Source organism: Synechococcus sp. Lug-A (assembly GCF_024345655.1).
Lineage (GTDB): Bacteria > Cyanobacteriota > Cyanobacteriia > PCC-6307 > Cyanobiaceae > MW101C3.
Window position 1 is genome coordinate 1 of record NZ_JAGQBN010000019.1, and the last position, 57,671, is coordinate 57,671.

Annotated in this window: 46 protein-coding genes, 1 tRNA gene and 3 pseudogenes; 22 read left to right on the plus strand and 28 right to left on the minus strand. The window is 61.3% G+C overall.

Annotation, left to right across the window (positions count from 1 at the left end; translation table 11 throughout):
* From KBY86_RS12990 to mgtE, 3 genes are all read right to left on the minus strand, one after another.
* Window positions 1-1,257: NCS2 family permease (locus tag KBY86_RS12990; RefSeq protein WP_255141413.1), on the minus strand; the 1,257-nt coding region annotated here is incomplete at its 3' end.
* Window positions 1,258-1,372: 115 nt separating this feature from the next.
* On the minus strand, window positions 1,373-2,368 hold the full coding sequence (locus KBY86_RS12995; protein WP_315855866.1) for an RpoD/SigA family RNA polymerase sigma factor: 996 nt from the start codon (window positions 2,366-2,368) through the stop codon (window positions 1,373-1,375).
* A 318-nt stretch (window positions 2,369-2,686) separates the two neighbouring features.
* Window positions 2,687-4,189 carry a magnesium transporter gene (mgtE, locus tag KBY86_RS13000; protein ID WP_094511096.1) on the minus strand — a complete coding sequence of 501 codons (1,503 nt, stop codon included), beginning with the start codon at window positions 4,187-4,189 and terminating at the stop codon, window positions 2,687-2,689.
* Window positions 4,190-4,295: 106 nt separating this feature from the next.
* Here mgtE and KBY86_RS13005 point away from each other — a divergent pair, with 106 nt between their 5' ends.
* Window positions 4,296-4,775 carry a glutathione peroxidase gene (locus KBY86_RS13005; protein WP_261347612.1) on the plus strand — a complete coding sequence of 160 codons (480 nt, stop codon included), beginning with the start codon at window positions 4,296-4,298 and terminating at the stop codon, window positions 4,773-4,775.
* Between the two features lie 33 nt (window positions 4,776-4,808).
* On the opposite strand, the gene KBY86_RS13010 is transcribed toward KBY86_RS13005, so the two are convergent.
* From KBY86_RS13010 to gyrB, 4 genes are read right to left on the minus strand one after another with little or no spacing between them, the layout of a single operon-like run.
* Window positions 4,809-5,240 carry a CrcB family protein gene (locus tag KBY86_RS13010; protein WP_255141414.1) on the minus strand — a complete coding sequence of 144 codons (432 nt, stop codon included), beginning with the start codon at window positions 5,238-5,240 and terminating at the stop codon, window positions 4,809-4,811.
* Window positions 5,233-5,610, minus strand: a complete 378-nt coding sequence (locus tag KBY86_RS13015; protein WP_094511495.1) for a CrcB family protein — start codon at window positions 5,608-5,610, stop codon at window positions 5,233-5,235. The genes KBY86_RS13010 and KBY86_RS13015 overlap by 8 nt, the downstream gene beginning before the upstream one ends.
* Entirely contained in the window at window positions 5,595-5,906 is a 312-nt protein-coding gene (locus tag KBY86_RS13020) for an SH3 domain-containing protein (RefSeq protein WP_255100537.1), read from the minus strand. The genes KBY86_RS13015 and KBY86_RS13020 overlap by 16 nt, the downstream gene beginning before the upstream one ends.
* The gene (gene gyrB / locus KBY86_RS13025) at window positions 5,906-7,864 is read right to left on the minus strand and encodes a DNA topoisomerase (ATP-hydrolyzing) subunit B (protein WP_094511100.1); all 1,959 of its coding nucleotides are present in this window, start codon (window positions 7,862-7,864) and stop codon (window positions 5,906-5,908) included. The genes KBY86_RS13020 and gyrB overlap by 1 nt, the downstream gene beginning before the upstream one ends.
* A 293-nt stretch (window positions 7,865-8,157) precedes the next feature.
* Between gyrB and miaA the strand changes: the two genes are divergently transcribed.
* Complete coding sequence (gene miaA / locus KBY86_RS13030; RefSeq protein ID WP_255141415.1) at window positions 8,158-9,069, plus strand: tRNA (adenosine(37)-N6)-dimethylallyltransferase MiaA; 912 nt, start codon at window positions 8,158-8,160, stop codon at window positions 9,067-9,069.
* 60 nt (window positions 9,070-9,129) lie between these two features.
* Entirely contained in the window at window positions 9,130-9,789 is a 660-nt protein-coding gene (gene infC, locus KBY86_RS13035) for a translation initiation factor IF-3 (RefSeq protein WP_094511102.1), read from the plus strand.
* Between the two features lie 49 nt (window positions 9,790-9,838).
* Here the strand turns inward: infC and KBY86_RS13040 are convergent, their stop codons facing one another.
* Window positions 9,839-10,645 carry a dienelactone hydrolase family protein gene (locus KBY86_RS13040; RefSeq protein ID WP_255141416.1) on the minus strand — a complete coding sequence of 269 codons (807 nt, stop codon included), beginning with the start codon at window positions 10,643-10,645 and terminating at the stop codon, window positions 9,839-9,841.
* A gap of 151 nt (window positions 10,646-10,796) precedes the next feature.
* On the opposite strand from KBY86_RS13040, the gene KBY86_RS13045 reads away from it, so the two are divergent.
* Window positions 10,797-11,825, plus strand: a complete 1,029-nt coding sequence (locus KBY86_RS13045; protein ID WP_094511103.1) for a GntR family transcriptional regulator — start codon at window positions 10,797-10,799, stop codon at window positions 11,823-11,825.
* 38 nt (window positions 11,826-11,863) lie between these two features.
* Window positions 11,864-12,652, plus strand: coding sequence for a serine O-acetyltransferase (cysE, locus tag KBY86_RS13050; RefSeq protein ID WP_255141458.1), 789 nt, complete (start codon window positions 11,864-11,866; stop codon window positions 12,650-12,652).
* Between the two features lie 32 nt (window positions 12,653-12,684).
* Here cysE and secA read toward each other — a convergent pair whose 3' ends face one another.
* Window positions 12,685-15,525 carry a preprotein translocase subunit SecA gene (gene secA / locus KBY86_RS13055; RefSeq protein WP_255141417.1) on the minus strand — a complete coding sequence of 947 codons (2,841 nt, stop codon included), beginning with the start codon at window positions 15,523-15,525 and terminating at the stop codon, window positions 12,685-12,687.
* Between the two features lie 295 nt (window positions 15,526-15,820).
* Complete coding sequence (locus KBY86_RS13060; RefSeq protein ID WP_255141418.1) at window positions 15,821-15,967, minus strand: hypothetical protein; 147 nt, start codon at window positions 15,965-15,967, stop codon at window positions 15,821-15,823.
* A 641-nt stretch (window positions 15,968-16,608) separates the two neighbouring features.
* Between KBY86_RS13060 and KBY86_RS13065 the strand changes: the two genes are divergently transcribed.
* Genes KBY86_RS13065 through KBY86_RS13080 form a run of 4 tightly spaced genes read left to right on the plus strand, consistent with a single transcriptional unit; the run spans window position 16,609 to window position 23,249 of the window.
* Window positions 16,609-17,928 carry a rhamnan synthesis F family protein gene (locus KBY86_RS13065; RefSeq protein ID WP_255141419.1) on the plus strand — a complete coding sequence of 440 codons (1,320 nt, stop codon included), beginning with the start codon at window positions 16,609-16,611 and terminating at the stop codon, window positions 17,926-17,928.
* 29 nt (window positions 17,929-17,957) lie between these two features.
* On the plus strand, window positions 17,958-20,303 hold the full coding sequence (locus KBY86_RS13070) for a glycosyltransferase (RefSeq protein ID WP_255141420.1): 2,346 nt from the start codon (window positions 17,958-17,960) through the stop codon (window positions 20,301-20,303).
* Window positions 20,296-21,990 (plus strand): glycosyltransferase, encoded by a 1,695-nt coding sequence (locus KBY86_RS13075; RefSeq protein WP_255141421.1) that lies wholly within the window; start codon window positions 20,296-20,298, stop codon window positions 21,988-21,990. The genes KBY86_RS13070 and KBY86_RS13075 overlap by 8 nt, the downstream gene beginning before the upstream one ends.
* Complete coding sequence (locus KBY86_RS13080; protein ID WP_255141422.1) at window positions 21,987-23,249, plus strand: glycosyl transferase; 1,263 nt, start codon at window positions 21,987-21,989, stop codon at window positions 23,247-23,249. Before KBY86_RS13075 ends, KBY86_RS13080 begins: the two co-directional genes overlap by 4 nt.
* Before the next feature lie 9 nt (window positions 23,250-23,258).
* Here KBY86_RS13080 and KBY86_RS13085 read toward each other — a convergent pair whose 3' ends face one another.
* The 3 genes from KBY86_RS13085 to KBY86_RS13095 all read right to left on the minus strand — a co-directional run bounded on the left by KBY86_RS13085 (window position 23,259) and on the right by KBY86_RS13095 (window position 26,970).
* Entirely contained in the window at window positions 23,259-24,074 is an 816-nt protein-coding gene (locus KBY86_RS13085; RefSeq protein ID WP_255141423.1) for a galactosyltransferase-related protein, read from the minus strand.
* 637 nt (window positions 24,075-24,711) lie between these two features.
* Entirely contained in the window at window positions 24,712-26,121 is a 1,410-nt protein-coding gene (locus tag KBY86_RS13090) for an ABC transporter ATP-binding protein (protein WP_255141424.1), read from the minus strand.
* 3 nt (window positions 26,122-26,124) lie between these two features.
* Window positions 26,125-26,970, minus strand: coding sequence for an ABC transporter permease (locus tag KBY86_RS13095; protein ID WP_255141425.1), 846 nt, complete (start codon window positions 26,968-26,970; stop codon window positions 26,125-26,127).
* A gap of 340 nt (window positions 26,971-27,310) precedes the next feature.
* On the opposite strand from KBY86_RS13095, the pseudogene KBY86_RS13100 reads away from it, so the two are divergent.
* A pseudogene (locus KBY86_RS13100) lies at window positions 27,311-28,292 on the plus strand (IS5 family transposase).
* Between the two features lie 187 nt (window positions 28,293-28,479).
* Here the strand turns inward: KBY86_RS13100 and KBY86_RS13105 are convergent.
* The 3 genes from KBY86_RS13105 to KBY86_RS13115 all read right to left on the minus strand — a co-directional run bounded on the left by KBY86_RS13105 (window position 28,480) and on the right by KBY86_RS13115 (window position 30,353).
* Complete coding sequence (locus tag KBY86_RS13105) at window positions 28,480-29,163, minus strand: IS5 family transposase (protein WP_255141426.1); 684 nt, start codon at window positions 29,161-29,163, stop codon at window positions 28,480-28,482.
* 15 nt (window positions 29,164-29,178) lie between these two features.
* Window positions 29,179-29,457: a transposase gene (locus tag KBY86_RS13110; RefSeq protein WP_255141427.1), complete on the minus strand. Its 279-nt coding sequence runs from the start codon at window positions 29,455-29,457 to the stop codon at window positions 29,179-29,181.
* A gap of 278 nt (window positions 29,458-29,735) precedes the next feature.
* Entirely contained in the window at window positions 29,736-30,353 is a 618-nt protein-coding gene (locus KBY86_RS13115; RefSeq protein ID WP_255141428.1) for a hypothetical protein, read from the minus strand.
* A 32-nt stretch (window positions 30,354-30,385) separates the two neighbouring features.
* Between KBY86_RS13115 and KBY86_RS13120 the strand changes: the two genes are divergently transcribed.
* The 3 genes from KBY86_RS13120 to KBY86_RS13130 all read left to right on the plus strand — a co-directional run bounded on the left by KBY86_RS13120 (window position 30,386) and on the right by KBY86_RS13130 (window position 32,774).
* A complete protein-coding gene (locus tag KBY86_RS13120) occupies window positions 30,386-31,141 on the plus strand; it encodes a sulfotransferase (RefSeq protein WP_255141429.1) in 756 nt (251 codons plus the stop codon).
* Between the two features lie 74 nt (window positions 31,142-31,215).
* Window positions 31,216-31,842, plus strand: a complete 627-nt coding sequence (locus KBY86_RS13125; RefSeq protein ID WP_255141430.1) for a class I SAM-dependent methyltransferase — start codon at window positions 31,216-31,218, stop codon at window positions 31,840-31,842.
* Complete coding sequence (locus KBY86_RS13130) at window positions 31,842-32,774, plus strand: DUF5672 family protein (RefSeq protein ID WP_255141431.1); 933 nt, start codon at window positions 31,842-31,844, stop codon at window positions 32,772-32,774. The genes KBY86_RS13125 and KBY86_RS13130 overlap by 1 nt, the downstream gene beginning before the upstream one ends.
* Before the next feature lie 178 nt (window positions 32,775-32,952).
* Here the strand turns inward: KBY86_RS13130 and KBY86_RS13135 are convergent, their stop codons facing one another.
* Entirely contained in the window at window positions 32,953-33,267 is a 315-nt protein-coding gene (locus tag KBY86_RS13135; RefSeq protein WP_255141432.1) for a hypothetical protein, read from the minus strand.
* Between the two features lie 377 nt (window positions 33,268-33,644).
* Window positions 33,645-34,757, minus strand: coding sequence for a glycosyltransferase (locus KBY86_RS13140; protein WP_255141433.1), 1,113 nt, complete (start codon window positions 34,755-34,757; stop codon window positions 33,645-33,647).
* Between the two features lie 180 nt (window positions 34,758-34,937).
* Between KBY86_RS13140 and KBY86_RS13145 the strand changes: the two genes are divergently transcribed.
* Entirely contained in the window at window positions 34,938-35,846 is a 909-nt protein-coding gene (locus tag KBY86_RS13145) for a hypothetical protein (RefSeq protein ID WP_255141434.1), read from the plus strand.
* Between the two features lie 137 nt (window positions 35,847-35,983).
* Here the strand turns inward: KBY86_RS13145 and KBY86_RS13150 are convergent.
* A pseudogene (locus KBY86_RS13150) lies at window positions 35,984-36,145 on the minus strand (transposase); the annotation flags it as partial.
* 1,029 nt (window positions 36,146-37,174) lie between these two features.
* On the opposite strand from KBY86_RS13150, the gene KBY86_RS13155 reads away from it, so the two are divergent.
* The 3 genes from KBY86_RS13155 to KBY86_RS13165 all read left to right on the plus strand — a co-directional run bounded on the left by KBY86_RS13155 (window position 37,175) and on the right by KBY86_RS13165 (window position 41,711).
* A complete protein-coding gene (locus KBY86_RS13155) occupies window positions 37,175-37,906 on the plus strand; it encodes a hypothetical protein (RefSeq protein WP_255141435.1) in 732 nt (243 codons plus the stop codon).
* Between the two features lie 1,703 nt (window positions 37,907-39,609).
* A complete protein-coding gene (locus KBY86_RS13160; RefSeq protein WP_255141436.1) occupies window positions 39,610-41,313 on the plus strand; it encodes a glycosyltransferase family 4 protein in 1,704 nt (567 codons plus the stop codon).
* Window positions 41,314-41,486: 173 nt separating this feature from the next.
* Window positions 41,487-41,711 carry a hypothetical protein gene (locus KBY86_RS13165; protein WP_255141437.1) on the plus strand — a complete coding sequence of 75 codons (225 nt, stop codon included), beginning with the start codon at window positions 41,487-41,489 and terminating at the stop codon, window positions 41,709-41,711.
* A 253-nt stretch (window positions 41,712-41,964) separates the two neighbouring features.
* Here KBY86_RS13165 and KBY86_RS13170 read toward each other — a convergent pair whose 3' ends face one another.
* The 4 genes from KBY86_RS13170 to KBY86_RS13185 form a co-directional block, all read right to left on the minus strand.
* On the minus strand, window positions 41,965-43,272 hold the full coding sequence (locus KBY86_RS13170) for a calcium-binding protein (RefSeq protein ID WP_255141438.1): 1,308 nt from the start codon (window positions 43,270-43,272) through the stop codon (window positions 41,965-41,967).
* A 221-nt stretch (window positions 43,273-43,493) separates the two neighbouring features.
* On the minus strand, window positions 43,494-44,645 hold the full coding sequence (locus tag KBY86_RS13175) for an HlyD family secretion protein (protein WP_255141439.1): 1,152 nt from the start codon (window positions 44,643-44,645) through the stop codon (window positions 43,494-43,496).
* On the minus strand, window positions 44,645-47,632 hold the full coding sequence (locus KBY86_RS13180; protein WP_255141441.1) for an ABC transporter transmembrane domain-containing protein: 2,988 nt from the start codon (window positions 47,630-47,632) through the stop codon (window positions 44,645-44,647). Before KBY86_RS13180 ends, KBY86_RS13175 begins: the two co-directional genes overlap by 1 nt.
* Complete coding sequence (locus tag KBY86_RS13185; RefSeq protein ID WP_255141442.1) at window positions 47,629-48,345, minus strand: peptidylprolyl isomerase; 717 nt, start codon at window positions 48,343-48,345, stop codon at window positions 47,629-47,631. The genes KBY86_RS13180 and KBY86_RS13185 overlap by 4 nt, the downstream gene beginning before the upstream one ends.
* An 82-nt stretch (window positions 48,346-48,427) precedes the next feature.
* On the opposite strand from KBY86_RS13185, the gene KBY86_RS13190 reads away from it, so the two are divergent.
* Together KBY86_RS13190 and KBY86_RS13195 are read left to right on the plus strand one after the other, a co-directional pair.
* A complete protein-coding gene (locus tag KBY86_RS13190; RefSeq protein WP_255141444.1) occupies window positions 48,428-48,880 on the plus strand; it encodes a GNAT family N-acetyltransferase in 453 nt (150 codons plus the stop codon).
* An 80-nt stretch (window positions 48,881-48,960) separates the two neighbouring features.
* A tRNA-Gly gene (locus KBY86_RS13195) sits at window positions 48,961-49,032 on the plus strand.
* Between the two features lie 143 nt (window positions 49,033-49,175).
* Here KBY86_RS13195 and KBY86_RS13200 read toward each other — a convergent pair.
* From KBY86_RS13200 to psbZ, 3 genes and pseudogenes are all read right to left on the minus strand, one after another.
* Window positions 49,176-49,649: pseudogene (locus KBY86_RS13200) on the minus strand (sugar transferase).
* Between the two features lie 36 nt (window positions 49,650-49,685).
* A complete protein-coding gene (locus KBY86_RS13205) occupies window positions 49,686-50,090 on the minus strand; it encodes a hypothetical protein (RefSeq protein WP_255141446.1) in 405 nt (134 codons plus the stop codon).
* Window positions 50,091-50,196: 106 nt separating this feature from the next.
* Window positions 50,197-50,385 carry a photosystem II reaction center protein PsbZ gene (gene psbZ, locus KBY86_RS13210; RefSeq protein WP_255141459.1) on the minus strand — a complete coding sequence of 63 codons (189 nt, stop codon included), beginning with the start codon at window positions 50,383-50,385 and terminating at the stop codon, window positions 50,197-50,199.
* 292 nt (window positions 50,386-50,677) lie between these two features.
* Here psbZ and KBY86_RS15330 point away from each other — a divergent pair, with 292 nt between their 5' ends.
* The 3 genes from KBY86_RS15330 (at window position 50,678) to KBY86_RS13220 (ending at window position 51,791) form a co-directional block, all read left to right on the plus strand.
* On the plus strand, window positions 50,678-51,136 hold the full coding sequence (locus tag KBY86_RS15330) for a transposase family protein (RefSeq protein WP_399221563.1): 459 nt from the start codon (window positions 50,678-50,680) through the stop codon (window positions 51,134-51,136).
* Complete coding sequence (locus KBY86_RS13215) at window positions 51,075-51,272, plus strand: hypothetical protein (RefSeq protein WP_255141447.1); 198 nt, start codon at window positions 51,075-51,077, stop codon at window positions 51,270-51,272. The genes KBY86_RS15330 and KBY86_RS13215 overlap by 62 nt, the downstream gene beginning before the upstream one ends.
* Window positions 51,273-51,521: 249 nt before the next feature.
* Window positions 51,522-51,791 carry a hypothetical protein gene (locus KBY86_RS13220; RefSeq protein WP_255141448.1) on the plus strand — a complete coding sequence of 90 codons (270 nt, stop codon included), beginning with the start codon at window positions 51,522-51,524 and terminating at the stop codon, window positions 51,789-51,791.
* A gap of 110 nt (window positions 51,792-51,901) precedes the next feature.
* Here KBY86_RS13220 and KBY86_RS13225 read toward each other — a convergent pair whose 3' ends face one another.
* Together KBY86_RS13225 and KBY86_RS13230 are read right to left on the minus strand one after the other, a co-directional pair.
* The gene (locus tag KBY86_RS13225) at window positions 51,902-54,565 is read right to left on the minus strand and encodes a sialidase family protein (protein ID WP_255141449.1); all 2,664 of its coding nucleotides are present in this window, start codon (window positions 54,563-54,565) and stop codon (window positions 51,902-51,904) included.
* 743 nt (window positions 54,566-55,308) lie between these two features.
* Window positions 55,309-57,510, minus strand: a complete 2,202-nt coding sequence (locus KBY86_RS13230; protein WP_255141450.1) for a glycosyltransferase — start codon at window positions 57,508-57,510, stop codon at window positions 55,309-55,311.
* Window positions 57,511-57,671: the final 161 nt, after the last annotated feature.

Consider the following 57,671-nt stretch of genomic DNA (forward strand, 5'->3'; position numbering starts at 1 on the left):
ACCGAAGGGCTCGGCGGCGCTACCGGCCCCGCCGGCCCGCAGGCCGGCCTTGAGCAGCAGGGCGCCCCAGCCCGCCAGGCCGGGCAGCAAGCCCAGCACCACCGCCGGCGCATGGGCGGCGGGGGTGGCCTGAAAGCTCTGGGCGGCGATCACCAGGCCGATGTAGAGCACGATCGCCATGCCGGCTTCAATCGGCACCAGCTGACCCACAAGGCCGAACACGCCGAACAGGCAACCCAGCCCCATCACCACGCCGTTCAGCCACGAGTAGCCGATGCGGGCCCCCATGCCCTTCCAGCCGGGATGGCCGATGTAGATGGTGGTGGGGAAGCAGGAGCCAAGGGCAGCGGCCACGATCGTGCCCACGCCGTTGATCAGCAGGGAGCTCTTCACCGGGTAGCGGTCACCGGCGGCTTCGGCGCTCTCCAGGTTCTGCAGCGACCCCAGCAGGTTGAACAAGCCCATCGGCACGATCACGCCGAGCCAGGGCAGCAGTTGCCCGCGCGCCTGCCACAGCGCAGCCAGTTGCAGGGGCGGCAGATGCAGGCCCACCTGAGCGGCGTTCGTCTGCCAGGTGAGGGCATCGATCGACACCAGGCCCGTCGCGGCCGCCAGCACGATCCCGAGCAGCACCGCGATCAGACCGCCGGGCAGAGGCAGGCGCAGCTGGCCGTAGTAGGTGACAAGAATCACCGCCAGCACCGCCAGGCCAACCACCGGCTGGGCATAGGTGCGCAGCAGGAACCCCAGTGCGATGTAGCCCAGGGCAATGCCGGCCAGGGTGGAGAGCAGCGCCGCCCGCGGCAACCAGCGCCGCAGGCCCCCCACAAGCCAGGCCCCCCCCGCCTCGATCAGGCCCGAACCCAGGCAGGCCATCAGACCCGCCTGCCACGAGAGACGCACCGCCTCGGCCTCCGGCAGCCCCTGACCCAGCGCTGCCAGCTTCACCGGCAGCATCACCAGGAACACGTAGGCGAACAGGCTGACCGTGTTGATGCCGTAAGGAAGGGCGGTGCGATCGCCACGGCCCTCGCGCTGGGCCAGGCGGAAGGCCTGCCAGGCGTAGGCCCCGTTGCCCACCACCAGGCTGAGGCCAGCCGCCGGCAGGATCACCTGAAAGATGAGGGCATCGGGGAAGCCGAGCACGCCGCGGCAGAGGCCAAGGATCAGCAGGATCTGGATCAGGTTGTCGAGGCCGAGGCCCATCAGGCCGTCGATGTCGCCGGCCACCAGCCAGCGGGGTCTGGAGCTGGCCATGGGCCAAGAGGCAGACGGTGGCTGCATGATCGCCCGGATGCAGCAGCAGGACAGCTCCGGTGCCCTGCGGCGCACCGGAAGTCATCGCTCCCAGGGCAGGGCCGGCAGCTGGCCCTCAGCTGGCCACGTAGTCCTCCACGCTTTCGCTGAAGCGGCGCAGGCTGGCGAGGCCATCACGCTCGAGGTTGCGCACGCGGTCGCGGCTCATGCCGAGGATGCGGCCGATGCCGGTGAGGCTCATCGGTTCTTCCACATCGATGCCGTAACGCATCTTCAGCACATCGCGCTGCAACCCCGGCAGTTGCTCCAGCAGTGCCCGCATATCCCCCCTCAGGCATTCGCTGTCCACGCTCTCCTCCGGCAGCGTCCCGTCCCCCTGCAGCAGATCCAGCAGCTCCGTATCTTCCCCGTCGCCCACCTTCGTTTCCAGGCTCACCGGCTGCCGTGCTCGGCACAGCAGATCCTTCACCTCCTCCTCCGGCAGCTCCACCGCCACCGCCAGCTCACTCAGCGTGGGCGTGCGGCCCAGCTCCTGGCTCAGCTCCCGCTGACCCTTCTTCAGCTTGTTCAGCGTTTCGGTGATGTGGATCGGCAGACGGATCGTGCGGCTCTTCTCCGCAATCGCCCGGGTGATCCCCTGCCGGATCCACCAGTACGCATACGTCGAAAACTTGTAGCCCCGCGTCGGGTCGAACTTCTCCACACCCCGCACCAGGCCGATCGTTCCCTCCTGGATCAGATCCAGCAGCTCCATGTTCCGCTTGGTGTACTTCTTCGCCACGCTCACCACCAGCCGCAGGTTCGCCGCCACCATCCGCTCCTTCGCCCGCCGCCCGCTCGCCAGCTTGCGGCGCAGCACCGGCACCGGCAGCTCCAGCGCCGCCGCCAGCACCTCCATCGTGGGTTTCACCCCGCCGGCGCGCATCTCCAGCTCCAGCTCCGTTTCCTCCAGACGCATCAGCTCCTGCACTTGGCGGCCAAGCGTGATCTCCTGCTCATGGCTCAGCAACGGCACGCGGCCGATGTCCCGCAGATACGAGCGCACCAGGTCGCCGTCCACGGGGGGCAGGGAACGGGGCAGAACCACGGGCCGGGGGTCGGCATCGGCCAGCGACTCGACGGGCCGGGACGGGGAGAGAGCGACAATCACGGCGTGGTGTTTTGACAGTGTGTAAAGCCTAACCTGAAGAAGTGTGAAGTCCCTCTCATCTCGGACTCTTCGGGGCGACATTCCCCTGAGCGCCACCCAGGGCAGCCAGGGTCCGAACAGTGCCGGTCGCCACCTTCTTCCTGCCCTGGCGCTCGCTGGCCAGAGCCGCTCATCCACCCACAACGCAGACCCTGCCTGGGGAGTTGACGCAGCAAGCCAGCCAGCAGGTCCGCCAACCGGCCCCAACGCGCCGCCCTCCGGCAGGGGCCTTCCGCCCAGCTAGAGCGGCATCCCGAGTGAGTCGAGCAGCCAGGTGGCGGTCCTGAGGTAGATGAACACCCCTGCCACGTCGGTGGCGGTGGCGATGAAGGGCGCCGACATCAGGGCTGGATCGAGCCCCAGCCGATCGAAAAGCAGCGGCAGCGCCGCGCCGGCCGTGGCCGCCAGGGTGGTGATGGCCACCAGGCTCAGGCCCGCCGCCACCGCCACCAGCCAGCTGCCTGACACATAGCGGGCCCAGGGCACCACCACCAGCACCATCAGCACCCCCAGCAAGGCGCCGGCCACGGCCTCGCGCCAGATCGCCGGCCAGGTACCGAGCGCCTGGATGCGCTGGGTGCTGAGGCCGCGGATCACCACGGTGGAGCTCTGCGAACCCACGTTGCCGCCCGTGCCGATCAGCAGCGGGATGAAGGCCGTCAGCATCACCACCCGCTTCAGCACCGACTCCTGCGAGGCGATCACCGCCGCGGTGCCGGCATTGGCGATCAGCAGCACGAGCAACCACACCACCCGGCGGCGGGCCACGGTGAACAGGTTGCTGCGGAAGTAGTCGTCCTCATCGCCCGCCTGAACGGCGCCGGCCGCGTAGAGGTCACGGGTGGCCTCCTGCTGGATCACATCGATCACGTCGTCGACGGTGACGATCCCCACCAGCCGCTCCTCGCGGTCCACCACCGGCACCGCCAGGAAGTCGTAGCGCTGGATCACGCGGGCCACCTCCTCCTGATCCGTGGCGGTGGTGACGTTCACCACCTCCCGGGTCATCACATCGCCGATGCGGTCCTCCGGGTCGGCCATCACCAGATCCCGCAGCGAGAGGATGCCAGTGAGGTGGCGCGAAGCGTCGGTCACGTAGAGGCTGTACACGGTTTCAGTGTCCCGGGCCCGCCGCCGCACGATGTCGAGCGCCTGAGCGGCGCTGTGGAACTCCTTGAGGTCGATGAATTCGGTCGTCATCAACCGGCCGGCCGTTTCCGCCTCGTAGCCCAGCAGCTGGGCCGTGACCCGGCGCTCCGCCGGGCTCAGCTCCATCAGCAGGCGCCGCACCACCTTGGCGGGCAGTTCATCGAACAGCCGCACCCGGTCGTCCGGCGACATCTCCTCCACCAGCTCCAGCACCTCGCCGGAACGCAGCCGCTCCACCAGGCTCTGCTGCACATCGCCATCGAGGTATTCGTACACCTCAATCGCCTTGTCCTTGGGCAGCAGGCGGAAGGCCAGGGCCTGCAGCGTGCGCGGCAGGGTGCCGATCGCCTCGGCGCAATCCACCGGCTGAACCGGCTCCAGCAGCAGTTTCACGCCGCCGTAGTTGCTGGCCTTGAGCAGGGCTTCCAGCTGGCGGGACACCACCTCGGCCACCTGCAGGCCGCCACCGAGCACGATCGTGGAGCCGCTGATGCTGCCCACCGCGCCACCGCCGTGCTCAGCGCCGCCGGACTGGCCTCGGCCGGCAGGATCCTGGCGGCCATGGCGGGCGCCGCCGCTGTCGAGCTCGCTCATCGGCCCCGGAGTGGCGGCACATCGAGTGTATGGGGAGGGTTCCTGCCACGGCCTCCCCGGAGCGGCGCTCAGCTTCTAGGGTCAGCCGGCAGCGACAACAACAACCATGAGCGTGAGCGTTTCCAATGTGGTGGTGCGCAGCGCCACAGGCGCGGAGACACCGCTGGCCGGCTATGCCGGCTCGGTGCTGCTGATCGTGAACGTGGCCAGCCGCTGCGGCTTCACCCGCCAGTACGCCGGCCTGCAGACGCTGCAGGACACCTACGGAGCACGCGGCTTCAAGGTGTTGGGCTTCCCCTGCAACGACTTCGGCGCCCAGGAACCGGGCACCCTGCCGGAGATCCAGCAGTTCTGCTCCACCACCTATGGCGCCAGCTTCGAGCTGTTCGACAAGGTGCAGGCCAAGGGCGCGAAGAGCGCTCCCTATGACGTGCTCACCCAGGCCGAACCGGCCGGCGATGTGGAGTGGAACTTCGAGAAGTTCCTGGTGGGCAAGGACGGAACGGTGCTGGCGCGCTTCAAGAGCGCCGTGGATCCCACCGGCCCTGAGCTGACGGCAGCCATCGAGGCGGCCCTCGCCGCCTGAGCCGACCGCAGAGGCGGAGCGGCACCATGCCGCTCACAGCCTGCGGCGACGCAGGGCGGCCATCAGCCGATGGCTGGCGGCGGCCCCTGCGGCCGCTGCCAGCAGACCCAGCACCAGGCTGGCCAGTAGCAGCCAGAGTCCCTCGCCGGCGCGATCGAGCTCGGCCAGCCGCACCAGGTTCAGCATCCAGCTGCTGAAGGTGGTGAGGGCCCCGCAGAAGCCGATGCCGAGGCAGAGCACCAGCGGCGTGCGCCAGGGGATCGGACCCGCCAGCAGGCCAAGCACCAGGCAGCCGGTCAGGTTCACCAATAGCTGCGCCCAGGGGGCACCGCCCAGCACAGGGCCGAGACGAGCTTCCGCCTGCCAGCGCAGCAGGGCGCCAGGCACCGCCCCCGCAGCCACCAGCAGCAGCTCCACGAGCTCGAAACGCAACCGCCGCGCCTGAAGGTCGCCCGGGTCAGGCACGGGCTACCGCCTGCCCCAGCAGCACGGCCAGCACGCCCAGCAGCACGGAGGCCGCCAGCAGCGCCAGTGTTTCGCGTCGCCTGCCGGCCTGCCAGGCCAGCAAGGCTTCCAGCATGAAGGTGGAGAACGTGCTGAAGCTGCCGAGAAAACCGGTGCCGATCAGCAGCAGCAGGGGGCTGCCGGTGCCGCTGGAGCGATCGAGCGCCACCACCAGCCCGAGCGCGAAGCTGGCGGACACGTTGACCGCGAGGGTGGCCCAGTGGCGATGAGGCAACAGCGGCTCAAAGTGGTTGACCAGCCGCAGCCGCAGCCAACTGCCGGGTACCGCACCGACGGCCACCAGCAGGGCCTCATTCACCCGACCAGCCAGCCGCGCCGGGCCGTTCCGGCGGCAGCCGCTGCCTCGACGTGCAACCAGCGTTCCCCCTCGGGCTCCTGCCACACGCGCAGCAGCCGCAGCGGCGCGCCCGCAGACACGGGCAGCAGGCAGGGCGCGCGGTGATGGGGAGAAGCGCGCAGCACGCCATCGCGCGAGCCCTCAGCAAGCAGCGGATCGCCGTTCTGGCGGCGGCGCAGCTCCGGCGTGCGCCAATCGGCGCCACCGGCGGGGAGGGAGGCCGGAGCGATCAGGGCGAAGCCCAGCACCCAGATCCAACGCCAGGCCATCAGATGTCGAGCTGAGCGAAATCGAGCTCGGCGCTGTGGGTTTCGATGAATTCGCGGCGGGGAGCCACTTTGTCTCCCATCAGGATGGTGAAGATGCGATCCGCTTCAGCGGCATCTTCGATCTCCACCCGCTTCATCTTGCGGGTGGAGGGATCCATGGTGGTTTCCCACAGCTGCTTGGGCATCATTTCCCCCAGACCCTTGAAACGCTGGAGGGTGTAATTGGCCTTCTCACCAAAGCCATCAAGGGTTTTCCTGAGGTCTTTTTCGTCGTAGCAGTAGGTGTGGTTCTTGCCGCGCTCCACCTTGTAGAGAGGCGGGCAGGCGATGTAGATGTAGCCGCCTTCCAGCAACATCTTCTGGTAGCGATAGAAGAAGGTAAGCAGCAGCGTGCGGATGTGAGCGCCGTCAACATCCGCGTCGGTCATGATCACGATCCGGTGATAGCGCAGCGAGGATTCATTGAATTCTTCTCCCTTGATGCCCAGCCCCAGACCGGTGATCAGCGCCTGGATCTCGGTGTTCTTATAGATCTTGGCGTCGTCGGTTTTCTCGATGTTGAGGATCTTGCCACGCAGGGGCAGGATCGCCTGGAAGCGGCGGTCGCGGCCCTGCTTGGCGGAGCCACCGGCGGAGTCGCCTTCCACGATGTAGATCTCGGATTCGGAAGGATCGCGGGAGCTGCAATCGGCCAGCTTGCCGGGCAGCGTGGAACTCTCGAGCACCGATTTACGGCGCACCAGTTCACGGGCGCGGCGAGCCGCCTCAGCGGCGTTGAAGGCCTGGATCGCCTTCTCCAGGATCAGGTCGATCACCTGGGGGTGGAACTCAAGGAATTCGCTCAGCGATTCGCCCACCACGGTGTCCACGATGCCGCGCACCTCGGTGTTGCCGAGCTTGGTCTTGGTCTGACCTTCGAATTCCGGATCGGGCACCTTCACCGACAGCACGGCGGTGAGCCCCTCGCGGATGTTCTCGCCCGCCAGGTTGGAATCACCGTCTTTGCGCTTGCCGCGCTTCCTGGCGAAGGTGTTGAGCGTGCGGGTGAGAACTGTTTTCAGACCCTCGATGTGCGTGCCGCCGTCGACGGTGCGGATGTTATTGGCGAAGCCGAGAATGCTGTCGGAGTAGGCGTCCACGCACCACTGCAGCGCAGCCTCCACCTGCACGCCGTCCTTCTCAGCATTCACATAGATGATGTCGGGGTGAAGGGGATCCTTGCCGTCGTTCATGTAGGCGACGTACTCGCGGATACCGCCTTCGTAGTGATAGATCTCCTCGTGGGCGCTGCCGTCGGCGCCGAGGGCCTCGCTGCGTTCATCGCGGAAAACAATCCGCACACCGCCGTTGAGATAGGCCAGCTCCCGCAGCCTGCCGGACAACGTGGTGTAGTCGAAGTGGATACCGCCGGAGAAGATCTCGATATCGGGCTTGAAGCGCACCGCCGTGCCAGTGCGGCCGCTGGTGTCGGCTTCCGAGCGCAGAGTTCCGATCGGGGCGCCGCGCTCGAAGCGCTGGCGGTGCACCTGATCCTGCCGGTGCACGGTCACTTCCACCCACTCGCTGAGCGCGTTCACCACCGAAACGCCCACGCCGTGCAGACCGCCGGACACCTTGTAGCCGCCACTGCCGAACTTGCCGCCGGCGTGCAGAACGGTGAGCACGGTCTCCAGGGCCGACTTGCCGGTGCGCGGGTGCACGTCGGTGGGGATGCCGCGTCCGTTGTCGGTGACCTCTGCGGAGCCGTCCTCGCAAAGGCGCACCAGGATCTCGGTGCAGTGGCCGGCAAGGGCCTCGTCCACCGAGTTATCCACCACCTCATACACAAGGTGATGCAGACCCCGCGGCCCGGTGGTGCCGATGTACATGCCGGGGCGCTTACGCACCGGTTCCAGGCCTTCGAGCACCTGAATCTGTTCGGCGCCGTAGGCGTGCTGAACTTTGGAGGAGTCGCTCATTCCGAAAGGCTCAGGTGGCAAGTTGCGGCGTGCGCCGGTAGCCGGGTGAAGCGGTGCAGCAGCGGCACAGGGCGCTCAAAAGGCCAATCGAGGTGTCGATCTTACCACTGCTGCTTCAGAGGGGCGCCCAGGGGGCGCTCAGCGCCCGTTTGCGACAGGGATGCACCCCCAGTCGCATCTCTGCTCCGTCCGTCCCGCGCCGGGACCGCCCGCAGGCCTCCGGCGCATCCCCTCGGGCCGTTCCTCAGCGAGGCTCAGGTCACCCCCGCGCGCCCTGCGCAGACGCCCCCCGGATGGCCGCTTCGCTTCCCCTCGTGCTCGTGCTGCTCGGGCCCACCGCCAGCGGTAAGTCGGCCCTGGCCCTGGAGCTGGCCGGCCACTTCGACCTCACGGTGCTCTCGGTGGATTCCCGACAGCTTTATGCGGGCATGGACATCGGCACCGCCAAACCCACCGCCGCCGAACGGGTGCGCGTGCCCCACGGCCTGCTCGACCTGCGCCCGCCCGACCAGCCGCTGAACCTGCAGGAGTTCCGCCAGGCGGCCGAGGCCGCCATCGCCGCCGAACACCAGCGCCGCGGCGTGGCCTTTCTCGTGGGGGGCAGCGGGCTGTACCTGCAGGCCCTCACCCAGGGGCTGCAGCCACCGCCGGTTCCGCCACAGCCGGCCCTGCGCGCCCAACTGGCGGCGCTGGGGCCAGCCACCTGCCACCAGTTGCTGCGTCAGGCCGACCCGGAGGCGGCAGGGCGCATCGACCATGCCGACACCGTGCGCACCCAGCGGGCCCTGGAGGTGCTGTACGCCACCGGCCGGCCCCTGTCCAGCCAGCAGAGCCAACGGCCACCTGCCTGGCGGGTGCTTGAACTGGGCCTTGACCCCAGCGACCTCAGGCAGCGGATCGCCCGCCGTACCCGTTCGCTCTATGCCGATGGCCTGGTGGAGGAAACGGAGGAGCTGGCCCGGCGCTTCGGCCCCAACCTGCCGCTGCTGCAGACGATCGGCTACGGCGAAGCGCTGCAGCTGCTGGCGGGCGAGCTGAGCGAGGCGGAGGCGATCAGCCGAACCGACCAGCGCACGCGGCAGTATGCCAAGCGCCAGCGCACCTGGTTCCGGCGCCGGCATGACCCTCTGTGGCTGGATCCGGCCGCTGGCGCCACCGATCTACTGAGGGCCGCCATGGTGGCGGTCGAAGGGGTTCTAGGGTAAGTGTGAGTGCTCGACGGCTGTTCCCCGTGCCGGCCTCCGCTACGCCCCTCGCTTCTTTGAATGCCTCCTCGTCCTCGGTTTGATCGTCGTGCTCCCGTGCGGGAGCTCCCCAACATCAACGAACGCATCAGTTACCCCCAGTTACGGGTGGTCGATGCCGACGGCAGTCAGCTCGGCGTGATCACCAGGGAGGAAGCCCTCGAGGTCGCCAAGGACCGTGAGCTCGACCTTGTGCTGGTGAGCGAGAAGGCGGATCCGCCGGTGTGTCGGATCATGGACTATGGCAAGTTCAAGTTCGAGCAGGAAAAAAAGGCCAAGGAAGCCAAGAAGAAGTCGCATCAAACCGAAGTCAAGGAGGTGAAGATGCGCTACAAGATCGATTCGCACGATTACCAGGTGCGCATCGGTCAGGCCATCCGCTTCCTCAAGGACGGCGACAAGGTGAAGTGCACGGTGATCTTCCGCGGCCGGGAGATTCAGCACACGGCGCTGGCTGAGCAGTTGCTGTATCGGATGGCCAAAGACCTCGAGGAAAGCGCCGAGATCCAGCAGGACCCCAAGCGCGAGGGGCGCAACATGATCATGTTCCTCACGCCGCGCAAAACGCCGCTCACCAAGGAAAAAGATGCCGCTGCCCTGGCGGCCAAGGCGGTGCGCACCATTCCGTCACCGCAGCGCCAGACCAGCGCCGCCGCTGCAGGCGAGGCCGCCGAGGGCTGAGCGCGCACGCAGGCGCAGAGCCTTGCTCGCTGCTGCGGCACGCCCATGCTCAGAGCGTGGTGGCGAACAGTTCGAGCATTCCCTGCCAGCCGGCGGCGGCAGCAGCGGGGTCATGGTCGGGCCTGGCCTCGCACATGAATCCGTGGCCCGCCTCCAGTTCGATCAGCCGGTGGCGCCCGCCCGCCGGATCGGCCTGGCGTAACGCAGCCCCGATCGCCGCCAGCTCAGCGGCCGGCATCAGCGGATCGCGCCGCCCGCAGAAACACCAGACCCTGCCAGTGACCTCCGGTAACACCTCCAGGGTGGGGGGGCCGCCCCCCGGCCTGCCGCTGGCCACCCCTGCCCCGTAAAAGTCTGCGGTGGCAGCGATCTGGGGCAGGCTGGCCGCCAGCAGAGCGGCGTGGCCGCCGAAACAGAAGCCCACGCAGCCCAGCAGGCCGGCCCCGGTGCGTTCCTGCAACCACTGGCAGGCCACGTCCAGATCAGCCAGCAGCTCGGCGCTGCTGGTGCGGTCCTTGTGGCTGCGTCCTTCGGCCAGATCATCGGCCCTGTAGCCCAGCTCCAGGGACGGAGCGCTGCGGGCGAACAGGGGCACCGCCAGCGCCGCATACCCCTCCAGAGCCAGCCGGTCGGCGACCGAACGCACCCAGGCGTTGATGCCGAAAACCTCCGGCAGCACAAGGATGGCGCCCCGTGCGGGCTGGGCGGGAGCAGCCCACCAGCAACGCAGCGGCACCGAAACCACACCGCTGCGCTGCGCCTGCTCGCCTGCCAGCGAACCTGCCGGCCTGTCAGCAGCCACCAGGCCAGGAGCAGCAGCAGCGGGGGCTGCGGGAAGGGTGATCCACTCGGCCACGGATGCTGTCGCAGGGGTCGGCCCACACGATGCCACTGCGGCGGTTGGGCCAGTGGCGGAGCAACCGGCACAGTCTCTTATGACAAACAGGGAATTGTCACCGGGGCCGAAGCTCCGTAGGGTGTCCCCAGACGTTCAGGTCCGGGCCGGCGTGCGATTTCACATCCAGCAGGAAAGCGACATCCCGGCGTCGACCCAGCTGTACAACCAGATCTGCTTCGCGATCGCGGCCCGTCATTACCCGCCGGGCCACCGCCTGCCGAGCACGCGGCAGCTGGCCATGCAGACCGGCCTGCACCGCAACACGATCAGCAAGGTCTACCGCCAGCTGGAGAACGACGGTGTCGTGGAGGCGATGGCGGGCTCCGGCATCTATGTGCGCGATCAGCAGAAGCCGCGCGAGCTGAAGGCACCGCCGGGCCTGCGCAACCGCCTGCGGCCCGACATCGACCGCGAGGTGCGCCAGTGCGTCGACGGCCTGCTCAACGCCGGCTGCACGCTGCAGCAGGCCAGGGAGCTGCTCACCCGCGAAATCGACTGGCGGCTGCGCTGCGGCGCCCGCGTGCTGGTGAGCACACCGCGCGAGGACATCGGCGCCTCGCTGCTGATCGCCGAAGAACTGGTGCCCGTGCTGGAGGTGCCCGTCGAAGTGGTGCCGATGGAGGAGCTCGAGGCGGTGCTGGAGAGTTCGAGCAACGGCACGGTGGTCACCAGCCGCTACTTCCTCCAGCCCGTGGAGGAGTTGGCCCAGCGCTTCGGCGTGCGCGCCGTGGCGGTGGATCTCAACGACTTCCGCCACGAGCTCGATCTGCTCAAGGAGCTGCGGACGGGCAGTTGCGTGGGCCTGGTGAGCATCAGTCCCGGCATCCTGCGGGCCGCGGAGGTGATCCTGCACAGCATGCGCGGCAACGAGCTGCTGGTGATGACCGCCAACCCCGACGTGGGCAGCCGCCTGCTGGCCCTGCTGCGGGCCGCCAGCCACGTGCTCTGCGACCGGCCGAGCCTGCCGCTGGTGGAGCAGACCCTCCGCCAGAACCGCGCCCAGTTGATGCGGCTGCCCCAGGTGCACTGCGCCCAGAGCTACCTGGGGGCCTCCACCATCGATCTGCTGCGCAAGGAGATCGGCCTCACCGGCCAGCGCGATGGCTACGGCGATCCCGAAACCATGAAGGTGGGATGAGCAGCGTGAAGCCATCTCCGCCCGGCTCGATCGGGCGGTTGCTGCGTGCGATCGGCGCCGACCTGCGCATGATCAAAGAGCGCGACCCTGCCGCGCGCGGCACGGTGGAGATCCTGCTCTGCTATCCGGGCTTCCATGCCCTGGTGCTGCACCGTTTCAGCCACCGCCTGTGGCGGCTGGGCCTGCCGCTGGTGCCGCGGGTGCTCTCGCAGGTGGGGCGCAGCCTCACCGGCGTGGAGATCCACCCGGGCGCGCAGATCGGCCATGGGGTCTTCATCGACCACGGCATGGGCGTGGTGATCGGAGAAACGGCCGTGATCGGCGATCGCTGCCTGCTGTTTCAGGGGGTCACCCTCGGCGGCACGGGCAAGGAACACGGCAAGCGCCATCCCACGCTCGGCGAGAACGTGGTGGTGGGGGCAGGAGCGCAGGTGCTCGGCGCGATCGTGGTGGGATCGAACACCCGCATCGGCGCCGGCTCGGTGGTGCTGCGGGATGTGGCGCCCGACAGCACGGTGGTGGGCGTTCCCGGCAGGGTGGTGCATCAATCGGGGGTGAGGATCGATCCTCTGGCGCACTCGCAGCTGCCGGATGCGGAAGCCAGGGTGATTCGCAACCTGATGGAGCGCATCGACACGCTCGAAGGTGAGGTGGGTCGCCTGCAGAACTGCCTGCGGGAAGTGGCCGCCGGCCGCCCCCTGCAGGACATCTGCGGCGGCAAGGCCCAAAACCTGAGGGACCGCGAGATCCTCGAGTTCCTGGGCGATGGCCCCGGCGATGGGCCGGGTAGCGGGCTGCTGACGGCGCCGGCTGACGGCGTCGACTGACGCATGAGCTGCGGCGGCGCAGGCTCTGACGCTCAGCCGGTGACCACCGTTTCGGCGGTTTCCATGCGGGGCTGAAACATGAACATGGAGTAGATCACGTTGCGGCGCATGGAGGTCATCATCTCCAGGAACATGTCGTAGCCCTCGTTCTTGTATTCGATCAAGGGATCCTTCTGCCCGTAGCCGCGCAGACCCACCGATTCACGCAGGGCATCCATGGCCTGCAGATGTTCGCGCCAGAGGGTGTCGATCTGCTGGAGGATGAAGAACCGCTCCGCCTCCCGCATCAGCCCAGGCCTCACCTGCTCGATCTGGCTCTCCTTGAGGTCGTAGGCGTTGCGCAGCTGCTCGCGCAGGAATGCCTTGAGCTCTTCGGTGGAAAGGCCCTGGAGCTGCTCGGGCGTGAGATCGGCCAGCAGGTACACGAACTCCTGAACCTTGGCCACCAACCGGCCCAGATCCCATTCCTCGGGCGGCAGATCAGGGTTCACGTAGGCATCCACAATGTCAGACATGGTGCGTTCGCCGTAGCCGATCACCTGCAGCTTGAGCTCCCGGCCTTCGAGCACGCGGCGCCGCTCGGCATACACCGCTCGGCGCTGGTTGTTCATCACTTCGTCGTACTCGAACACCTGCTTGCGGATGTCGTAGTAGTAGGTTTCCACCTTCTTCTGCGCCCCTTCCAGCGAGCGGGTGAGCATGCCCGATTCGATCGGCATGTCTTCTTCCACCCGGAAGGCATTCATCAATCCGGCCACACGTTCACCGCCGAAGATGCGCAGGAGATTGTCTTCCAGCGAAAGGAAGAAGCGGGTGCTGCCGGGATCGCCCTGGCGTCCGGCCCGGCCGCGCAGCTGGTTATCGACCCGGCGCGATTCGTGCCGCTCGGTGCCGATCACGTGCAGACCACCGGCCTGCCGCACCCGCTCCTCCTCCTCCTTCACCACCACGTCGTACTCGGCGCGGACCCGGGCGATCAGGCTGCGCAGCGCCTGAATCTGGGGGTCGTCGGTGGGGGCCTTCTCCGCCGCCTGGGCGATCCGGTCTTCCAGCTGCAGCACGCTGAGGGCCCGGTCACCCCAGGCTTTCACCAGTTCACGGGCCAGCTCCACCAACGATTGCTCGGTGGCGGGGGTGAGGGCGCAGGGGAAAAGAGCGCCGATGGCACGGGCCTCGCTGGGCGCCGAGGCCGGCAGGGCGGCACCGGGAGCAAAACCGGCCCGGGAAGCCTCCCGGGGCAGGGGGATCGGCGGCCGATGGCCCTCCTCCGGCCGCACCAGCAGGGGCAGGAGCACTTCCCTGAGCTTCAGCCGTGCCATGTAATCGGTGTTGCCGCCGAGGATGATGTCGGTACCGCGGCCCGCCATGTTGGTGGCGATCGTGACGGCTCCGGCCCGGCCGGCCTGGGCCACGATCTCCGCCTCACGTTCAACGTTTTCGGGCTTGGCGTTCAGCAGGTTGTGGGGAATGCCCTGCTCGGCCAGCAAAGAGGAGAGCAGCTCCGACTTCTCCACGCTGGTGGTGCCCACCAGGATGGGGCGCCCGTCGTGGTGAATGGTGGCGGTTTCCAGAGCCACCGCCCGCCATTTGGCCACTTCGTTCTTATACACCTGATCCACCAGATCGGTGCGGGAGCGCTGCCGATTGGTGGGCACCACAGTCACTTCGAGTTTGTAGGTTTTCTCGAATTCGACTTCTTCTGTCTTGGCGGTGCCGGTCATGCCGGCCAGGCGTGGATAGAGCAGGAAGAAGTTCTGGTAGGTGATGCTGGCGAGTGTCTGAGTTTCCGGCTGGATCGGCAGATTCTCCTTGGCCTCGATCGCCTGGTGCTGCCCATCACTCCAGCGGCGACCGGGCATCACCCTGCCGGTGAACTCATCCACGATCACTGCGTCTTCGCCGCGCACGATGTAGTTGACATCTTTGATGAACAGCTCCTTGGCCTTGAGCGCATTGGTGATGTAGTGGGCCCAGGGATCGGCGGGGTCGAACAGGTCTTCCACTCCCAGCAACTGCTCAGCCTTGGCATACCCCTCATCGGTGAGGGTCACATTGCGCTGCTTCTCATCCACCTCGTAATCCCCTTCGGGATCCACACCATCTTTCGAGCTGCCTTCAGCACGGATGAGCTCATTAGCAATATCAGCAGCGCGGCGGTATTTCTCCTGGGGGCGCTCCACCTGCCCTGAGATGATCAGGGGCGTGCGCGCTTCATCCACCAGGATGGAATCAACCTCGTCAATCACGCAATAATTGAATTCACGCTGCACCACTTCTTCGATATCATTCGCCATGTTGTCGCGAAGATAATCAAAGCCCAGCTCACTATTGGTGGCATAGGTGATATCGCAGCCGTAGTTGCGACGCCGCTCGCTGGGCGGCATGTCCTGCTGGATCAGCCCCACGGACAGCCCCAGGAAGCGGTGCACCTGCCCCATCCACTCGGCATCACGACGCGCCAGGTAGTCGTTCACCGTGACCACGTGCACACCCTTGCCGGTGAGCGCATTGAGATAGGAGGGCAAGGTGGCCACAAGGGTCTTGCCTTCACCCGTCTTCATCTCGGCGATCTGCCCCTCGTGCAGCACCATGCCGCCGATCAGCTGCACATCGAAGTGGCGCATCCCGAGCACCCGCTTGCCCGCTTCGCGCACCACGGCGAAGGCTTCAGGCAGGAGCTCATCGAGCAGGGCCTTGCGGCGCGCGGCCGTCTCAGGCTTCTCCAGCTTCTGGCGGAACTCGGCCGTCAGGCCCCGCAGCTCCTCGTCGCTGAGGGGCTCGATCTCCTCTTCCAGCAGGTTGATGTCGGACACCAACGGCTGGTAGCGCTTCAGCTTGCGGGCATTGGGATCACCCAGCAGCAGCTTGAGCATGGAGAAAGCCTGTCCGTAGTTGCTTACCCTACCATCGCAAAACCGCGGCCGAGAGCGAAGAATCGTGCTGCTGCAAGGGTTTTCGGTGCTCCGCTCGTCGGGGATCCGCACCTGGGGCGCCCACGGACCGCGGCGGGAGCACCGAACCGGCACCGGTCAGGCGGCCCTGACCAACGGTGTCAGACGGATCAGCGGAGGGGGGGCTGCTCGCGGTACCCACCACACCCCGGTCCTGCTGCTGTATCTCGATGCTGGCGGCCTTCCAGGCATTGCCGCTATTGGGAGGGAGGGAGGATCAGCAACTGCCGGAGTCACGGGCAACCAGGGAGTGCTCGAGGTCGACCCGATCCAGGCCCACCGCCACGCGGCTCCAGGCATCGATCCTGCCGATCCGGCTGAGCGAGACCCCAGGAAGCTGGTGAGCAGCGAGGGGATGGTCCAACTCCCGAGCCGATCCGGGCCAGGGGTCAGCGGCCGTGGCGCCGGCGCAGGACCTTGTCCTTGCGGTGAACTCCAGATGGTGGCTCTGTCCAGCACATCCGGGAATGTGTCGTCGGGGCCCCAACCTTCTGGATCCGCTGGTGGCGGTGCGGTGCTGCTGAGGGAGCCGGGGACGGATCTGAAGGATTAGGGGTAGTCGGTGGCGAGCAGCTCGGCAGATGCGCTGCATGGCTGCAGCAAGCCCGGCTTCTGGTAGCTTCCGTGGCGTCCAATGCGGTCCCGTAGGCTGAATGGAGGTGCAGTTTCGAAGCCTTGATTGTTTTCGAAAGCTTCCTCCGGCTGCGTCTGGCCAAAAATGGTGTAACTCCAATAACCATCTGTTGCATGAGTGGGCCGTCCCCGATGTGGAGATGTACCCCGATAACGATGATCCTGCCCGGCAAGACAATCCAAAGGATCTGGGTGTGAGCCGGCCCCCTACTAGGCACCTGTGGCGCATGGACGGGCAGCAGAACCGGCACCTGCGGAACCTTCTGGGACCGGCCATTAGGGAATCGCAGGCGCATCGGCAAAAGAATGGCCAGCGTGGTGACTGGCAGAATCGCTCCCAAAAGAGTTGCTCAGTCACGCTAAATGCTCCCAATGGATAGCCTCCTCTCCACCATCAGCATCCAGTCGTGGGTGTCCATTGGCGACTACGAGCTCAACTTCGCAGGAGTCAGCGGTGCTCCCACGCTAAGGCCCTCCTCAGACCTCGAAAGAAAGCTAAGCCTGCCCTCAAGGTCCAACCCCAATCAAGCAGACTCTTCTCCGCTTCGCGTGGGTGTGCACATACATGCCTTCCATCTAGAGGAGTGTCAGCAGATTCTTGATCACATCAGCCATGCACTGCCCAGTTGCGATCTATTGATCACCACTGACACTAGCAGCAAAAAGACAGCAATCGAGCTCCAGCTCAGCCAATACGCCTCACCACCATGGTGTCAACGGTTAGTGGTGCGGACGATTCCGAACAGAGGTCGGAACCTGGTGCCCCTTCTGAGTGATGGCCTGAGTTTTCTTCAACCCTGCCAGCTTGCCTTGCACTTACACACCAAACGAACCGAACACAAGAGTTTTGGCGGCAACTGGTTTTCCGACCTCCTCAGTGAGCTGGTGGGAGAAAGCCAGCGGGTAGACAGTGTGATTCAAGCCTTCACGAACCATCCTGATCTGGGCCTGGCCTTCCCCCACCCAAGAGAGCTGATCCGGCCATACCTCAACTGGGGAGCGAATTTCGATATTGCCGCCGTGCTGGTGAAAGGGCTCTGGCCAGGGCGCCAACTCAGCATCCAAGCCCCACTGATTTTTCCACAGGGAATGATGCTCTGGTTTCGGCCACAGGCCCTGGCACCGCTCGCTGATGCCTTGGCGCTGCTCTCCCCCCTGCCGCTGGAGCCGGTTCTCTATGACGGAACCCCCCTTCACGCCCTTGAGCGACTCACGGCACACGCTTGCGAGGTGGCTGGTCTGCGCTGGGCAATGCTTCCCATCAACCAGCCCGACAGCCACGACACCAGCAGCCATTCCCTGCCTTCCCTTCTGAGCGTGTGGGAGCCGCAGCCCGAGGTCTACCTGGCAGGAGTGGCCGCCCTGGCCGAGCAGCATCGCCGGCTGCAGGAGGAGCTGGCCGAGCGGGGAGCAGACCTTCAGGCCATTCGTAACCATCGCGACAGCTTGGACGAGGCCCTTCGGGCGAACGGCGTGACCCTGCAGGAGCAGAGCGTGACCCTGCAGGAGCAGAGCGTGACCCTGCAAGAGCAGAGCGTGACCCTGCAGGAGCAGAGCGCTGCCTTGGCGAAGGCCACCGCAACGCTGCGCGAACGTGAAGCCGACCTGCAGGCCCTGCGCCAATCATTGAGCTGGCGGCTTACAGGCCCGCTACGTAGGCTCACTCGCATGGCTCGCGGAGAAACCAATTGAATCCCTCCAGCTTGTCAACTCGGGCACCTTTGATTCTGCTGGTCGGCATGCATCGCAGTGGCACATCGCTGCTGGGCTCATTGCTTCCACACCTTGGTGTTGCACTGCCTGGCGACATGTTTGCCGGCGACATACACAATCCGGAAGGCTATTTCGAACGGCGCGATGTTACGGATCTTCAAGAGCAGCTGCTCATCGACCTGGGTCGCTGGTGGCCAAGTGCCGCAGGGGTATTACCTCTACCAGACGGGTGGATGGATTGGCCGTGCACACGCCGTGCCGCAAACCAACTAGGCAAGCTTCTGGCCGATGAAGCCGAGCAACATCAGGGGCCTTGGGCCATCAAAGATCCCCGCAGCAGCCTCCTTTTGCCACTCTGGAAGGAGGTCTGCACCGACCTCTCGATCCCCTTAACGCTGGTTCACGCCGTACGCGATCCAGCCGAAGTGATGGTCTCCCTGCTGCGCCGCGACGGAAGCGCCGCCGGCATGACCCCTGTCCGGGCACAGCAACTCTGGTGGCATCACAATATCCGCATCCTGGAAGACAGCGGCGACCTCCCGCGTCTTGTGGTGTCCTACAGCCATTGGTTCCAGCAACAAGCCCAGCAACAACTCTCCACCTTGGGCCACTTCTGCTGTGGCGTTCCCCCCAGCGCCGAAGCGCAAGCGGCGGCCTACGCCGAAATCAGGCCGGAGCATCGCCGTAGCCAAAGCTCTGGCAACTTGCCGATGCCGATTCATCGCCGCCTGCGCCAACTGGAACGCACCTTGGGGGCATCAGCCTTGAAGCCAGCCAATCCCCGTCACCATGCCCCGGCGGCACCGCACTGGCGCGACCAGCTCCCTCTGCTTCCCCACACACCATTACCTTCTACGTGCCGACTAGAGGTCGTGGGCTATGGCGCCACCCCGTGCCACTGGAGCATTCACGCCTGGTTGCAACGCTGCCCGCTGCCCAAAGGCTTCCAGCTGAGCGAGGAGAAATCTGCCGAGCCGGTGGGACTCCACCTGCAATCCCTGGCAGTGACCCAGAGCAGCAATGCGCTGGAGCTGCTGCGCCAGTTGCCTGTCGTGCTCGACCCCGTGCTGGAACGGGTAGAGGAGTTGCGCCAGCAGGGCGTTCGGGCCTTCTGGCTGGACCCCGGGTCCCCCAGCAGCGGCTGGTTGAATGAGAGCTTTGATGCCGACGCCGCCAGTCAGCTGTTCGGCCTGCCAGCTCCAAGCGTGCTGAGCACCCATGGGGACATGCTGTGCCTCGGAGGAGGAGGCAAAAGCTGGGAGCAAATCATGCCAACAGGTGCGTGGAGCTTGCCCACCTTCGACAGTCTGTACGTCGCCAATGCCGAAGCAGCGCGACTGCTGGCCGGTTGGCTGAATGCATGCAGCAGTGCTGGCCTTCAACTGGTGAGGTTGGACCCGAGTGACTATGAGCGTGAAGGCCTGCCGTTTTCCGCACTGGATCGGCCCAGCAGACTCCATCACGACTGGCTGCCGCCGGTATTGCTGAAGACCCCCCTGAAGGCTGAAGAACTGCTGGCCGAACTGCACTGGCAGCGAACCGGCAAGCCAGCACCGGCGCCATGCCAGACACCGACCCCCCACTCCGAGGTGCTATGGGAAAGCGGTAGAGCAGGAGCCCGAGCATCCGTTTGCATCAGCCTCTACAACTACGCCGATCGGGTGCTCACAGCGTTGGAGAGCGTGAGGAGGCAAAGCCTCCGACCATTGGAGTTAATCGTTGTCGATGACAGCTCCAGCGATGGCGGTGAACAACGGGTGAGCGCCTGGCTTCGTGAGCACAGCCAGGTCTTCCAGCGCGCTGTGCTGCTACGCCATACCGAAAACGGTGGTCTTGCGGCAGCCCGAAACACAGCCTTTGCCGCCTCCGAGGCGGAATGGTGTTTTGTGCTTGATGCCGACAATTCCTTGGAACCGGAAGCGGTCGCCCTTTGCTTGGCGGTTGCTGAGCGCTCGCCATCCACAACGGCAGTCGTGCATCCCATGGTGGAGCTACGCAACGAAAGCTTGGTGGATGGGCAACCCGAACAAGCGCTTCTCTCCCACATTCCCTGGCAAAGACAGGCCATGTTAGGAGGCAATCAGATCGATGCCATGGCGTTGGTGAGGCGTGAGCACTGGCATCTTGTCGGCGGTTACACCCATATTCCTGGTGGCTGGGAGGACTACGATTTCTGGTGCAAGCTCATTGAGGCTGGGCTGCACGGGGTGATATGCCCACAAAGATTGGCGGTTTACAACCGACACAACTCCTCAATGCAGGCAAGAAAGACTCTGAGCCATCTCTGGTCACTCAAACGCATTCTCATGTTCCGCCATCCCTGGCTTCAACTCGATTCGCCCATCCATGCCTAAGTCCAGCACGCCAGCGACCTGGGAGCTCGAGTCGTTTCAGCTAAACCAAAGCACAGCTTATGTCATTGGCTGGCTATTTGTACCGGGCGAAAGGATTAACGATCTTTCCCTTCAGTTGCGCACACCTGAAAATGGGGGCAAAGAGATTCTGGTTGGCCAGATTATTCTGGACGCAGGCAAACCACGTCCAGATGTATTTCAGGTCCACCAGGCCCACCCAGAAGCCTTGGAGTCAGGCTTTGTGGGTCTGGGTGCATGGCCAAGACAGCCCAGGCGTGGCGATCGCCTTGTGCTGTCAGCGAGCCTGGACAATGGAGAAAGACTCAACCTGGAAATCCCATCGGCGCGATGGCACTGGTCACTCTGCCCAACCGCCTGGCAGCAACGTACGGCAGCGATACGGCAGCTGCTGCGCTACGGGAAACGCGCGCTAAGACTTCTGGCCAGCGGTCAGGTCGCAAGCCTGTGTGAAAAGCTGGCACGCCAGCTTGGGGAAATGCCGCAGCAATCACTTCCACCGAGACTCACAGAGGACGATCTGGTCAGTCTCGGGGCGAACCAGGGAGCTAGCTTCAATCTAATCATTGACCACAGACTGGGTGGCGGTGCCAATCACTATCGGATGGATGTGGTGAAACAGTGGTTGAAGCAGGGAAACACGGTGTTTACACTCACCTATCACCTCGCCAGACTGCAGCCGATGCTGATCGTCGAGACAAGAACTCAGCAGCTGCGCTTTGGCCTGGAGAAAGCGTCTGATCTTCTGCCAACCCTCTCAGCAATACCACTGTCAACCATCACATACAATACGGCAGTTTCTTTTGTCGGCGCCGAAAAGATTCCAGAGTTAGTTCTAAGCCTCAAGCAACAGCATCAAGCAAGACTCACAGTTTTGCTGCACGACTACTTCAGTATATGTCCATCTCATTTTCTGATCAACGCCAATGGCGAGTTCTGCAACATACCTGATCTTGAGTCCTGCCGGAGATGTCTTCCCAACAATCGCCACGGCTTCACCAGCCTGTTTCAAGGAGACGTTGCACAATGGAGAGCGGCGTGGGCCCCGATGCTGCAGCAAGCGGATGAAATCATTGCCTTTTCGCACAGCAGCATTGAGTTGCTGAAAAAAGCCTATGGACGCAAGCCAGGAAAACCAGTAGTCGTCAGGGAAGAATCAGTCACGGTGCAACCGCATTCCGTAGACTACATAGATACAGAGTCTCTAGTCATCAAGAATAGAGACCAGCTTGTCATCGGCGTTGTTGGTCAGATAGGATTTCACAAAGGAGCCGCATTTGTTCAGGGCTTAGCTCAAGAGATCGAACAGCAAGGAGCCATGGAGCGCATTGCAGTCATTGGCAGCCTTGAAGGCAGATGCAACCCTGCCATTGTGCGCCAGAGTGGCCCATACCAGCGAGAAGATCTTGCCAAGGCAATCCTGGAGTCAGGTGCCAACATCATGCTTTTCCCTTCCATTTGGCCAGAGACATTTTCCTATGTCACCCAAGAGATCATCCAGTTCGGTCTTCCACTCGCCTGCTTTAGCTATGGCGCACCGGCAGAACGAGTCAAACAATACGAAAAGGGGTTGGTGCTAAAGTCACAAGATCCAAGCGATGTTTTGGAGAGTTTGCGCCAGCTCTTCCAAGCCTCATACCACACGCCAGCTCCCTCCCAAAACACATGACTCAACCCGTACAAGTCTTCACCAGCGCCGCACTGAACTACATTCCCAAAGTGAGGATGCTGTTTTATTCGTTACGGCGTCATCATCCAGACTGGAAGCTTCATCTTCTCTTGGCAGACCAACTTCCAGATGACCTCGAAATTAGCCAGGAGCCCTTTGACGCCATCACACCGATTGTGGATCTCCAGATCGACGATTGGAAGGGTTGGGCTTTCTGCCACTCCATTACTGAGTTGGCCACTGCGATCAAGCCGTGGATGCTAGATCATTTACTCAACGAATCTGAAGAAGGCGCCAAGGTTATTTATCTCGACCCAGATACCGTAGTCTTTTCTCCCCTCACAGACATCCTTGAGGCACTTGATGAAGCGACCGTTGTACTGACACCCCACCAAACCAGACCAGAGAGCAGTCTTCCGGCAGTTATCGACAACGAGATCTGCAGCCTGAAGCACGGCATCTACAACCTCGGCTTCATTGGCGTAAGCAACACAGAAGTTGGGCGTGCCTTTGCCCGCTGGTGGGCTGAGCGCACCTATTACTTTTGCCGTGACGATATTCCAAACGGCCTATTCACTGATCAACGATGGATTGATCTCGTGCCAGCATTCTTCCCTGGTGTGGCAATCATGAGGTCCAGCCGCCTGAATGTGGCCACCTGGAATATAACAACCCGCGAACTTAGCAAAGATCAACATGGCAGCTTCCTCGTGGATGGCGAGCCATTGGGCTTCTATCACTTCACCGGTTTTGACAGCGGTGCCCATCTGATTATGGCCTGTAAGAATGGAGGCAATAACCCTGCTTTGCACGAACTGGTCTCCTGGTACTCTGACCAGATACGGCCACTTATCAACGATCCATTGACCCATCGCTCTTGGGCCTTTGGTTGCTTCGACTCTGGCTCGGCGATCTCCAAGGAACAGCGTTTGGTTTACCGGAGCCGTCGCGATCTTCAGAAGACCTACCCAGACCCATTCGCAGCCCATGGATTTGAAGATTGGTGGCGAAGCCAAGCCAGAAAAGAGTATCCGAAGCTATTCCAGGAGAGCACCAAAGCCGAGGAGCTGCGACGCTTCAGCACTCCCCTTTCACCAGGATACCTAGGAAGCCAGCCGCAGGAATCATTAAAAGCCCGTGCAGCAGATCTGTTACGGCAATCACTCCTTCAGCCGCAGACTGGCTTGCAGCTCGGACGCCGCGCATGGGAAGTGCTGCGCCAAGAAGGGCTAGCCGGTGTGAAAGCCAGACTCCGCTGAGCAACCAGCTCACCACCAGCGCCATCCCCACTTACAGAAATACAACCAAGCACTGGCCAGATTCACAGCTGTAAGCCGCAGACTGTGGTGGCTTCCTCGACCCCAAGCGTGGGTTATCTTCATCACTGGGGTATACACACACCGACCCTCTGCCCGCAGGGACCGTGTAAGGTCGGCATCCTCAAGATAGAGAAAAAAGCGCTCATCAAAGCCGCCCACCTTCTCGAATTCACGACGTCGTATCACCATGCAGCAGCCACTGAGATACTCCACATCCAGAACGCGATCCAGTGGACTACTCGCCATGACAAAGTGTCGGTCAAGCTTTCGTAAGCACGCAGGTTTAAGCCAAGCGGGAACAAATCGGCGACTGATCATTGCGAACACCGTGGGATCTGTTTTGCACAAGTGCTGAACCTCTCCCGCCGGGTTTTGAATCTGAGGAACAGCCAGGACAACATCCGGGTGGCTACTCAGCCAATGGAGTAATCGCTCAAAGCTCCCATCTTCCCAGCTTAAGTCAGTGTTGAGGGCCGCCAGCCATGGAGCTGGTTCCCCCTCCCTCTGGATGGCCTGTTCTGCCAAGGCCTTAGCCGCTAAGTTGACGGCGCGTCCATAGCCCAGATTGCTAGAACTGGTTAAGAATAGATCCGCTCGAGACGACAGCTCTTCAATCGATTCACCAGGAGAATAGCCATTCACTACAACGCAATAGCCAATCCGTGGATCCAAGGCTTCAAGGCATTGGGCCAATGTCTCCACTTCCGATCGGCTCGTGCGGTAAGCAACAAGTACGAGTTGCATCTGGCGCTGAATGCTGTTCACAGTTGCTCCAGAGTGATGCACAGCTTGACATCCGGCCGCTGTTGAAAGCCAATTTGGAAGAGCCGCCTCAGCCTCCTGGGCATCAAGGAGGCATCGATGGCGAAATGAATGGGGTGGCCAACGGAATAGGACCGCGGTGGGGTCATCGGCCAGTAGGGGCCGCAAGCAAAGGCCAGCGACCTGAGAATGGTGCTGATCACCCCAACCACCTGCGTAGCTTTTCGATCACAGGCGGGGCGAGAGACACGAGCTGCGTCCAAGCGTTGGCTGGGGTCCCAGTGACCTTCGCTGGGGGGAGCAGCCGGGCATCTGTCTCGTCGTGCACGGAGAACTGAGGGTACATTGCGGCAGCTTCGCCAAGGAGCGGGCTTCATACCCTGACAGCTCCCATCAGGATCAACACCTCGAGGAGATGACCGAGGCTGTGGATGGTGGGTGAGGTGCTTGCCCGCTGGTCGAGAACGGCCGTGCTCGCGACAGGCCTGCGCACGCTTCATCGGCAGCCGCTCCCGTTCGAGCAGCGCGACCTGGAGGAAGGGCAGGGGGGAGCCGAAGACGAGACGAAGCAACCGGTGGCGAAGCTCTGCCTGGGGACGTATGCCAATGCTTGTGAGGTCGATGGGACAGGATCCAATCTCTACACCGCTGGATTGACGATGGGGACCAGCTCCATTGCCGCAGGGCCTGCCTTTAACGAACAAGCCCCAATGATCTGGACAGGACGATCTTCCAAGACCCGTAGAACACGGAAGTCCACGACGCGATGAACGAAGCTTCGTTCCTGACCAGAATAACTGAGGATTCCACCTCCGATAAAATAGAGGCCAGGCCAGAGGCCGCCTCGGAAAGAAAAACGCACCTGCCAACGGGAGCCGGCAGCAAACTCGGCAATCTGCCCCCCATGATGGGGGCCGGCGTCTTCAGGTAGACTCTGGCCGCTGACGCGCTGGCCCGTGTGGCTCGCGATGTGGCACGCCATGACCACCTGATGCAGAGGTTGGTCAGCCTCATAGCAGAAGACCAAAACAAAGTCTGCGCCGAACGGCAACACATTCACTCGCTTCCCTGCACCTCGTTCAATCCAGACATCGCAGATGCGGCCGCCGTGACTCGGGTAGATCTCACTTGACTGGGGAGTCAGGTGAGGATCAAACCAGGCGTCAGAATCATTGCTGCCTGCTGGCACAGGCGGAAGGGCTGCAGTAATTGTCGGGACAACAGCGTCTGCAGGAATCGTCTCTGGTGGCAGGAAAGCACCATCCCACTCAGCATCGCTGGCGTTGATCAACCGCTGGTAGGTGACCGTGACCTTGGCAGGTGCGCCCAACATCCGAGCCTTGCCCTTGTGGAGCAGCAAGGCCTGATCGCAATGCTGAAGGATCTGGGCACAGCTATGGGTAACCAGGAGGACAGAAGTGCCGCGCTCCTTAAGGCGCTCCAGGTGGCTATAACACTTCTTTTGAAAAAGCTCGTCACCAACAGCCAGGGCCTCATCCACCACCAACACATCAGGGTCGATGTGGGCCTGCACCGCAAAAGCCAGCCGCACCGCCATACCACTGGAATAGGTCTTGACCGGCTGGTTGATGAAGTCTCCAATGTCAGCAAAGGCAAGGATCTCATCGAGCCGTTCTTCGGTTTCTCCCCGGCTGAGACCCAGCAACAAGGCATTGAGGAACACATTCTCCAAGCCGCTGAACTCTGGGTTAAAACCACTTCCAAGCTCCAACAAAGCGGCGACTCGCCCCCGGATCTGCACCTCACCAGACGTGGGTTCGAGCGTGCCGCAAAGTAATTGGAGCAGGGTGCTCTTGCCAGATCCATTGCGTCCCACCACCCCGAGGGTCTGGCCCAACCCCAAGCTGAAGCTCAGCTCCTGCAGGGCCCAGAATTCACGAAAGAATTGCTTCCGCTTGCCACGTAGATCCCTACCCCAAAGGGACTGCAGCAGCCGGTCACGCGGATGCCGGTAGATCCGGTAACACTTGCTGATGCCCGTGACCCGTACGGCACATTCGGAATCTGATGGAGAATGAATGACTGTCATTGATCAGAGCACATCCGCAAAACCGCGGCGAGCCTTCTGGAAGCCGCGAAAGGCCAACTCACAAACCAGCAGCCCCAACAAGCAGCCCCATAACAGATAGCTGATGGAAGGCGGCAGGCCATTCACCGCCACTTGCCTGGTCTGCTCGATCACCAGCACGAGAGGATTGAGGCTTAACAGCGGCTGCCACTGGGGCGGCAGAGCACTCAGGGGATAGAAAACAGCGCTTAGAAACATCATCAGGTTGACCACCACGCTGCTCACCTGACCAAGATCACGGAGATAAACACCCAAAGCCGAAAGCAGCCAGCCCAACGCAAGACAGCCACATACCATCGGCAGCCAAACCAGCGGAAGCCACAGAAACGTTACCGGGATACCGTTGCTGACAAGGCCATGTGCAGACGCAGAAAGCAGTCCATTCAGCAATTGAAAGGCCACCAGTACGACGACGCTGGTGAGGGCATGAAAGGAGGCGGCAGCCACTGTGACGGCCGGCAGGATCTCAAGGGGAAAGATCACCTTGGTAACAAGGTTTGAATTATCCTGCATCAACGTTGGCGCCTGATTAGCAGTTTCTGAAAAGAGGTTAAACACGATCAGTCCGGCAAACAGATTGATCGCAAACATCAGCGGACCACTTTGCTGCAAGTCTCCCCAGCGCGCCTGAAAAACCTGGGAAAACACAAAAGTATACACCGCCAGCATCAGTAGCGGTGTAAACAAACTCCATCCCCAACCCAGCATGGAACCACGGTAGCGTCCCTGTACCTCGCGCCAACTCAGTTGGGCCAACAGTTCCCGTTGGCGCCAGAGCGCTCCAGGGAAGCGCAGTAAGGTGAGTTTCACCACTGTTCACCCACTGCACCACCAAGACAGCTCATCACATGATGAGGACTGATGTACTGTGACTCTCTGCAACAGGAGCCCTGCAGGCACCGAACAGTCGGGAGCTCCCAGAAACAGACATTGGTGCGGTACATGGCGCCGGCACGTGAACGATCACCATCTAAGTTGTTTAACATCATGGCCCACAAAACGTCTGAAAAGGTGGTTAAAACAAGAGTCCAACAGGTACGCGGCTCGGATCGTTGCTCCCTTTTCCTACCACAGACTCTTAGGGAGATCCTGGAAAACCCAGTCCTTTCACGGGACAATGGCCTTGTGATCGCAGGTAAGGGCTGGGTTCATGGGAGGCAAGCAGCTGGGGTTCGGTGGCTACGAGCAGACCACAGCCAAGAAGCGCACCAAACGTGAGAAGTTTTTGGCTGGGATGGAGAAGGTTGTGCCTTGGAAGGCGCTGACTGATCTGATCGAGCCCCACTACCCCAAGACCAGCTCCAAGGGAGGTCGCCCGGCCTATCCGCTGGAGACAATGCTCCGGGTCCATCTGATGCAGCAGTGGTAGTACCTGAGCGATCCAGCCATGGAGGATGCGCTGATCGAGGTACCGATCATGCGCCGATTTGCAGGGATCGACCTGATCAGCGAGCGGATCCCGGATGAGACCACGATCCTGGCGTTCCGGCACCTGCTGGAGAAGCACAACCTGGGCGAGCAAATCTTTCAGGTGGTGAAGGCCCATCTCAAGGACCGCGGCATGGCTATGAAGCAGGGCACGATCATTGATGCCACCTTGATTGCGGCTCCCAGTTCCACCAAGAACAAGGCTGGGGAGAGGGATCCAGAGATGCACCAGACAAAGAAGGGCAACCAATGGTATTTCGGTATGAAAGTCCACATTGGCGTCGACAAGGACACTGGCCTGTTCCACTCGGTGGAAACCACCGCCGCCAATGTTCACGACCTCACTTCCGCTGCCAAGCTCTTACACGGTGAGGAGACAGTTGTCTACGCCGACGCCGGCTACCAGGGGATCGAGAAGCGACCCGAAATGGAAGGGAAGGGTATCGGTTTTCCGTGTTGCCATGCGTCCAGGAAAGCGACGGGCTCTGCCCGATACCCCCGAGGGACGGCTGGATGATCTGATCGAGACCGCCAAAGCTCACATCCTTGCGAAGGGCGAGCATTCGTTCCGCGTGATCAAACGGCAGTTCGGATTTCAGAAAACGCGGTTGCGTGGCATGCTCAAGAACAGCTGCAAGGACAATGTGCTGGCAGCCCTGGCGAACCTATTCATGGTGCGCCAAGAACTGCTATGCAAGACATGACCAAGGGAGTGGTGTGCCCATTGTGGGCAAGATCGTCCGTCATGGACGTCATAAAGGCACCTCGAATAATCAGCACACAACAGAAGTCATGCGGACATAAAAATGCCGCCAACGAGGCGGCTGTGCAAGCATAGATTACGTCAACTATTAACGAGTTTCCTTGAACCGCGGCACTTCTATTAGTAATTCATGCAACCACAGCTACGTGGTCAGAGCGCTGGAGAAAACGAAGGAAGTTGAATATCAGGTTCTTGAGGCCCCACCAAGCCTCGTTCCTTTCTGGCCCAATCTTACTTGTCAGCTTTCCACCCATAGACATGATCATACTGCCAAAGACATGCTCGACACAAGCTCTGATTGACGACTTAACACGATTTAATTCCTTGGCTGCGTTGCTCAGAGGATGATTGCGAGCGCCTTTTTCGTGGATCAGACTTTCGAAGCCACCGAGATTCAGAAGATCCTCAAAGCATTCACCTGAATACGCTGAGTCTGCCCAGACATAGTCATGTTCGTTTTCAGGATCCAGCAGGCGTGGAAGCATCTGGCTGTCGTGGATATTGGCAGGAGTGACAGCATATCGGCGGATGAAACCATGGTCAACATCGATGCAGATGCTGTTCTTGCAACCGTAGTAACTGATGCCGTTCTTTCTTGTCCAGCGAGCATCTAAATCCTTTTGCTGCAAGCGATCTTGGTTTTCATCCCAACCCTCAGGCAGCCTCCCGGCTTTGATTTCTTTGTTCTCCTCGCGGGTATTTCGTTGCTTGGGAACCGGGACAAGAGTCGCATCGATGATCTGACTGCCACGGGCTTGGAGACCCTGGGAGCGGAGGTATCCCTCAAACATCTCTAAGAGCTCATCGATCACTCCCGCCTTGCGCAGTCACTCCCTGAAGAAAGCGACTGTGGTGGCATCTGGAATGCTGGTCATCACACCAAGCCCGACAAACTCCTCAAGGGAGCGTCTGTCGTTCACCTGGAATTCAAGCTCTTCATCGCTCAGATTGAACAGCTGCTGGAGAACGAGCATCTTGAAAAGGATCAGCGGATCAATCCTCTTGCGCCCTGCATTGCTCTTGCGCTCGTGCTCATAGCCCTTGTCAAGCAGTGGGCGGAATGATTCCCATGGAATCGAATCAGCCAGGCTCTTGAGAACCGGCATTTTATCCTGGAGCTTTGCGACTGTTTGCTGTACGTCCAAGAAGCCTCTCTGACCCACCTTTGGCACGAAAATTATTCAACCAATCATAATCCAGATCATGTAGGAATCAAGCGCGTTGTTGATTTTTCGAGGTGCCCATAAGATGTGCCAACCTGCGGCCAACCATGGCAATGCTGAAGATGGCAGGTTTCCCTCCTACCACCCGATCATCAATGGCCCAGAGCGGAGAGCCAAAAGTGATGCGCCAACCAGGTACCTATTCATCAACAGGGTGAGTATCAGATCACCCAACGAACTCGCCCCAAGTCATCTGAATACAGTTGTCGCTCCCATGCGCTCCAGCGGGGATTGACAATGGCCATGCGGGCCAAGTCGTCTTGGTGGAAGGTGGACTCGAACGCTGTAATGGATTCCGGCTTGCTGTTCTCCCGCGGCGGCGGGGCAAAGGGGGCGGTTCCTGCGGGCAGCAGGGGCAGCAGAAGCCGGTTGAGATCGTCCTGGAGGTGCTCGAGCCTCAGGGCGGTGACCCCCTCATCCAGGTCGAAGTACTGCAGCCACCAGTCGGCGGCCACCCAGGTGCCGCCGAGACGCAGGGAATAGAACAGGCCGCTGCGCACCGGATCAAAAGGCAGGTCCGGCAGGTTCATGTGGCGACGCTTGTGCTGCCAGTCACTGATCAGCCAGCGGTGCAGGGGCCTGGCCGTGATGACGCGACGGCGCTGGCCGGCACGCCAGGGCCCACGGCTTTCGCGCAGGGCGATCGAATCGTGCTTCTGGGGGGTGTCGTCGGGATCAACCGCCACACCAGGAAGGGCCCGCTCGCGAAACAGGCGGTTCATCGACGTCCCTCCGGTTTTGGGCAGGTGCAGCCAGAGGAAGGCGTCAGCGATAATCACGGTCCGGTGAAGTTCTTCTGCAGGCGCATTATATGGACGGCGACTTGCCGAGCTTCCTGGGACTCGGAGTGCAGAGGGGCGGCACGACAACCCTGCAAAAAATGCTTGAGCAGCATCCTGGGGCCTTTCTGCCGCCGGCGAAGGAGGTGCACTATTTCAGCCTGCACTATGCCCGTGGTACGGCCTGGTACTGCCAGCAGTTCGCGCTAGCCGGGGCAGGGAAGCGCTGCGGGGAGATCACGCCCTACTACCTGTTTCACCCTGAGGCGCCGCGCCGGATCCAGCAGCTTCTGCCGGCGGCCCGCCTGATCGTGTTACTGCGGGATCCAGTGGAGCGTTGCCTTTCGGGGCTGTTCCATTCCCGCCGGCTGGGGCTTGAGCCCCTGCCGATGGAGGCAGCCCTGGCGGCGGAGCCTGGCAGGCTCGCGGGGGCGGAGGCTGCGCTGGCCGCCCCTGATGGCCGCCACCTGTCCCACCAGGTGCATAGCTATTTGAGCCGCAGCCGCTATGAGCTGCAGCTGGCGCACTACAAGCTGCTGTTTCCACAAGAGCAATTGCTGCTGCTGCGCAGTGAAGATCTGTTTACCGATCCTGAGCCGCTGTGGCGGCGGGTTCTGGCGTTTCTGGAACTGGCGGAGTGCCCGCTGCCAGGCGCGGTAGGGCGATGGAATGCCGGTGCCGGCGAGGCTGAGGCTGAGGCTGCGGATCCTGCCCTGCGACTCTGGCTGCGCCAGCAGTTGGCACCCACCTATCGGACGATGGAGCGCTGCTATCAGCTGCAGTGGTGATGCGCCTATCATTGCGTTGACCGGCTCAACTGCATATGGCTTGGTGGCGGAAAAGGAGTGAGCAAAAGATTGACTTGCCTCCCCAAGGTCCCGAGGGCATCCTCCAACTAGGCCATCGCACATACGTAGGCGGGTTATGGGAGGAGATCGGTGGTCTCCAGTTCGCTTTCCTGAAGCAGCAGGGGCTGCGGCCGGAGCATGTGCTGCTAGATATCGCTTGTGGATCCCTACGGCTGGGGGTGAAGGCGATCCCCTACCTGGAGTCGGGCCATTACCTAGGAGTGGAGAAGGAGCAGCAGCTGCTTGATGCGGGCCTGCAGCAGGAGCTGGGGGGGACTCTGCAGGCCAGCAAGCAGCCACGGTTGCTGTGTTCAGCTGATTTTTCCTTCGAGCAGTTGGCCACGCTGGTGGATGTGGCGATCGCACAGTCGTTGTTCACCCACCTGCCGCCGCTGCTGATTGGCCGTTGCCTGGAGAAGCTGCGGCCGTGGCTGAAGTCGGAAGGCCGCTTCTTCGCCACGTTTTTCGAGGTGGAGCATGAGCGGGCCAATCCCAGCGACCCCCACGACCACGGCTATTTCGCCTACACGCGTGAGCAGATGGAGAGCTTCGGTGCCACCCAGGGCTACCAGATGGACTACATCGGCGACTGGTGTCACCCACGCAATCAGGTGATGGTGGAGTTCCGCCACCAGAATTGATGGTTGCCCTCAGCCGCAGCCAGCAGATCGAGCTCTACAGAATCGAAAGTTTCCAGACCCATTTGGCTTATGTGGCCCGGGTGTACCTTGAACCTTGGGCCGCATTGTTGGGGGCAGCCGGTGGCGGGCCGGCCGCAGAGTCGCGTCTGGCGGTGATCGTGGACGATCGGCCCACGCCCCATCTGCGGTCCTGTGTGCTGAACACCCTGCTGATGGGACGGCTGGGGTGGCGTGTGAAGTGGTTCACCTCGCCGCAGGCCCTGGCGGCCAGTCGCCAACTAGTGGCGGATCTAGGGCCCTGGGTGGAGGTGATCGGGATCGCGGTCGATGGGGCCGAGGCGCTTAGCTGGCAGGCCTACAACACCTTGCTCAAGGATCCACAGTTCTGGAGGATGCTGGAAACCGAGCGGGTACTCACCTTCCAGGTGGACACCCTGCTGATCGAACCACCGGAGGAGGAGGTATTTGCCTACGACTACGTGGGATCCCCCTGGGCGCGCGGGCGAATCCTGTCGATGGATTTTCCGATCTACAGCGCTGAGCTGGAGCTGCAAGGGGTGGAGTGGGAGAGTCGGGCCCTGTGCGGCACCACCCCTCAGGGGGTAATCAATGGTAACGGCGGGCTGTCGGTGCGCCATTGCGAACGGATGGCCGAGATCGCCGAGCGCTGCAGTTCGCCGCCGGAGGAACCGGAGGATATCTTCTTTGCCCGCTGTTTGGCGGCGGTGAGCATCAAGGCGGTGCTGCCGCCGCTGCCGGTGGTGCAGCGCTTCAGCTGTGAAACCCAGGCCCAGCGTTGCAGCGGCGCCCATGCGGCCTGGCGGTACCTCGCCGCCGGCGAGGTCGCGGAGCTGCTGGAACGCCATCTGAAGCAAGTGATGGCGCTCACCGCCATCGGTGTGGCCACTAGCCGGGTGGCGGAGGGCCGGTGAGGCGACCCTGCTGGGTGCGGGTGGCGATACCGCACGACGACCTCCCGAACCAGCTAGCCGATGGCTACTGATCCTTCCGCCCCAGGACGCAGAGCTCGCGGCAGGTGGCGCTGGCCCCAAGTGAGCAGGAGGAGATCGCGGAGCGCCGGATCATGGCCATCGGCACTGCCGATCTGGATCAGCGCCTGTGCAGCGCGTCACCTGCCAGCGGCTCCAGGTCTGGCGCTTCCACACCGGTGTTCTCCGCAGACTCGATCGCCTGCTCCCTGGTGGCCTTGGCCTTGGCTGCTGCCGACTCGGCTTTCGTGGTGAGCTCAGCTTGCTCGGTCGCTGGTGCGTCGGCTTCACAAACAGCCGCCACTTTGGAGCTGGCTGCTACAGCTTCCTCCTGCCGCTCACAAGCTGCAGCAGCGGCAGTTTCCGCCTCCATCTCCATGCGGGCCTGGCAGATCCTGGCCAGTCGGCCCTGCTGGTGCCGCAGCTCCTCCGGCAACTCACTGCCGAGGTTGCCCTTGCCGTCGCGCCTGTCTTCCTGGGCAACCGCTACGCGGAAACCTTGCTGCTACGCGGATCTCGGCCCTCCACATCAAGGCATTGATTCATCCTCCAGCTCCTTCTCACGGGGCGACGGCGGAAGCAGAGTCGTCTGCTCAGGCGGCCAGGGCCGGAAGGCGCTGGGCTTCTGCATGCCCACGTCTGTCGCCCAAGTCCATTGCAGTTAAAGAGATCTTGGCTGATCCAGGGGCGTTGGTGGAGTGGCTGCAGGGGGCCTAGGCGCAACAGACTCCAAGCCCAAACGTGATTGCCTGCGCTGGAGCACGGCCCCCCATCGTTTCTGATCTGGCGCAAGAGCTTACCGCGCTGCTGAGATCAGCGGCCGAGGGACCCGCTTGCCACCAGATCCATCAGAGCCAGATGGCGCTGCACGCAGGATTCCAGCCTGAAGCGCTGCAGCACGGTGGTGCGGGCAGCCTCGCCAAGCTTCCGGGCGCGGGCGCGGTCGCCCAACAGCTCGGCGATGGCGGCGGCTAGATCTCCGGGGGAAAAGAAATCCACCAGCAGGCCGTTGACGCCGTGCTCAATCACATCCTGCACCGGCGCGGTAGCGGAACCCACCACGGCGCAGCCGCAGCTCATCGCCTCGAGCAGGCTCCAGCTGAGCACGAAGGGATAAGTGAAGTACACATGGGCCCAGGAGCACTGCAGGATCGACAGGAACTGCTCGTAGGGCACCTTGCCGGCGAAGTGCACGCGGCTGGGGTCGTACTGCCCCTCGATCTCCGCGAGGAACACATCCTTCCATTCACCCTGGGGGCAGACGGCGCCATAGCTAACCCCGCGCGTCTCACCGACGATGAGCAGGCGGGCGTCAGGTGCCAGGCGCTGCAGGGCCGGGATGGCACGCAGCATGGTGTGGCAACCGCGATAGGGCTCGAGGCGGCGGTTGACGAACGTCACCAGCGGCTGATGATGCGTCAGTACCGTGCCATCGGCCAAGGTGAGCGGTGCGGGATCCTGGTCTGGCCGGACCCGCTCGCAGTCGATGCCGTCGTGGATGACGCTGATGCGTTGTTGCCAGGCGGCGGGGTAGCTGCTGCGTTGGAAGTCGGTGGGGGTGACGCTCCAGTTGCTAGCCTCTAGGTTGAGCAGTTGGTTGGCCGTCTTGGTGCGGATGCGGGCGCAGCCTCTCCAGTCGGGAGTGCCCTGCAGTTCTGGATCGAAGTCGTAGTCGAAGCCGAACGGGTTGTAGAAGAACTCCTGGTAGGTGAGCAACGGCACGTCGGGCCAGATGTCGCGCAGGAACAGCAGCTCTCCCCAGCCGGGATGGCCACAGATCAGATCGGGCGTGAACCCCCGGCGCCGGATCTGATCGGCGGCCTGGGCGCAGGCCTCGGCGCGGATCACCTTGGTCTCGAAGTCCTGCACCCACGGGTGCAGACCGGACTCGTTGCCGCGGCTGATGCCGTAGCGGAGGTACTGCACACCCTTGGGCAGTGGTACGTCCGCAACCTCTATCCCCAGGCCAAGCAGCTGGTGGCCGCCCGTTGCTGACAGGGCCCGCAGGATATGTATGTACTGCCCAGGGAACCCCTGGTGAACAAAAAGCAGCTTCACAGCCGGTGCACCTGATCGGGAGATTATGGAGCGGCCTGATCTGCGCCCATGACCAAGCCGCTTCGACTGCGGGTGGCAATTCCCCACTTCTTCCGGGAAGGGGCGAGCGAAGCCAGTGGCGGCTATGGCTCTGGCCGGCGAAGTAATCGCCTGCCGCGCAGCCTGTCCCTGGCCCGCTGCCTGGGCAGCGTGCTGGGGCTCAACCGGGCTCGGCACGACTGGATTCTCAACATCGCCGAGCGCCAGCTAGAGCTCACGCCGGCTCCGGCCCTGGCTGGCCTGCCGTCCCTGCAGGTGGAGCTGCATCTGTTTGTGTGCGGCGAGCACTGGTTGCGGGAGGTGGTGGAGCTGTTTGAGCCGCGGCTCGTGCTTCACCAGCTGGAGTTGGCCGATCCGATGCAGCTGCCGCTGGCGGCGGTGCGCCAGCTGCTCGACATGGCCCCCCCCGCTGATCTCCAGCTCTATCTGGAGGATGATCTGGTGGTGCAGGATCTGCGCTATGCCGACAAGCTGGCCTGGTTCCACCACCGCACCGAACACCGTTTTGTGTTGATGCCCCATCGCATGGAGCCGAGCGTGGCCAATGCGCCCCAGCGCCTTTTTGTGGATGGGCCGATCAAGTCGGTGGGCCAGGGGGAGCCGGTGTGGGCTAGCGAGGAGCAGGTGGTGGCCTGTGGCCGCTTCTGGGATGGGCAGGAGATCAGCTTCATGGCGGCCTCCAACCCCCATTCAGGCAGCTTTTGCCTGAGTGAGCCCCAGCTGGAACAGCTGCGCACCGCCCCCTGGCCGCCAGCCCCGTTTGTGGGGCCGCTGGAAACGGCCGCCACTGGCACGGTGCTGGGCCATTTCCCAGTACTCAAGCCCAGCTGGGCGTGCCGGGACTTTCTCACCCTGGAGCACGGCAACCCCTCATTCCTGCGGCTCCTTGGCGAACTTCCCCAACGCCATCAACCGTAAAGACCCAAGGAGTTTGTTGCCCATAGAGCAGAAGTCCGCCTGTCACCTCGAACGCCTCTTCATCCCGGTGCTGCCGCCAGCGCCTGCTGTTGTGATCGATGCAACCTTACCAACCACTCCTTCGCAAAGGCCTTCGGCTACAGCAGGTTGTCCGTGGCGGCGATCAGGTGCCACCCACCGTTCACCTTTTCCAAGTCGCGCAACAGAAAGCGCCGCAGGCCACGAGTTTCCTTGATCTGGTCGTTCTCCGGCTCCACGACCGCTTTGCGCTGGGCATCGATCGCACTTCCCTTCTTCCTTCTGGCTTGCGAATCATGCGGGACGTGGCATCGGCATGTCTGGGCACTGGGCCTCGCTTCGGCGGCGGTGGCTGCCCGTGGGGCAACCGACCGGTGACGATGTAGGCATCAATGCCCTGATCAGCGCAGCAGTTCGCGTTGTGCTCGCTCCAGTAGCCAGCATCTAGGGTCATCTCCGTCGGCAGCGCGCCGGTGTTGCCGGTGGACCAGCTGGTGGACCACAGCACCATCGTTCAAATCACTGGCGAGAGCTGCTGCCGCAAGCGCGCACGGGAGTCAGCCCAACACCAGGTCGGTCGATAGGCGGTGATTTGGCGTCCTTACCGGGGGCATCAATGACCCACCAACGCGGCCGTCTACGTAGTTGACACCGGGCAGAACGGCTTCAGGAATGGATGAAGCCACGGACATTGGGCAGATCCGTTCCAGAGTGCTACTATCCGAGCCAACCTGGTCGGCTGAGGTCATTCATTTCGCCTCGACGGATTCCCGAAGCCGACACCATGATCAACAAGATGACATGCCTCATCAGCATTAAGCAGAAGAGAATCGCAGAAACGGCACCGGCATATCCACTGCTGGAAAGTCCGCGAGAAAGAGCAAGCACCAGAGCCAAGTCACAGAGTTGACGATGTTCACAATCACGACCTAGTGTTAGCGATATTCGTTCGTTCGAGGAATCATTAGCATTTACCACCATTCCTGGCACCGGCGCCAACGATGTCACCTCTTTCATGGGAACGTCCGGCGTTGACCTCATTCTGATCCAGAGTATTGACGAGCGCGTTTTTGCAGAGGGGCTGGTTGCCTTCGATGTCATCGACTTTCGGAGCAGTGCAGCTCAGGTTTCTGATTACACCATTCGGGGCTGAGACGGAGACGATGCCATCAGAAGTATTGGCACAAACGCTTTCAACAGCTTGTTAAATGGGAACAAGGGGGATGACATCATTGTCATCGACAGACTCACGCAAAGCTCCGCATTTAGCGGACAAGGCGCCGATGCAATCAACCTTGTAACTCTATTTGATGCGCCTGCGAACGGCAACCAAGGAAATGGATTTAGTCAATGCTTTTTCCGGAGCTTCATCTTCTTCAATATTCGGCGGATACGGCAATGACGAACTCCTGATGGGTAGAGCTTTCATCTCCTCGGCCATTCGAGGAGATAGCGGAAATGATTTGATTCAATTTTTTGCAGGCGCCTCGCCCGAGCAACAGCACTGTCAACGAGATGCCGGGAAAGACGTGATTCTTCTGCTTGGCAATGTGAGCAAAACTAATTCACCTTTATTCGGGGGAGCCGGCGATGGCACTCTCGATGCAGACGTCAATTCCCTCAGCACGATCCTATTTGGCAGCAAAGGCAACAAAACAATCATTGGCGGTTCTAACGTTGACGATCTTAGAGCTGGAGCAGGCGACGACTTCATTCGCGGAGGTCTGGGAGCTGACAGAATGTACGGCAAAGATGGCATCGAAGACTTCAACTATGCCGGCGGCTTGGGACAAGCGGAAACAGGCAACGTCGCAACAGGTGCGATCGATCAGTTGCTTGACTTCACCTCGGATGCCGATGTGATCAGTGGTTTCGGCACTGCTGGAGACGGTGAATTCGCTCTTGCTGGTGGCGCTGATGCAACATATGCATTGGTGTGTGCAACCATGAACGCATCTGCTGTCGTTGCGGATTACGTGCTTGGGGTGTATGGCAGTGGCAGTGCTTGGACGGCTGTGCTGTTCACGGAGATTGGCAAATGATGGCCTAGTTTCACCGCTGCAGGCGCTATTCAGATCGGGACTGTGGGCCAGTTTGCCAGTTCAGCCGAAGCATTTTCCGCCATCACGGCTTCAGATATTCTGGCCTGACCCATCAGCCGCCGCCTGATGGAGTTCCGGGGCATCCGCGGCCTGGAGCCCTGGGTTCACCTACAGCGATCATGCAGATTGGGAGGGACAGGCTCCGCAAACAGAGCCTGGAGGTGTTGAAAAGGAGAGGCTGATGACGGGCTTGCAGGAGCACCCTTTACATGGAATCTGGTATCACCGAGAGCAGCCATCAGTTGATGATTCAGCCTTTTCAACCCATCACCTGGCGGGAGTGGCATGGGGGGCCCCGCGCAGGCGGGCACCGATCGAAGCATGCACAGCCCCACAGTAGCGTCTGGGGCTGTGCATGCGTCGATCGGCCTGTTTACCTGAAGAACTTGTCGTCGACCTAACTGACGATCTCTGCTGAGCTACGCCGCATGGCATTCCACGGCATCCTTGAGTTGATGTACCAGCCTTTCTCGGACAGCCGCGGACGATTCCTCAGTCTATTTCTGCGGCAGCAACCAGGATTCGCCAAAGCCTGGGGCGAGCAGGCCTGGCGTTACCCCGATTCGCTGGACAGTGATCAAGGCCACACCACGGCGAGTGAACGGGCCGTGACGCACTACTACTCGTCGTCGATCAGGCTGAGGTAGCTGATCGTTGAGTGACGCCGCTCACGGTTATGGCAACCGTCGATCTAGAAGACCAGTTGGCTTTACTTCTGGAGGAATGAGAACAGGGCCTCGGTGTCGTCATCGAGGTCCAGCTCGTGTTTGAGGATGGAGAAGAAGCTCTCCACCCCGGCATTGTCCCAGCAGCAGCCCTTGGCCGACTGCTGCAGCTGATCTTGGGGTCTTCCAGCAACCGTCGATAGGCAGTGGCGAGTTACTGGCTGCCCTGAACGGTATGGATCAAAAGTTGATCGGATTCGATCTGGCGATGGCCCACGGCCCGGTTCAGGGCCTCCTGCACCACGGTGGCGCCTTATGGGCCTGCCGACCACGCGGCGGCTGTACAGATCGATGCGGACGGCCAGGTACCGCAAGCTGTTGCTGGTGCGGATTTATATGATGCCACCCGGCCAGCAGCGGCTGCTTGCTGCCGGAGTAGCTGGTGCGACATGGCCTGAACCAACCTCGGTCTCGGCCTTGATCGAGGCCCTGTGCATGGGCCGTGCGACACGATGGCGAGCAACGTTGCGAACGGCAGCACGCATCAGCTACTCCCTGAGTGTTCAGCGCGGCCTGGCTCGCCCGGAGATGTGATGACCACAATGGCATCTGAGTTGCAGGGTTGTACCTGAAGCGGATGCCCCAGGGTGAAGCGCAGCCTCGTCCGGGAGCTGAACCATGGCGGCTCGCCGATCTTCTGTGCCGACCCGTGCGCGGCGCTTCCGCCTGCTGGAGAAGCGGCGACGACGGCTTGACTGCTTTGATGCCAGCCATGGGCTAGGATAGATATTTAAAGTGTATGCGCAAGGGACTGGCACAGGTGCGGCCGCGCAGTTCCGCCACGCGAATGTTGTTCTGTGGCAGAGCCTATCGTTGCCAGGCATTGGGTCGAGAGTGTGAATCTCTTCAGCTGCTTGTTTTGTGAGTCTGATGCCTGAGTCGCAGGTGGGAATCTGCTTCTTCCACCCTCAGGGGCACTTGACACGGCCCGCCAATCCCTTTGGCAAGGACATCGCCAATGCCGCCCTGTTCCGGGCGCTTGCGCAGCACGGTGGCTTCAGCGATATAGCTGTACTTAACCGGGCTGGCCTCACCGCGGAGCAGCTGGCAACCGAAATAGGTGGCTCCACGGCGGTGCGCTTCGCCACTGCCTCGATAAGCGATACCGCTTTGCCGGCCCGACATGGCGCACTGGTGCGCGGTCAGCCCTACCTCAGCGAGCTTGCCTGGTTGCGCCGCAGCGCAGGCCTCGATCAGGCCTACAGCCTGGTGGGCCTGATTCACACCATCGCGCCGCCCGCCATCCGCCAGATGATCGGGGATGCCGCCCTGGCACCCACCCATCCCTGGGATGCACTGATTTGCACCTCTCCGGCCGTACGGCAGGCGTTACAGGCGATGTTCGAGGCATGGGCCGAGCATCTGGCTGCCCGGATTGGTGCTGTGCGCGCTCCCCGCCCGCAGCTGCCGATGATCCCCCTGGCTGTGGACACCGAGCTGCTGACCCGCCAGGCCGCCGATCGCCAGGCCCGCGCAGCGCTGCGGCAGCGCCTCGCCATCGACGACAACGACGTGGTGGTGCTGTGGGTGGGCCGCCTCTCCTATTATGAGAAAGCTTTCCCCCAGTGCATGTTTCAGGCGGTGCAGCAAGCCGCCCGACGCTGCAGCCGCCGTCTGCATTTCCTCCTGACGGGCTGGTTTCCCGGTGGAGAATCCGAGCTGCGGCTCTATCAGCAGGCCGCTTCGCTTCTCGCACCCGACCTGAATGTGGTCGTACTCGATGGCAACGATCCTGGGCTGCTGGCCCAGAGTTGGGCCGCCGCGGATCTGTTTCTCTCTCTGGTGGACAACATCCAGGAAACCTTCGGCCTGGCACCGGTGGAGGCCATGGCGGCCGGTCTGCCCGTGGTGGTGAGCGACTGGGATGGCTACCGCTATACCGTGCGCGACGGCGTGGACGGCGTGCTGGTGCCCACCCTCGGCAGCCCTGGCGGAGCCGCTGGCGAGCTGCTTGCCCGGCTTCACAGCCTGGAGCTGGAGACTTATCAAACCTATGTGGGTGCCGCTGCTCAACACACCGCGGTGCATGTGCAGCAGGCGGCGGTCGCTATCGCCCGCCTGGCAGATCACCCTGCCCAGCGGCGGGCCATGGGTAACTCCGGCCAGCAGCGTGCCCAGGCGATGTTCTCCTGGCCAGAGGTGGTGCGGCTCCACCGCGAGCTACTCGCAGAACTAGCAGAGCGGCGACGCTGCGCCGATCCTGCTGCGGCCAGCGCCGGTGCCCGCCTGCAACCACTGCGCGGCGAGCCGTTCGCAAGCTTCCAGCACTTCGCCAGCCAGGTGCTGAATCCCGATCTGGTGCTACGTGTGGCGGAGGGCGTCTCTGCAGCAGATCTAGAGCAGCATCTGCTTGTACAGCTCAATCGCCTCTATCCCGGCTTGCGGGGCAACCCTACCGAAGCCCGGACCCTGCTCACCCGGCTGGAAGCCGCAGGCTCCACAGGCCTTCGCGTGGCCGATCTCCTGGCCGCCGAGGTCCCGGAGCGCCGGGCCTGGCTGGAAACCACCCTGGTGTGGCTGGCCAAGCTGGGCCTGGTGGATTGGTATCACGCCCATGATCGCTCCGACTTGGCTGGAAGCCTCGCTGATCCAGTGCTGATGCAATCAGAGCCCTTGTCCTGATGTTCAGAGGCTGTCGCACGTTGCCCCAATCGCAGCCATAAGAGACCGCTCCACATCATGGCAGCGGTCAATGACCATGGTGCTGCCGGCAGGTGGAGATGTAAGCATCCAGGCCGCATTTCTCAAAGCCGCAAGGTGGGCGACGCTGCAGAAGTCCGCATCCTCGATTCCACGTGGCGATCGTCATCAACCGCCGCTTGCCGACTGTTGCCCCGAATCCAACCGTCAGCGCCTTCGCGGATGTGGCTGTCAGGGTCTGTGCAATTCCTCCGGAGCTCACCACCCCGCTTGCCCTTGGCGTAGTGGGCAACCTCATGAGCATCGAGTTGACTGCGTCGGAAGTCACTGATGTGGCTGTGATCAGGCTGCTGGCTGCCCCACCAGCTGGGCTTCATTGATACGCCCTGTTATCGCCGCTTCGCAGGGATCAAAGAGGATGGAAGGCCAGCTAAATAGGTAACAAAGTAACAACACAGGAAATGACGGCTTCAGCGCTCTTGAGAAGAAGCAATGAATCTCTGAGCAGCACAATCATCAGACATGCGTTCTCTCGTCCCTATGGGCATTGAATCTGGTGATGAATGGAAGTTGCGTACAAAGCCAAAAAAAGAGGCCCGCAAGGGGCCTCGGGCGAATCAGGCGAGAAAAGTCTCAGCCGAACTCGACATTGCCAGCCACTAGATCACGATCAAAACGTCCAAGAAGAGCAATGCTGTCATCTTTGTTTAAAGCTCTGTCTGAAGCTGCGGATCCAAGCTCAACTTGGACGAGAAGAGATGCGTTAGCTGCAGTACCGTCAAAGATGACGGCATAAGCAATATCTCCGGCATCACCGGTGACGCCAACCGTGTTAATCAATGAGGCGATCTGGCTCGCAGTAGTAACTCCAGCAAGCGCGGTCGCACCTGAAGTCAAAACACCAGCACCAGTAGTGCTTAGGTTCCAGTCGGTGCTAACAGCAGCAGCAGCCGGGGAAGATCCGGACAGGAGAGAGGTGGAAATCCCAACCTTGTCGCCACCTGAGAAGCTGGTGATGGTGTCACCAACAAGCACCGTGGTTCCATTAGTAGCAGCTACGGAAGCACTGCCTTGGCCAAATTCAGTGTAGAAGAACCTATCAACCGATTGGGTATCTCCACTGAGTGTGTCAGCGCCTTCACCACCCACAAAGGTGATAGAAGCAGGGCCAGAAACAGTTTCCGAACTGATCGTATCGCTGCCTTCACCTCCGAACAGGGAGGCGTCGCCTCTTTCAGTGCCAAAGATTTCATCATCACCTTCGTTGCCGTCAACGAAAACAATGTCATCTGTGGCACCAGCATCGGAAAGATCGATACTGTCGTCGCCAGCGCCGCCGAGGAACGAGCTGTTGTCCAACGACTTGGTGGTGAAAGCAGCATCAGCCACAGTGATTTCATCATCACCCAATGCGCCATCGATCACGCTATTTGTAATGTCGTTACCCGAAAAGCCAAGAGTGATGGTGTCATCGCCTTGACCGCCAAAGATCGAAGAAGCAGAGATAGCACCGACAAACGTAAGGGTGTCATCACCCTTGTTACCGTTGATCAGCGAAGCGGCGAAATCGGCGGTAGCGCCGTTGAATGTATCATCGCCTTGGCCGCCTTGAGCAGTGGTGGCGAGGAAGGAGTCTCCATCGTCAAAGGAGAAGACATCATCCTCGCCGTTGCCATTGAAGAAGGCGTTGTTGTAGGTGGTCGGTTCCGCGCTGGTCCAGGTGAAGGAATCATTTCCCTGCCCACCCCTCATTGTAACGGTGGAGACGGTACCGTCGTACAGGGGGCTGGACGTGGTGTTAAGAAGAATTACGTCATTGGAGGGCTGGGCGCCAAGGAAGTAGTTGCCGCTGCTGTTGACGATAACAATGGAGTCAACCCCGGACGTCCCAACGAAAGAATCAGGAGCGCCGCCGGAGCCTTGAACGGTGGTGAAAGCCAAGGGTCTTCGAAGAGCGAAAGGTAACAGAGTAAGTATACAGCACCTTTAAGGCACTGTCAACTTGTAAAAATCTTACTCATGCTGCCAACCTGGAGCCAAAATGGGAACAGTCAATTGACTGGCACAGCCTGCCAAAAGCATTGGCGCGACATAGATTGAATCAACTATACACCCTAAGGCCTGGTAAAGAAAAGTTGCTTCGGTTAGCATTTGCTTACTGATTAAAGTCGCCGCAGTGAATCTGCCTTGTCCTGGAAGCCACCCAGCAGCATCTGCAGATAGGTGACTTTCCGCAACTTGATGTTGGCCGTCAGGCTCATGCCCACCTGGAGCGGCAGCCGCTGGCCGCTCTTGAGCTTAAGCTGCTGGCTGGCCAGCTGGATCGTGGCCGGGAAGCGGTACCCCACCTCCTGGCTGGACGGGTCGGGGGGCAGGGCGTCGGATCCCAAATGGCGGACGCTGCCCTGCAGCACCCCGAAGTCGGTGGCGGGGAAGGAGTCGATGCTCACATCCACCGGCATGCCCTTGCGCACAAATCCGATATCGGAGCTGGGGATCTCCACCCGGGCTTCCAGGGCGCTGAACGGCACGACCTTCATCACCGTCTCGGTGCTCTGGGCGGCATAGCCGGCTGCTTTGGGCTTGAGGTCAAAGACCACCCCGTCCACCGGAGAGAGCAACACCTGGTAGCGCAGGGTGACATCAGCTTCGGTTATCTGACTGCGCAGCTCACTCTGTTCTGATTCCAGTTGCTGCATCTGTTGGCCGAGGATCGCCTCCTGACGGAAGCGATCCAGCTTGCTCTGCTGCAGCCGGCCCTCGGCTTCCTGCACGGCGTTACGTTGCTGCAGATACTGCAGATCCGGGGAGGCTCCCGCCTTGACGAGGGAGGCCAATCGGCTGAGGATCAGCCTATCCAGCTCCAGATTCTTGATCAGCATAGCGGTTTCTTCCCGGTTCATGGCCAGATAGCGCTGCAGCTCCAGCTGCTTGAGGCTGAGCTGCTTCTGCTTCAGGGCGAGGCTCTGGGCGAGATTCCTTCTGCGCTGGCTCGTGGCTTCGGTGTCGAGCCGCATCAACACCTCGCCAGCCTTCACCTCCTGGCCGTCCTTCACCAGGATCGCTGCGGCCACTCCACCCACCGGCATCTGAATCTCCTTCACCGAGCCGATCGGCTGAAGCTTGCCCTGGGCCACCACGATTTCCTCGGTTTGGGCCAGGGCCAACCACGACACACCAAAGGCGGCCGTACCCACCAGGCCCCAGGTGATTGCCCGCATCCAGAAGCGGGATTGCTGCAGGGCCGTTTCATCATGGCTGCTGGCCTGCACCCGCTGTTCGAGGGCATCCTGGGCGCGCTTGAGCAGTGGCATCAGCCCGGCTCCTGCTGGCGGTAGAGGGCGTAGTAGCGGCCGCGCTGGGCCATCAGCTCCTCATGGCTGCCCATCTCCACGATCGCACCCTGGTGCATCATCACCACCACATTCGCCCTGCGAATCGTGGACAGGCGGTGGGTGATGAAGAACACCGTGCAATCCCGCAAACTTTCCAGCAGGTTGTTGCACACCTGTCGTTCGGTGTCGTAATCAAGGGCACTGGTGGCTTCATCCATCACCAATAATTTGGGGTTGCTCAGCAGAGTGCGGGCAATGGCGATCCGCTGACGCTGGCCGCCGCTCAACGACGCGCCCCTCTCCCCCACCTGGGTGCTGTAGCCCTGGGGAAGCTGCATGATGAAGTCGTGGGCGGCGGCCAGCCGGGCGGCCGCCACGATCTCCTCACTGTCTGCATCGGGGCGGGTGAGGGCAATGTTCTCGGCCACCGTGCCGGAAAACAGCAAGGGGTCTTGGGGCACGATGCCGATCTGGCGTCGCAGGGAATAGAGCTCCACCTTGTCGATGTCGTAGCCATCCATCAACAGACGCCCACTGGTAGGCGCATAAAGCCGCGGCAGCAATTTCATCAGAGTGCTCTTGCCACTGCCGCTCTGGCCCACAATGCCCACGAACGTACCCGGTTCAATCGTCAGGTTGATCTGCTTCAGCACCGGCGCGGCACCGGCCTGGAAGGCAAAGCTGAGATCCTCAAAGCGCACGGCACCGGCGATCGACGGCAGGGGGATCTTGGCCTGGTCGGCCTCATTCGATTCCAGCGGCGTATCGATCACATCAGCAAGCCGCTCAAAACTCACCCGCAGTTCCTGGATGCTCTGCCAGATGTTCGACAGCCGCAGCAACGGCTGTGTGACAAAGCCAGAAATGATTCGGAAAGCAATCAGCTGACCCAGGGTCAGCTCCCCCCTCAGCACCATCGCCGCCCCCACCCAGAGCACCAGCAACTGCGACAGCTTCTGGAGCACCTGGCCGGTTTCGTTCAGGGCCGTGCCCGTGACCGTTTTCTCGTAGGTGCGGGCGATGTACCGGCCGTAGCGTTCCTGCCACTTCCAGCGGCTCACCATCTCGACGTTCTGGGCCTTGACCGTCTGGATGCCGGTAAGCACCTCCACCAGATGGCTCTGGGTGTTGGCGTTTTCCTCGGCGGCCTGGCGGAACTGGCGCCGAAACAGGGGCGCCCCCAGCAACGTAAGGCCCACCTGGATCGGCAGCACCACCAAGGCCACCAGGGTCAGCACCCAGCTGTACATCACCATCACGACGATGTAGATGACCGAGAAGGCCGCATCCAGGGTGGTAGTGAGGGCGGTGCCGGTGAGGAAACCGCGGATCTTCTCCAGCTCGGCGAGACGGGAGCCCAGCTCCCCCACCGGCCGGCGATCGAAATAGCCCAGGGGCAGGCGCAGCAGGTGGTCGATCACCTCGGCGCCGAGGCGTTGGTCGATACGGTTAGTGGTTTCGGCAAACAGGAAGGTGCGCAGGCTGCCCAGCACCCCCTCCAGCAGGGTGACCACCACCAGGCCGAAGCCCAGCACCTGCAGCGTGTCGAGGCTGCGCTGGGAGATCACCTTGTCGATGATCACCTGGATCAGCAATGGGTTGGCAAGGCCAAACAGCTGCACCACAAAGGACGCCACCAGCACTTGCAGGAGCACGCCACGGTGGCGTTTCAACGCCGGCCAAAACCAGCCGGGGCCGAATTTCTGCTCGGGGGTGTTGGTGGCCCGATCCATCATCAGCAGATCGATCCCCTCGGGGAACGCCTCCTCCAGGGCCTCGGGCTTGAGCTGGATCAGGCCCCGCCTGGGTGAGGCCAGGGTGAGGCCGGCGCCGTTGCTGGTCACCGCCAGGGCGAAGCCGCCATCCAAGGCCAGCATCGAAGGCGTTTGCAAGCGGGTGCCCAACTTTGCCGGTACTTTGGCGTTCACAACATGCAGGCCCAGGCTGGCCCCCAGCTGGCCACAGAGTTGCAGAGTTGGCGCTTGGCCGCGGCGCAGGCTGTCGCGCAGCACCTTCTCGATCGAATCGCGGCGGAAGGGCAGCTTCATCTGGGCCGCCAACATCTGGAAGCAGGCCAGGGTTTCCTCCAGCGGGCCTTCGCCTCTCACCAGGCGGAAGCCGGCCATCGGGTCAGCCTGGCCCAGGCTCAGGCTGCTGCTGGTGGGCAGGGGCGGCGCTTCGGGGATGGCCTGGGTGGCGAGCTGGGAGCCCGCCGACATGGCTGGCATATCGGCGCTAAGGCGAAGGCCCATGGCTTCAGGCAGGCTGATCACCCGCAGGCCAAAGGGCGGTGAAGCCTGAGGCAGGGGGGCGGCGGGATCCAGCCCATCGCCCAACTTGGCGCTGGGGCAGTTGGCACTGGCCACAAACAGCCGCCGGCCTTCGGCCTCCTGCTGGCGCTTCAGGGGGTCGTGGAGGGCGGCCTGTGGCAGGATCCGGGCCTCCTGCACCAGGCTGGCCAGCTTGTTCAGCAGCGAGCCGTCGGCCTGGGCATCCCGGTGTTGCAGCAGCTCCAGCAAGGCGGCCACTTCACTGGGCCACAGGGACTGGTCGCACCAGCTGCGGAAGCTCGGCTCACTGCCGTACAGCTCCACGATCAGCTGATCGGAGATGGCGGCCACCACCACCTCCTGGGCGGCGGTGACGGCCTCACAGGGGGCGGCCCGCAGCAGCGAAGCCAGGCCCACAAACGTGCCGGGGCCCAGGCGCGCCAGGCTGGCCAGCCGGCCCTGTTCCTGGCCCAAGAGCCGGCACTGCCCCTGCAACAGCACAAACACCTGGGCCGGCAGGGCGTTGGCCTCGGTGAGCGTCTGGCCGATGCGGAAGCGCACCAGCTGCAGCTGCTGCCGCAGCCGTGCCTCGCCCGCCTCGCTGAGCTGGGCAAAGGCCTGGAACTGCCTCAGCTGCAGAGTTTCGCTGTCTATGCCGGGCTGGTTGGTGGCCGTGTTGGGTCTGGTCTGCGTCATGCGGGCGCCGTCATGACACCTGAGACTGAGTAGCTCTTGATTCTACGGGTTGTCTCCTCGCCAATCCAGTGATCAAACAGTTCAGCGGCCATCATGTCGGCCATGGCCTCATCGAACGTGGCGGGGGTGTAGCTCTCCAGTCGCACCACCAACCACCAGTCAGTGAGCTGGAAGGGTTGCATCAGCACACCGGGGCTGGTGGTGCGCAGCCGTTCGGACAGCACCGGATGGGCCTGGGTGAGGGGCACGGGCCCCACGATGCCATTGGTCTGCTTTTCCGGTCCCTCGGCGAATTCCTTCGCCAGCGTGGCGAAGCTGGCCTCCTCGGCCTCCAGCCTCAGGTAAAGCTCCCGGGCCAAGAAGCGGTCCTTCACCCGCAGCAGGCTGTACACCACCCGATCCAGCTGGTTCTTACGCGACAGGAAGTGGGCCTCCGCCTTGTGGCGGAAGTGCTCCCTGCAGTGGGCCCGGATACGAAGCGGCAACGCGATCTGCCAGGCGAGATCATCGGGGCCAAGGCCGTTGGCGCTGAGGAAGGCCTGCACGGCCGCCTCGCCATCCAGGTTGTTCTGCCGGAAAAACTGCTCCTGGGCCTGCCGCAAGGCCTCCGGATCGAGCGGTTGATCCGCCACAGCCTCGGCCACCACACGGCGTTGTAACAGGCTCAGGAGAAGGCCGTGCCGGCTCAGCTCCGCCAGGATCTCGTCTCTCATACCGCCCAGCCTATGGCGCGATGGCCTTGGGCTCCACCCTCCCCCCGGCCCGTAACCTTCCCAGGGCCATCCCTCCCGTCCCTTGGGCAGCCCCATCCAGCTCCTCTGCCACCAGCGCGGTGCCCTCGGGCTGCGGCTCGGCTGCGGCCCCGGACTGCGGCCAGTGCGGGCCATGGAACAGGTGCAACAGCTGTTCGAGACGCACAGCTTCTGGGGCCAGGGTCGTTCCATGGCTGGGCTGCATCGGATGCTGCGGGGCAGCGAGGCGGTGGTGAGCGCCTGGCACGACGACGTGCTGGTGGGCTTCGGCCGCGCCACCAGCGATGGGACCTACCGGGCCGTGCTCTGGGATGTGATGGTGGCCCGGCACCAGGAGGGGCAGGGCCTGGGTCGCCGCCTGGTGGCCGCCCTGTTGGCCGCACCGCCGGTGGCCTCGGCCGAGCGGGTGTATCTGATGACCACCAACAGCCACGGCTTCTACGAGCGCCTGGGCTTCCATGAGGCCACCAGCCAGCGGCTGATGCGCCTCGGCTGAGCCAGGGGGGCCCCTGATGGTGCATGATGGCTGTGTTGGCGGCGCTGCCGCTCAGAACGCCTGCTTCGAGCAGGTGATCTGCGGATGTAGCTCAGTGGTAGAGCATCTCCTTGCCAAGGAGAGGGTCGAGAGTTCGAATCTCTTCATCCGCTTGTTTCATCAGCCGAGATGAGCTGCGGTTTCTGCGCTATCGCCCCCTAGCTTTCAGGACGGTCTTGACGGCCTTCATCAGGATCAGCAGATCCAGGGCCGTGCCCCAGTGGCGCAGGCATTAGAGGTCGTAGCTGAGCTTGCATTAGGCCTCCTCGACACTCGCCGCGTAGGGGGCGCACACCTGGGCCCAGCTGCTCAGGCCCGGTGGCAACCAGTGGCGCTTGCGGTAATGGGGAATGCGGGTCTCGAGGTCGAATTCGAGCTCCGGCCGTTCGGGGCGAGGGCCGATCAGGCTCATGTCGCCCACCAGCACATTGAGCAGTTACGGCAGTTCATCAAGCCGCACCCGTCGCAGGAACGCGCTGGTGCGCGTGATGCGGTCGTCACCGCGCACGGTCCAGGTGGCGGGGGCCTCCCGATCCGTCTGGCGCATCGTGCGCAGCTTGTAAAGACGGAACACCTGGCCCATCCAACCGCTGCATTCCTGCACATAGAACACCGGTCCCTGGTCCTCCAGCCAGATCAGCAGCCCGGCCAGGGACATCAGGGGCAGGGTGGCCAGCAGCAACAGCAGGGCCACCGCCACATCGGCACCCCGCTTGAGCTGGCGCTGCACACTCAGGCCATCGGCCCAAGGGATGTCCTCCAGGGTCTAGGCGTCCTCGGAGAGCAGCGCGGGCAGAAGGCGTTGTTGCTGGGATGCCATCCGTTCCAGCAGGCTCGGGAAGCTGGACTGGCGATGGTGGACCATCCGGCGCAGGGCCAGCCGTACGGCCAGGGCCCAGACGCTAAGCCAGACCAGCAGCAGCAGCTGGATGCGACGGTGACCGAGGGTGACGGTGGGCGGCAGGCTCAGCGCCCAGTAGGCGAGCACCACCGTCAACGAGGTGGCCAGGGCCGCCATCCCCAGCCGCGCCAGCACCTGCCCACCACCCCAGCGCGACAGGCGCATCAAGGTGTAGCTCCCGAACAGCCAACTGAACCCGACGCAGGAGAGTCCGAAGGGGATCAGCCACTGCGGATGCTTCTGCAAACCGGTGTCGTGGCTGGCATCCATCAGAGCGGCGCCGGCAGCGACTCCAAGAAGATCCAGAACCGCACAAAGGGCCAGCACGCTGCGTGGCCTTTGCAAAAACACGTGTGTCCACCCAAAGGGTCGTCGCTCAGACCACCAGCAGGCTCATGCCCCAGTTCACCAGCACCAGGGCCACCCAGGCGGCGCCGCCGATCAGGATCAGGCGGTTGGAGCGGCCGCTGTCCTCGGTGCTCGCGTAGAGCACCTGCACTGCCACGATCAGGGCGAAGGACATCACCACCAAGGCCAGAACGGTGAGGATGTTGAGGATCTGCAGGGGGCAGGAAGGCTCGAGGCCGGATCAGGCAGCGTGGGCGATCCTGCCAGGCAGAACGGGGGCCTCGCCCGCCACCGGAGCCATCCTTCACACGTTGTCGGTCGCGAACACATCATCGGGCACCGCCAGGGCCCCCAGCCCTGATGCGGCGGCGTCCTTGGGCAGGACTAATTCAAAGTGTGTCACAGGCGCTCTGGCCTGGGCTCCCAGCATGGGTTGGCTCGGTGTTATCGCCTCCTCCTTGTGCTCAACACCGCCTCTGCCGCAACTGATCTTGATCTGAATCAGTTTCCTGCAGGCGATCCCGGATGCCCGCATGCGGCATGGGGTCCGCATTCCGGCCTGGTATCTGCTGCTGGTGGCGGTACTCGGGATCCTGAGCGGCTGCGAAAGCTTGCGAGATCTGGAGCGGTTCGCTCGGCGCCACCATTCGGTGCTCGGTGAGCAGCTGGGTCTTGAACTGCGGCGGCCCCCATCGGATTCGGCGTTCCGCTACTTCTTCCTGCAGGTGGACGTAGTGGCCCTGTGCGCGGCCAACCGCGACTGGACGATCGCCCAGATCCCAGGTGGTGCAACGGAACTGGGCCAACTGATTTGTGTAGCCCTTGGGCTTCCGCGCAGCGGTTGGCAAGACACTGCGGGGTTCGATCGAGCCCACCGCTGGCGGTGGTTCGGCGTTCATTGCCCAGGTGACGCTGTATTCTGCCGCCCTGGGTGTGGCGATCTCCCATGCCTGCTACGCCACCGGTGAGAACCACGAGCGGGCGGTGCTGAAACAACTGCTGGGCGAGCTCGACCTGGAGGGGGTGCTGATCCAGGCGGATGCCCTGTACATTCAGCGCCCGTTTTTCAACAGGTCCAGGAGCAGGGGGACGACTTCCTCCTGACGGTGAGCCAACCAGAAGACACTGCATCGCCAGATCCGATGCCAGTTCCAGGGGAAACGCCACATCCCTATTGAGGCAAGTGTTTTCGAGGAGGGTCATGGTCGTGCCATCACCTGGACGCTCCGCGCCAAACAGGCACCGGAGCACATCCGTGAAACCTGGAGCGGCACCAGTTGGATTGTGGAGATAGCCGCCGTCGGGACCCGCGACGGCAAGACCTTCCGGTAGACCCATTTCTTCCTCACCAGCTTGCGCACCACCCCAGAAACCCTGCTGCAACTGGTGCGCGACCGCTGGAGCATTGAGAGCTGGCACTGGATCCGTGACACCCAGCTCGATGAGGACGCCCATCGCTACCGGGGCAACGGCGCTGGAGCAATGGCAACGCTAGGGACGGCAGCCCTCAAGCTGCTCCGACTAGCTGGGTATCAGTCAATCCGAGCCGGCATGCGGGCCGTAACTCACGACATCACGGCGCTACTGGCGATGGCGCGGCGACAGCCGGAGCTAAGACTTTGAATCAGCCCTGCGTCCTTGGGGATAGAAGGGGCTGGTGGGGCACGGGCAGCTCCTGCAGGGGCCAGTCGATACCGATCGCCTGGTCGTTCCAGGCATTGAGCATAACTTCCTCAAGCCACTTGATAATACACAAGTGAATTGGACCCATTTGCCAACTCAACCTGCTGAAAGACCGGCAATACATCTTGCGCATACGCTGGAGTTTCAACTCTGCGATTGCCGGGATCCGCCGCAACAACATCCTGGGTAAGGACAGAAATCAAGGCCCAGCTATCTCCACCGTTCGTGCTCTCGCTGACCGCAACAACTCTGTCGCCATCGATAATAATATCATAGGTGATCTTGATCGTGCCATCATCCATCAGGCTGATCTGCATGTAGTTTCCACTGGGTTGATCCGTGATCACAAGAGGCTCATCCCATGAGTCCGTATCATTATTGTATCGCAAGTAAACAACTCGGCTCTCACCGTTATTCGTGGCAACATGGATGTTGCCGTCCTCATCGGTCAACGAGCTGAAATGGGTGCCATTGGGATCATTCTGACTATTTCCCTGGATCAAGATTGTCTCACTGACGCCCAGGCTGCCACCAGGGGACGCGCCTTTCGAAAACTCAGTCCAATTCAGAGTAGCTCCATTGGTATAAAGGAGCCCAAAGCCATCATCCAATGCAATGACGTTGCCCGACATCCTGCCGTCATTCGTTGTATTGGGAATTCCTTGATTGAGGACCGTCCATGTTGCTCCTTGATCATCGCTCTGAGCGACCCTCAGGCTGGCCCGTCCTGTTGACCTGTCAGTTGCAGTAAACGCTACAACGATCGTGCCATCCCCGGTGACTGCGATGGACGGCCGCTCAACCCTGAGGGACGCAGGACTGGGTGGGAGTACCGTCGATTCAATTGTCCAAGAAACGCTCTCTTCCGAATACCTCAGGATGGCAAGAGCGATCCCGCCGCCTTCAATCGTATACACTGAATAGAGCTTGTCATCAACGATCACGCCATCTGAACGGGAAGAAGCAGTGGAGTTCGCCAGCGTGACAGTTGCCTCCCATGTTGAACCATTGTCTATACTGGAATAGAGTGAAAGCTGGCCATTTGTGTTGGCCATCACGTGAACAGCGCCATCGTCAGTGACCCATGAATGATCCTGAAAACGCGAGGAGATCATGCCCTCATTACCGTTCGTGATCGTAGTGGAAATCCCGGTGATGACATCCGGGCTACCAGGGGCACCAGGGGCAAACAGGATGGTGCCAGTCACAGAGAAAGCGGCAGGATCAGCTGGCGAGTTGTTCGCGATGATCTCATCCAAGTCTGCGCCAACCAGTGTGATTATCCCTGCATTGTCAGGGTTGGAAAAGCTATACGCTGTGGCGAAGATCTGACCAGAGGAATTGGCATTAACAACATTGTTTCCCTGCAGATCGGCGAGGATTGAGCCACCAGTTGACTCCCTTCCATTCACAACTGCTCGAGCCCTCAAAAGAATGCCATCGCCCTCTGACTGGAGGATCGTATTCGAATAAAGTTCAATGTTAATGCTCGAGCCTTCATACGACAGAATCTTGATTCCTTCTGCAGACTGGCTGCTCTGGATGGGATTACCCGCAAGTGTTGAGATCGTATTATTCCACACCATGGCTTCGCCAACATTTCCATTGACTCCGGCAATCAAGTAGATTCCATCTGCATCGTTGCCGAGCGTAGTTACTTCATTGCCTTCAACTTCAACGGCCTGGATGCTACTGTTTCTTAGCACGTTAATGTATATTCCATCTGATTCCAATTCGAATCTATTGTTTGAATCACTGCCAACGTCTCCCGTGGTCAGAATCGTGTTGCTATTCACGGTTGCCTGTCTGATCGTTCCCCCATCCAAGCTGCTCAAGTAAACACCTTCGGAGAGAGGTCCCGACGTTGAAATGTCATTCTGATTCACTTGCACAGATCCAATCGAGCCAGATCCAGAGGCCAGCACGCGAATACCATGTGACATGAAGGCTCCATCCGTGCTGATCTTGTTCCCAATAAGACCAAGGCTATCAAGGTAACCATTGGAAACGACCACTTCAATGCCAGCTGTTTGTGCACCACTGGCTGTGATCATGTTATCGAGAATCTGGAGATCGTTGGTTGGGGACGTAGTGGCACGGCTTTCGGTAACAAGGATGCCACGATTCCCATCGCCAATCGCGGAGATCTTGTTCCCTGAGATGGTATGGGTGTTGGCACCTTGCACCAAGATACCCGAACCACCATTGCCACCGAATTTATTGGAGAACGTGTTGTCCACCATTTGCCCTGTGAGGGGATCCCTCAGAGCACCAATCGTGTTTTGACTTGAGTTGGCTGTGATTCGGATCCCATTACCCGAGTTGCCCTGGCCAGTGACACCATCGAGCATCAAGCCAAAGAAGTTATTCTGAACAGTGATCCCATTCGCATCAAGCCTGAGGCCATCACCACCGGCATCATTTAGTGACAACCCTTGAAGGCTTGATCCCGCGGCTCGGCTGCCGCGGAACACTAATCCTGCTCGACCATTGAAATCAATGGCAATGCCGGGCGCACTCATTTCATTAAACAAGCCACTGATCGCCACCCGGTCAGTAATAACGGGCAAACTACTCAAAAGACTGATTGTTCCTCCAACAAGAGAGGAATCAAAGCCAATCGAATCGAACCCGACAGAACTATTGGCACTAGTGATTGCCCATCTCAGGCTCCCAATCCCTTGATTGGCCAGGGTTGTTACAAGAAAGTCCATTGCAGCCCACAACCTAAACGATATATCCTGATGTTATTGCAATAATTCTTATACTTTAGCAGTCCGGGCAATGATCTTTATAGTTTGCAACAGTTAGGCCGCCTGGATGGCTCTGAAACCGAAGCCAAGTGCCTCACAGGTTCTTTTGCCTGAGCTGCGAGGATTGGCTTGGTCAGTGGAGTTCACTCCCCTCAGAGTCCATGCCAACGTCTACCGAAGTTGATCAGTTTCTGATCAACTCATCGGGAAGATCCCTGATCCCCGCATAGGCAACGGTGGCTACCAGGAAGGAGGGCGCTGATCCGTTCCCTTGCCCAGGCTCAAGGCGCACTTGAAGCCCGGCTGAGCCAAATCCAGCGACAGCCGGCTGCTGATCATCGCTGAACAAGCCACGCACTGACGATCAACGGCAACAGCCTGTCCTGTGTCCATACTGTCGCGGCGCGTCGTGGTGAATCAGCCGGTCGACGGCGGCCGCAGTCAACCGCTTCGCAGAAGCCTTTGGCAACGATCCGCTGGGGACGATCTCGTCCCCTTTCCGGAACGGGTGGTTGGAGGTCACCAGCAATCAGGTCTTCAGCTCGCTACGGCGCCGTCAGCTCGTAGCTGGCCTTGGCCTCCTGCAGCGGGATCACACTGCAGCTGCGGCCAGCGCAGCCGGCATTCGCTGCGATCGCCTGGCTCGGAACAACAATTAGCGGCATCGCACATCCACACTTAGGCCATGAAGAGTGCTTGTAGTGTCATACGCAGATGCTGGGCTTGCCAAACAGAACGCTATTGATCAACTGGTCGAAGCCAGGCCTGGCGGAGTATCTCGCATGATAGGTTTGAACATAGGATGGGCCATTGGGGCCGAGACGCCGAACCTTGCTGAGATCATTTTCAATGATCGCCTTAACTTTTAAATGATCTGTTCCGTCGTAGCAAGAAGGATAAAGCATGCCAAACTCTCCATTCTCTATCGGCTCCCTAAAGCCAACAATATCGGGAGCAATGATGGGGACCGACAGAGACGCACATTCCAAAGCCACCAAGGGCATGCCCTCATATTCCGAAAAGAAAACAACGACATCACAAAGGGACAAGAAGCTTCCGGCATCCTTAACATTGCCTACATAGCTGAGGCTGCCATACTGTGAAGCGGCTTTTTCAACGGTGCTGCGCAATTCACCATCTCCTCCCATGAGATAGGAGATGCCGCTGTTAGCTTGCGTGGATTCGACAAGCCTCAGAAACTCATCGGGCCGTTTCTGCAAGTCTAAACGGCCTAGAAAACCAACAATCAAGTTAGTGTCTGGGATTCCTAGCGCCTTGCGGCTATATTGAGCAGAAGCCTGTTGCGATTGCAGGCGCATCGGCTTTACCTGGTTGTGCACGACAAGGACTTTGCTTTCATCCACGCCATAGCGGCCGCAAATGAAGTCTTTAAATGTCTCACTGATGACGATATGAGTATCAATAAAGTCCTTGTAGTAATTGCTCAGGTCAAACCAGCTCAGGGTGCCAGTGGCTCCGGTGCAATGGAGCAAGTCAACAACACGGACTGAGGGGAAGTACCTTTTGATCAGCGGCGTAAGGCAATAAAGGTGCGGATTACTCATGATGATGATTGCGGCAGGCTTGTGAATGCAAATCAATGCCCATAGCGCTTTGATCCTGCCGATTGGCGATGTGCTCAGCTCTTCCAGGATGCCCGCACACAGTGACACAGAAGAAAACTCCTCGCTGAAGTACTTATTCTCAGCACGCCCAAGAACGACAATATCCAACAACTCTCGGCCTTGAATCTCCGTGAGATATCCACAGAGATCCAACAACACCTGCTCCGCCCCGCCAGCACGCCACCAATAATGACCAACCAGAACGCTACTGGAGCCAGGGCTGAGTGCAGAGAACTTAGAATAGATGTCGTCAAAGCTACTGCTACTGTAATTGATGCTTTCCGATAATCCGCAAAACTGCTCACATGGATTGGGGAGGAACCTAAGAGAGACCAGTTCAGAGATCAGCTTTTTAGGCCGAGCGATCGCATAAAACAGGTAGCGCGTCTTAACCCGTGCCACCGGTGTATCAATTTTCAAGAACTGCCTCAGCAACATTGCTAGCGCTTGCCTTGAGTAATACCTAGGATCAAGTGGGGATGTCGTATTCTCTGATCCAGATCGCGCTTTTATATAATTTAGCTTGGCCCCTGTCATGAACGGCAGACGACAAAGAAACATTCGCCAATGAACATAACGGCTAGCGAGTGCGAGCTCGGGAGACCTCGTCATCATGCTTTTAACGTTTTTACGGTAGTAAAAGACGATGGATCTATTGGGCTCTCCATACCAGCCCTTTACAAGCAGGCTCATATAGGTAGCCCAGTCTTCATACCACTTGATGCCACCAGCAACTGTCTTATCTCTTTGCCCCTTGATGGATTCCCATGCTCTCTTTCTAAACATGGAGGCTGTTGCGCAATAATTATAGACGAATAGCCTTCTTATGCCAAAGTCTTCAGCAGGCGAGAAGTTTTGCTCAAACCCAAATCCCACAACGTTTGGATATGTCCAGCCAATCTTCTCGCCTGACATCATTGTCGCCAAGCCTTTGAGAAGATAGTCAGAAGAGACGAGATCGTCGGAGTCAAGAAACACCAGAAAGTCACCCTTGGCGATCTTTGCGCCGAAATTGCGAACCTGAACCAATCCAGTGTTAACGGCAAGGCGCTTAACCGTCACATTATTGGCACAACTAGAGGACTGGCCCTCAATCACATCAAGCAAGTGCCGAGTATCCTGGCTAGTTGAATGGTCGTCGATAAGGATAATTTCATAGCTACTGGGATCAAGAGTTTGCTTGCATGCGCTCATAAATGCCGCCTCAAGCTGATCTGGTTTGGTATTGTATACAGGTATCACTACAGATGCAAGCATGAATAAATGATCGCCGATTTCCAATATAGTAGCACACTAAGCACTTTCCTGCCAAGATTTTCGCCTACACACACTCTGGAAGCGATGGCGATTCATAGGGAGTTCAGGCTCACATAAAAAGCTGGCATTCACTCATTGACGGCAAGAACCTCTGCACTCGTTGGTTACACATGGAAGGGAGCCCC

What these genes read in the sequence shown, in the direction of transcription:
- mgtE (WP_094511096.1), bottom strand. Translation starts at nt 4,189, where the DNA reads ATGAGCGAGCTCGACAGCGGCGGCGCCCGCCATGGCCGCCAGGATCCT.
- KBY86_RS13005 (WP_261347612.1), top strand. Translation starts at nt 4,296, where the DNA reads ATGAGCGTGAGCGTTTCCAATGTGGTGGTGCGCAGCGCCACAGGCGCG.
- KBY86_RS13020 (WP_255100537.1), bottom strand. Translation starts at nt 5,906, where the DNA reads ATGGCCTGGCGTTGGATCTGGGTGCTGGGCTTCGCCCTGATCGCTCCG.
- gyrB (WP_094511100.1), bottom strand. Translation starts at nt 7,864, where the DNA reads ATGAGCGACTCCTCCAAAGTTCAGCACGCCTACGGCGCCGAACAGATT.
- miaA (WP_255141415.1), top strand. Translation starts at nt 8,158, where the DNA reads ATGGCCGCTTCGCTTCCCCTCGTGCTCGTGCTGCTCGGGCCCACCGCC.
- infC (WP_094511102.1), top strand. Translation starts at nt 9,130, where the DNA reads ATGCCTCCTCGTCCTCGGTTTGATCGTCGTGCTCCCGTGCGGGAGCTC.
- secA (WP_255141417.1), bottom strand. Translation starts at nt 15,525, where the DNA reads ATGCTCAAGCTGCTGCTGGGTGATCCCAATGCCCGCAAGCTGAAGCGC.
- KBY86_RS13065 (WP_255141419.1), top strand. Translation starts at nt 16,609, where the DNA reads ATGGATAGCCTCCTCTCCACCATCAGCATCCAGTCGTGGGTGTCCATT.
- KBY86_RS13075 (WP_255141421.1), top strand. Translation starts at nt 20,296, where the DNA reads ATGCCTAAGTCCAGCACGCCAGCGACCTGGGAGCTCGAGTCGTTTCAG.
- KBY86_RS13080 (WP_255141422.1), top strand. Translation starts at nt 21,987, where the DNA reads ATGACTCAACCCGTACAAGTCTTCACCAGCGCCGCACTGAACTACATT.
- KBY86_RS13090 (WP_255141424.1), bottom strand. Translation starts at nt 26,121, where the DNA reads ATGACAGTCATTCATTCTCCATCAGATTCCGAATGTGCCGTACGGGTC.
- KBY86_RS13110 (WP_255141427.1), bottom strand. Translation starts at nt 29,457, where the DNA reads ATGCCGGTTCTCAAGAGCCTGGCTGATTCGATTCCATGGGAATCATTC.
- KBY86_RS13120 (WP_255141429.1), top strand. Translation starts at nt 30,386, where the DNA reads ATGGACGGCGACTTGCCGAGCTTCCTGGGACTCGGAGTGCAGAGGGGC.
- KBY86_RS13130 (WP_255141431.1), top strand. Translation starts at nt 31,842, where the DNA reads ATGGTTGCCCTCAGCCGCAGCCAGCAGATCGAGCTCTACAGAATCGAA.
- KBY86_RS13145 (WP_255141434.1), top strand. Translation starts at nt 34,938, where the DNA reads ATGACCAAGCCGCTTCGACTGCGGGTGGCAATTCCCCACTTCTTCCGG.
- KBY86_RS13155 (WP_255141435.1), top strand. Translation starts at nt 37,175, where the DNA reads ATGCGCCTGCGAACGGCAACCAAGGAAATGGATTTAGTCAATGCTTTT.
- KBY86_RS13175 (WP_255141439.1), bottom strand. Translation starts at nt 44,645, where the DNA reads ATGCCACTGCTCAAGCGCGCCCAGGATGCCCTCGAACAGCGGGTGCAG.
- KBY86_RS13180 (WP_255141441.1), bottom strand. Translation starts at nt 47,632, where the DNA reads ATGACGCAGACCAGACCCAACACGGCCACCAACCAGCCCGGCATAGAC.
- KBY86_RS13185 (WP_255141442.1), bottom strand. Translation starts at nt 48,345, where the DNA reads ATGAGAGACGAGATCCTGGCGGAGCTGAGCCGGCACGGCCTTCTCCTG.
- KBY86_RS13205 (WP_255141446.1), bottom strand. Translation starts at nt 50,090, where the DNA reads ATGGATGCCAGCCACGACACCGGTTTGCAGAAGCATCCGCAGTGGCTG.
- KBY86_RS13225 (WP_255141449.1), bottom strand. Translation starts at nt 54,565, where the DNA reads ATGGACTTTCTTGTAACAACCCTGGCCAATCAAGGGATTGGGAGCCTG.